This is a genomic window from Variovorax sp. Varisp53 (assembly GCF_059491555.1).
This window is the reverse complement of the sequence record NZ_CP168512.1, coordinates 2,364,136-2,419,403: the sequence shown is the minus strand read 5'-3', so window position 1 is coordinate 2,419,403 and position 55,268 is coordinate 2,364,136. Positions and strand designations below refer to the sequence as shown.

Annotated in this window: 51 protein-coding genes and 1 riboswitch (2 of these 52 only partly in view); of the genes, 23 read left to right on the top strand and 28 right to left on the bottom strand. The window is 68.5% G+C overall.

From position 1 onward, the window contains the following. Window positions 1–76: the end of a DUF427 domain-containing protein gene (locus ACEOAB_RS11235; protein WP_007839128.1), read on the top strand. It extends 314 nt beyond the left edge of the window; the window shows 76 of its 390 coding nt (coding positions 315–390); the start codon falls outside the window, past its left edge; it ends in the stop codon at window positions 74–76. Between the two features lie 40 nt (window positions 77–116). On the opposite strand, the gene ACEOAB_RS11230 is transcribed toward ACEOAB_RS11235, so the two are convergent. Both ACEOAB_RS11230 and ACEOAB_RS11225 read right to left on the bottom strand, forming a co-directional pair. Further along, complete coding sequence (locus tag ACEOAB_RS11230; RefSeq protein ID WP_056599466.1) at window positions 117–647, bottom strand: cupin domain-containing protein; 531 nt, start codon at window positions 645–647, stop codon at window positions 117–119. After that, on the bottom strand, window positions 644–1,387 hold the full coding sequence (locus ACEOAB_RS11225) for an NAD-dependent epimerase/dehydratase family protein (RefSeq protein ID WP_495653729.1): 744 nt from the start codon (window positions 1,385–1,387) through the stop codon (window positions 644–646). The genes ACEOAB_RS11230 and ACEOAB_RS11225 overlap by 4 nt, the downstream gene beginning before the upstream one ends. 122 nt (window positions 1,388–1,509) lie before the next feature. Between ACEOAB_RS11225 and pdxR the strand changes: the two genes are divergently transcribed. Next, window positions 1,510–2,916 (top strand): MocR-like pyridoxine biosynthesis transcription factor PdxR, encoded by a 1,407-nt coding sequence (pdxR, locus tag ACEOAB_RS11220; RefSeq protein ID WP_495653728.1) that lies wholly within the window; start codon window positions 1,510–1,512, stop codon window positions 2,914–2,916. Window positions 2,917–2,923: 7 nt separating this feature from the next. On the opposite strand, the gene ACEOAB_RS11215 is transcribed toward pdxR, so the two are convergent. After that, complete coding sequence (locus ACEOAB_RS11215; protein WP_413751302.1) at window positions 2,924–4,015, bottom strand: hypothetical protein; 1,092 nt, start codon at window positions 4,013–4,015, stop codon at window positions 2,924–2,926. A gap of 126 nt (window positions 4,016–4,141) precedes the next feature. On the opposite strand from ACEOAB_RS11215, the gene ACEOAB_RS11210 reads away from it, so the two are divergent. The 8 genes from ACEOAB_RS11210 (at window position 4,142) to ACEOAB_RS11175 (ending at window position 15,024) form a co-directional block, all read left to right on the top strand. Continuing rightward, window positions 4,142–5,521, top strand: a complete 1,380-nt coding sequence (locus ACEOAB_RS11210; RefSeq protein ID WP_495653727.1) for a HEAT repeat domain-containing protein — start codon at window positions 4,142–4,144, stop codon at window positions 5,519–5,521. Next, on the top strand, window positions 5,458–7,335 hold the full coding sequence (locus ACEOAB_RS11205) for a hypothetical protein (protein ID WP_495653726.1): 1,878 nt from the start codon (window positions 5,458–5,460) through the stop codon (window positions 7,333–7,335). Before ACEOAB_RS11210 ends, ACEOAB_RS11205 begins: the two co-directional genes overlap by 64 nt. Further along, window positions 7,332–9,017 carry an SWIM zinc finger family protein gene (locus ACEOAB_RS11200; RefSeq protein ID WP_495653725.1) on the top strand — a complete coding sequence of 562 codons (1,686 nt, stop codon included), beginning with the start codon at window positions 7,332–7,334 and terminating at the stop codon, window positions 9,015–9,017. Before ACEOAB_RS11205 ends, ACEOAB_RS11200 begins: the two co-directional genes overlap by 4 nt. 277 nt (window positions 9,018–9,294) lie before the next feature. Beyond that, window positions 9,295–11,247: a reverse transcriptase family protein gene (locus ACEOAB_RS11195; protein WP_495653724.1), complete on the top strand. Its 1,953-nt coding sequence runs from the start codon at window positions 9,295–9,297 to the stop codon at window positions 11,245–11,247. 359 nt (window positions 11,248–11,606) lie between these two features. Then, entirely contained in the window at window positions 11,607–12,680 is a 1,074-nt protein-coding gene (locus ACEOAB_RS11190) for a GNAT family N-acetyltransferase (RefSeq protein WP_413750802.1), read from the top strand. Continuing rightward, window positions 12,677–13,528, top strand: a complete 852-nt coding sequence (locus tag ACEOAB_RS11185) for a PA4780 family RIO1-like protein kinase (protein ID WP_413750803.1) — start codon at window positions 12,677–12,679, stop codon at window positions 13,526–13,528. The genes ACEOAB_RS11190 and ACEOAB_RS11185 overlap by 4 nt, the downstream gene beginning before the upstream one ends. A 22-nt stretch (window positions 13,529–13,550) precedes the next feature. Further along, entirely contained in the window at window positions 13,551–14,486 is a 936-nt protein-coding gene (locus tag ACEOAB_RS11180; RefSeq protein WP_495653723.1) for an ABC transporter substrate-binding protein, read from the top strand. Window positions 14,487–14,511: 25 nt separating this feature from the next. Continuing rightward, the gene (locus ACEOAB_RS11175; protein ID WP_413751085.1) at window positions 14,512–15,024 is read left to right on the top strand and encodes an SET domain-containing protein; all 513 of its coding nucleotides are present in this window, start codon (window positions 14,512–14,514) and stop codon (window positions 15,022–15,024) included. Here the strand turns inward: ACEOAB_RS11175 and ACEOAB_RS11170 are convergent. The 8 genes from ACEOAB_RS11170 to ACEOAB_RS11135 form a co-directional block, all read right to left on the bottom strand. Continuing rightward, window positions 14,994–15,443 (bottom strand): vWA domain-containing protein, encoded by a 450-nt coding sequence (locus tag ACEOAB_RS11170; protein WP_413751086.1) that lies wholly within the window; start codon window positions 15,441–15,443, stop codon window positions 14,994–14,996. The two genes, ACEOAB_RS11175 and ACEOAB_RS11170, sit on opposite strands and share 31 nt — an antisense overlap. A gap of 203 nt (window positions 15,444–15,646) precedes the next feature. After that, entirely contained in the window at window positions 15,647–16,702 is a 1,056-nt protein-coding gene (locus tag ACEOAB_RS11165) for a magnesium chelatase ATPase subunit I (RefSeq protein ID WP_413751084.1), read from the bottom strand. After that, window positions 16,699–20,520, bottom strand: a complete 3,822-nt coding sequence (cobN, locus tag ACEOAB_RS11160) for a cobaltochelatase subunit CobN (protein WP_495653722.1) — start codon at window positions 20,518–20,520, stop codon at window positions 16,699–16,701. Before cobN ends, ACEOAB_RS11165 begins: the two co-directional genes overlap by 4 nt. Before the next feature lie 12 nt (window positions 20,521–20,532). Then, on the bottom strand, window positions 20,533–21,600 hold the full coding sequence (gene cobW, locus ACEOAB_RS11155; protein ID WP_413750005.1) for a cobalamin biosynthesis protein CobW: 1,068 nt from the start codon (window positions 21,598–21,600) through the stop codon (window positions 20,533–20,535). A gap of 134 nt (window positions 21,601–21,734) precedes the next feature. Further along, on the bottom strand, window positions 21,735–22,412 hold the full coding sequence (locus ACEOAB_RS11150) for an energy-coupling factor ABC transporter permease (RefSeq protein ID WP_413750004.1): 678 nt from the start codon (window positions 22,410–22,412) through the stop codon (window positions 21,735–21,737). Between the two features lie 73 nt (window positions 22,413–22,485). After that, window positions 22,486–24,009: a PepSY domain-containing protein gene (locus ACEOAB_RS11145; RefSeq protein WP_413750003.1), complete on the bottom strand. Its 1,524-nt coding sequence runs from the start codon at window positions 24,007–24,009 to the stop codon at window positions 22,486–22,488. 11 nt (window positions 24,010–24,020) lie between these two features. Further along, window positions 24,021–26,207, bottom strand: a complete 2,187-nt coding sequence (locus ACEOAB_RS11140) for a TonB-dependent receptor (RefSeq protein WP_413750002.1) — start codon at window positions 26,205–26,207, stop codon at window positions 24,021–24,023. Between the two features lie 129 nt (window positions 26,208–26,336). Continuing rightward, window positions 26,337–26,615: riboswitch (cobalamin riboswitch) on the bottom strand. Between the two features lie 83 nt (window positions 26,616–26,698). Then, on the bottom strand, window positions 26,699–26,920 hold the full coding sequence (locus ACEOAB_RS11135) for a hypothetical protein (RefSeq protein ID WP_007839105.1): 222 nt from the start codon (window positions 26,918–26,920) through the stop codon (window positions 26,699–26,701). 154 nt (window positions 26,921–27,074) lie between these two features. Here ACEOAB_RS11135 and ACEOAB_RS11130 point away from each other — a divergent pair, with 154 nt between their 5' ends. Beyond that, on the top strand, window positions 27,075–27,479 hold the full coding sequence (locus ACEOAB_RS11130) for a hypothetical protein (RefSeq protein WP_413750001.1): 405 nt from the start codon (window positions 27,075–27,077) through the stop codon (window positions 27,477–27,479). Window positions 27,480–27,493: 14 nt separating this feature from the next. Here the strand turns inward: ACEOAB_RS11130 and ACEOAB_RS11125 are convergent, their stop codons facing one another. The 3 genes from ACEOAB_RS11125 to phbB form a co-directional block, all read right to left on the bottom strand. Further along, complete coding sequence (locus ACEOAB_RS11125) at window positions 27,494–29,200, bottom strand: cation:proton antiporter domain-containing protein (RefSeq protein WP_413750000.1); 1,707 nt, start codon at window positions 29,198–29,200, stop codon at window positions 27,494–27,496. A gap of 355 nt (window positions 29,201–29,555) precedes the next feature. After that, complete coding sequence (locus tag ACEOAB_RS11120; protein ID WP_413750933.1) at window positions 29,556–30,899, bottom strand: dicarboxylate/amino acid:cation symporter; 1,344 nt, start codon at window positions 30,897–30,899, stop codon at window positions 29,556–29,558. A gap of 128 nt (window positions 30,900–31,027) precedes the next feature. Next, window positions 31,028–31,765, bottom strand: a complete 738-nt coding sequence (gene phbB, locus ACEOAB_RS11115) for an acetoacetyl-CoA reductase (protein ID WP_056521388.1) — start codon at window positions 31,763–31,765, stop codon at window positions 31,028–31,030. Between the two features lie 203 nt (window positions 31,766–31,968). On the opposite strand from phbB, the gene ACEOAB_RS11110 reads away from it, so the two are divergent. Together ACEOAB_RS11110 and ACEOAB_RS11105 are read left to right on the top strand one after the other, a co-directional pair. Then, window positions 31,969–32,616 carry a DJ-1/PfpI family protein gene (locus ACEOAB_RS11110; RefSeq protein WP_413750932.1) on the top strand — a complete coding sequence of 216 codons (648 nt, stop codon included), beginning with the start codon at window positions 31,969–31,971 and terminating at the stop codon, window positions 32,614–32,616. Further along, window positions 32,613–33,134 carry a CinA family protein gene (locus tag ACEOAB_RS11105; protein WP_056599532.1) on the top strand — a complete coding sequence of 174 codons (522 nt, stop codon included), beginning with the start codon at window positions 32,613–32,615 and terminating at the stop codon, window positions 33,132–33,134. The genes ACEOAB_RS11110 and ACEOAB_RS11105 overlap by 4 nt, the downstream gene beginning before the upstream one ends. 5 nt (window positions 33,135–33,139) lie before the next feature. Here ACEOAB_RS11105 and ACEOAB_RS11100 read toward each other — a convergent pair whose 3' ends face one another. The 5 genes from ACEOAB_RS11100 to ACEOAB_RS11080 are packed head-to-tail and all read right to left on the bottom strand — an operon-like array spanning window position 33,140 to window position 38,111. Next, window positions 33,140–34,144, bottom strand: coding sequence for a tripartite tricarboxylate transporter substrate-binding protein (locus ACEOAB_RS11100; protein ID WP_495653721.1), 1,005 nt, complete (start codon window positions 34,142–34,144; stop codon window positions 33,140–33,142). Window positions 34,145–34,173: 29 nt separating this feature from the next. Beyond that, window positions 34,174–35,031, bottom strand: a complete 858-nt coding sequence (locus ACEOAB_RS11095; RefSeq protein WP_495653720.1) for an HpcH/HpaI aldolase/citrate lyase family protein — start codon at window positions 35,029–35,031, stop codon at window positions 34,174–34,176. Next, window positions 35,028–36,209 (bottom strand): CaiB/BaiF CoA transferase family protein, encoded by a 1,182-nt coding sequence (locus ACEOAB_RS11090; RefSeq protein WP_056599537.1) that lies wholly within the window; start codon window positions 36,207–36,209, stop codon window positions 35,028–35,030. Before ACEOAB_RS11090 ends, ACEOAB_RS11095 begins: the two co-directional genes overlap by 4 nt. A gap of 15 nt (window positions 36,210–36,224) precedes the next feature. After that, complete coding sequence (locus ACEOAB_RS11085) at window positions 36,225–37,121, bottom strand: HTD2 family dehydratase (protein WP_413749666.1); 897 nt, start codon at window positions 37,119–37,121, stop codon at window positions 36,225–36,227. Between the two features lie 9 nt (window positions 37,122–37,130). Further along, window positions 37,131–38,111, bottom strand: a complete 981-nt coding sequence (locus ACEOAB_RS11080) for a tripartite tricarboxylate transporter substrate binding protein (protein WP_413749667.1) — start codon at window positions 38,109–38,111, stop codon at window positions 37,131–37,133. Between the two features lie 111 nt (window positions 38,112–38,222). Here ACEOAB_RS11080 and ACEOAB_RS11075 point away from each other — a divergent pair, with 111 nt between their 5' ends. Then, on the top strand, window positions 38,223–39,134 hold the full coding sequence (locus ACEOAB_RS11075) for a LysR family transcriptional regulator (protein ID WP_056599545.1): 912 nt from the start codon (window positions 38,223–38,225) through the stop codon (window positions 39,132–39,134). 441 nt (window positions 39,135–39,575) lie between these two features. Here ACEOAB_RS11075 and ACEOAB_RS11070 read toward each other — a convergent pair whose 3' ends face one another. Together ACEOAB_RS11070 and yghU are read right to left on the bottom strand one after the other, a co-directional pair. After that, the gene (locus ACEOAB_RS11070; protein WP_413749668.1) at window positions 39,576–40,166 is read right to left on the bottom strand and encodes an NADPH-dependent FMN reductase; all 591 of its coding nucleotides are present in this window, start codon (window positions 40,164–40,166) and stop codon (window positions 39,576–39,578) included. Beyond that, window positions 40,163–41,044, bottom strand: coding sequence for a glutathione-dependent disulfide-bond oxidoreductase (gene yghU, locus ACEOAB_RS11065; RefSeq protein ID WP_056599554.1), 882 nt, complete (start codon window positions 41,042–41,044; stop codon window positions 40,163–40,165). The genes ACEOAB_RS11070 and yghU overlap by 4 nt, the downstream gene beginning before the upstream one ends. A 31-nt stretch (window positions 41,045–41,075) precedes the next feature. Between yghU and ACEOAB_RS11060 the strand changes: the two genes are divergently transcribed. Further along, window positions 41,076–41,708 carry a glutathione S-transferase family protein gene (locus ACEOAB_RS11060; RefSeq protein WP_413749669.1) on the top strand — a complete coding sequence of 211 codons (633 nt, stop codon included), beginning with the start codon at window positions 41,076–41,078 and terminating at the stop codon, window positions 41,706–41,708. A 31-nt stretch (window positions 41,709–41,739) separates the two neighbouring features. Here the strand turns inward: ACEOAB_RS11060 and ACEOAB_RS11055 are convergent, their stop codons facing one another. Both ACEOAB_RS11055 and phaC read right to left on the bottom strand, forming a co-directional pair. After that, on the bottom strand, window positions 41,740–42,918 hold the full coding sequence (locus ACEOAB_RS11055) for an acetyl-CoA C-acetyltransferase (RefSeq protein ID WP_007833100.1): 1,179 nt from the start codon (window positions 42,916–42,918) through the stop codon (window positions 41,740–41,742). 43 nt (window positions 42,919–42,961) lie between these two features. Next, window positions 42,962–44,713, bottom strand: a complete 1,752-nt coding sequence (gene phaC, locus ACEOAB_RS11050; protein ID WP_413749675.1) for a class I poly(R)-hydroxyalkanoic acid synthase — start codon at window positions 44,711–44,713, stop codon at window positions 42,962–42,964. A 113-nt stretch (window positions 44,714–44,826) separates the two neighbouring features. Between phaC and ACEOAB_RS11045 the strand changes: the two genes are divergently transcribed. Continuing rightward, window positions 44,827–45,153 carry a hypothetical protein gene (locus tag ACEOAB_RS11045; protein ID WP_082572444.1) on the top strand — a complete coding sequence of 109 codons (327 nt, stop codon included), beginning with the start codon at window positions 44,827–44,829 and terminating at the stop codon, window positions 45,151–45,153. Here ACEOAB_RS11045 and pgeF read toward each other — a convergent pair. Next, window positions 45,082–45,843: a peptidoglycan editing factor PgeF gene (gene pgeF, locus ACEOAB_RS11040; protein ID WP_495653719.1), complete on the bottom strand. Its 762-nt coding sequence runs from the start codon at window positions 45,841–45,843 to the stop codon at window positions 45,082–45,084. The two genes, ACEOAB_RS11045 and pgeF, sit on opposite strands and share 72 nt — an antisense overlap. A gap of 5 nt (window positions 45,844–45,848) precedes the next feature. Next, the gene (gene maiA, locus ACEOAB_RS11035; RefSeq protein WP_413749671.1) at window positions 45,849–46,487 is read right to left on the bottom strand and encodes a maleylacetoacetate isomerase; all 639 of its coding nucleotides are present in this window, start codon (window positions 46,485–46,487) and stop codon (window positions 45,849–45,851) included. Between the two features lie 141 nt (window positions 46,488–46,628). Here maiA and ACEOAB_RS11030 point away from each other — a divergent pair, with 141 nt between their 5' ends. From ACEOAB_RS11030 to ACEOAB_RS11015, 4 genes are all read left to right on the top strand, one after another. Continuing rightward, window positions 46,629–47,330, top strand: a complete 702-nt coding sequence (locus ACEOAB_RS11030; protein WP_056599566.1) for a fumarylacetoacetate hydrolase family protein — start codon at window positions 46,629–46,631, stop codon at window positions 47,328–47,330. Between the two features lie 17 nt (window positions 47,331–47,347). After that, window positions 47,348–47,899: an NUDIX hydrolase gene (locus ACEOAB_RS11025; RefSeq protein ID WP_413749672.1), complete on the top strand. Its 552-nt coding sequence runs from the start codon at window positions 47,348–47,350 to the stop codon at window positions 47,897–47,899. Window positions 47,900–47,913: 14 nt separating this feature from the next. Then, window positions 47,914–48,396, top strand: coding sequence for a CreA family protein (locus ACEOAB_RS11020; RefSeq protein ID WP_413749673.1), 483 nt, complete (start codon window positions 47,914–47,916; stop codon window positions 48,394–48,396). Window positions 48,397–48,551: 155 nt separating this feature from the next. Then, window positions 48,552–49,058, top strand: coding sequence for a murein hydrolase activator EnvC family protein (locus ACEOAB_RS11015; protein ID WP_007833081.1), 507 nt, complete (start codon window positions 48,552–48,554; stop codon window positions 49,056–49,058). Window positions 49,059–49,146: 88 nt separating this feature from the next. On the opposite strand, the gene ACEOAB_RS11010 is transcribed toward ACEOAB_RS11015, so the two are convergent. Then, window positions 49,147–50,775, bottom strand: coding sequence for a phospholipase D family protein (locus ACEOAB_RS11010; protein WP_495653718.1), 1,629 nt, complete (start codon window positions 50,773–50,775; stop codon window positions 49,147–49,149). A 93-nt stretch (window positions 50,776–50,868) separates the two neighbouring features. Next, complete coding sequence (locus ACEOAB_RS11005; protein ID WP_042673331.1) at window positions 50,869–51,099, bottom strand: hypothetical protein; 231 nt, start codon at window positions 51,097–51,099, stop codon at window positions 50,869–50,871. A gap of 160 nt (window positions 51,100–51,259) precedes the next feature. Here ACEOAB_RS11005 and alkB point away from each other — a divergent pair, with 160 nt between their 5' ends. Continuing rightward, complete coding sequence (gene alkB, locus ACEOAB_RS11000) at window positions 51,260–51,943, top strand: DNA oxidative demethylase AlkB (RefSeq protein WP_413749809.1); 684 nt, start codon at window positions 51,260–51,262, stop codon at window positions 51,941–51,943. A 158-nt stretch (window positions 51,944–52,101) separates the two neighbouring features. Here the strand turns inward: alkB and ACEOAB_RS10995 are convergent, their stop codons facing one another. Then, window positions 52,102–53,166, bottom strand: a complete 1,065-nt coding sequence (locus ACEOAB_RS10995) for a LacI family DNA-binding transcriptional regulator (RefSeq protein WP_056599581.1) — start codon at window positions 53,164–53,166, stop codon at window positions 52,102–52,104. A gap of 114 nt (window positions 53,167–53,280) precedes the next feature. Between ACEOAB_RS10995 and ACEOAB_RS10990 the strand changes: the two genes are divergently transcribed. After that, the gene (locus tag ACEOAB_RS10990) at window positions 53,281–54,300 is read left to right on the top strand and encodes a TRAP transporter substrate-binding protein (protein WP_056599585.1); all 1,020 of its coding nucleotides are present in this window, start codon (window positions 53,281–53,283) and stop codon (window positions 54,298–54,300) included. Between the two features lie 6 nt (window positions 54,301–54,306). Then, a protein-coding gene (locus ACEOAB_RS10985) for a TRAP transporter large permease (protein ID WP_413749810.1) crosses the window boundary here: on the top strand, window positions 54,307–55,268 show its 5' portion. Its footprint extends 934 nt past the window's final position; 962 of the gene's 1,896 nt are visible here — the first part of the coding sequence; its start codon is at window positions 54,307–54,309; its stop codon lies beyond the right edge, outside the window.

Sequence of the window (55,268 nt, the reverse complement as noted above, 5' to 3'; positions counted from 1 at the left end):
GCCGGTCGCGCAGATCAAGGACCACTTGGCGTTCTATCCGGATCGCGTGGGGCCGATCGAAGAACGGGTTGCCTAGCGCGCGAACACGCCGATTACAAGAAGGCGATGCCGTCCATTCAGGGCGGCAGCACCAGCGGCCCGCAGTTCTCTTCCGCCACGAACACCGCCACCAGCCTCGCAGGCTTCACCGGATCGGGGTTCTCCGCGAACAGGTGCAGCGTGCGCGGCGGTTCGAAGAAGGTCTGGCCGGGCCTGTAGTCGCCGACCGGACCACCGCCCAGTTGCGAACGCACCGTGCCTTCGAGAACGATGGCCGTCACAGAGCCCGGATGCCTGTGGGCCGGTGAATAGGCCATCGGTGGAAAGTCGACCATGACGGTGGTGACTGACTTGCCCGGCACGTTGGGCAGCGACTCGCAGGAGATCACCTTCGTCGAGACCCCGGGCCGCGCCGCTGCGGCGGAGCCCCCAGGGGCCGGCCCCGAGGCGAACATCGGGCGCCCCACGGCACTGCAGATATCGTCGATGAACTGCACGGTCGATTTCCTGCTCGCGTGCGGCAGCAATGCCCAGCCCGCAGCGGTGACGGCCAGCACCGCAAACCCGGCGCGCGCCTGGCGGCGCAGGGCAAGAGGAATCGTGTTCATGGCGTGGCTCCTTGCTGCAAGCGTGCATCGGCGCGCCAGCCCAGCGCGCGCTTCGCCTTCTCGCTGCTGACCTCGGCGCCGTCTTCGGCGATGTTGAAAATGCCGCCGGTCGAGTGCTGCAGTGCCAGCAAGGCTGCCCGTGCCGCAGCTTCCACATGCAGCGGACTCGGGCCCTTGGGTGTGTCGGTCGAGGTGTTCGGTCCGTAGAGCTGCCCGTAGCGCAGCACGGTGGAGATCATGTCCTGCGCGGCCATCACGCACCGCTCCAGTGCCGCCACGCCGCCCACGGTAACGCGGCGAGCGCCTTCAGCCTGCGTGTCGAGCGGCTGCGTTTCCGTGAAAGGCCTGGGCCCCGGGGCATAGACCCATGCGATGCTCTGCACCACCAGCCGGCTCGCGCCCACGGCCTGCGCCGCGGCCACGAGGTTGCGCGTGCCTTCGGCGCGCACGCGTGCATTGAGCACCAGGGCCTGCGCCATGCGGGCCGGGTCCAGGTCTTTCGGCAGGTCTGTGAGCTGATGGATCACGCCCCACGGCGCGATGCGCGCCAGCGCGGCGCGCAGCGCCGCCGCATCGAACACGTCGACGACGACCGGATGCACGCCCCGCGCCTCCAGCGCGTCCGCGCGGTCCTTGCGCCGCGTGCTGCCATACACGGTGCAGCCCGCTTCGATCAGCAGTGGAACCAGCGCGGTGCCGACCGCCCCGGTTGCGCCCGCCAGAAATACCTTCTCGCTCATTGCGTCTCTACCTTCCAGGCTTTTCATGGGGCCGATCCTAGTTCTACGATGTCCCATCAAAAAGAGCCAAGAATCACGAAAATGACTGGGCCATGACATCCGCGCCCCGCGCATCCGCAAACATGCTCCATCTCGACCGCGCAAAACAAACGCCGCTGTTCAGGCAGATCTACGAGCGCTACCGATCCGCCATCGAGCAAGGCGCGCTGCGCCCCGGCGACCGCGTGGCGTCGGCGCGCAGCCTGGCCGGCGAACTCGGCGTGGCACGCGGCACCGTCGAGGCGGCCTTCAGCCAGCTGATGGGCGAAGGCTATTTCTCTTCGCGCGGGCAGGCGGGCACCGTGGTCTCGCCGTCGCTGCCGCTGCATCGGCCAGCGCGGCGGGAGCCCCGGCTCGCGGATGGGCCGGTGTCCGGCGGCGCGCTCGCGCAGCCGGGCGAACCGCCGCCCCTGCAACTGGGTATTCCGGCGCTCGATGCCTTCCCGCGCAAGCTGTGGTCGCGCCTCGTGGCCCGGCGGGCGCGAGCCATGAACGCGGCCGACATGTTCTACGGCGATCCCTGCGGATACTCGCCGCTGCGCGAGGCCATCGCGGCCTACCTGCTGGTATCGCGCGGCGTGTCGTGCCATGCCTCGCAGGTGCTGGTGACGGGCGGCTATCGTGCGTCGCTCGCGCTCGTCGCACGCACGCTGCTGAAGAAGGACGACCGCGTGTGGATCGAAGACCCGTGCTTTCCGCCGACGCAGGAGGTGCTGCGCGCCGTCGGCCAGCGCGCGGTGCCCGTGCCGGTGGACGACGAGGGCCTGGTCGTGGCGCGCGGCCTGCGCAAGGCGCCGAAGGCGCGCATGGCCATCGTCACGCCCTCGCACCAGGCACCGCTGGGCGCATCGATGACGCTCGCTCGCCGGCTGCAGCTGCTCGAATGGGCCTCGCGGGCGAACGCATGGATCGTCGAGGACGACTACGACGGCGAGTACCGCTATGCCGGCGCGCCGCTGCCCGCGCTCAACAGCCTCGATGGGCATCACCGCGTGCTGTACGCGGGCAGCTTCTCGAAAGTGCTCCACCCCGGGCTGGCGCTGGGCTACGTGGTCGTGCCCGAATCGCTGCGCGCGCGCTTCGAGGAAGCCGCGCGGACATGGTCGAACGGCAGCCCGCAGATCACGCAGGCCGTGGTGGCCGACTTCATGCGCGAGGGGCACTTCCCGCGCCACCTGAAGAAGATGCGGCTGCTCTATGCGCGGCGGCGCGCCATGCTCGTGGCGGGCCTGCAGAAGGCCTTCGGCGACGAGGTGCGCATCGACCTGCGCAGCGGCGGCATGCACCTGATCGCGCGCTTCGACCAGCGCCGCGAAAGCGATGTGACGCTGGCTCGCCGCGCACAGCAGGCCGGGCTCAACTGCCAGCCGCTGTCGAGCCGCGCCATTGCGGCGCAATCTGGCGCAGGCTTGCTGATGGGCTTCACCAACATCGCCACCGCCGCCGAAGCGAACCGGCTCGCGGCGAAGCTGCGCACCGCTTTCGGTTGAACAGCGCTCAGGCGGCTTCGTCGCCGGGGAACGCGCCGCGGTCCTTGATCCGCGTGACCTGCGACAGCACCGCGTCCGCGGGCGTCATGTCCGCACGCCGGCCCTTGTAGACCGGCTGCTCGAACTTGCCGCCGGCATAGCGATAGAGATAGCGCACCTCGACCAGCGTACCCACCGCCGGCAGAGGCTCGTTGGGCGGCACCGTGACGTTGCCCAGGTCGACCATCGCGCCCGCCTCGTCGCGCAACCCCACGGCCACCGAGCGCTGCGCGTTGACACGGATCACCTCGCAGGTCGCGCTCTGGTTGAACTTGAACTTCAGGCTGGCGGTGCTGCGGCCCGCGGCGAACGGCGCATCGAGCGCCTTGAGCACATAGCCTTCGCCATGCGAGGCCAGCAGTTCCCGTGCGCGGCGGCGCTTGCCTTCGGCGGTGAGTTCGAGGTCGAGCACGGTCACCCATGGCACGGCCACCGCGATCCTGCGCAGATGCCCGAAGCGCTCGATGAACGGCGCCCCGCGCAGGTCCTGCCCGTGGAGTTCCAGCAGGTCGAACGCCATGAAGGCATCGCCCACGTGCTCGCCGGCGATCACGGTGCGGCCCGCCGGCGCATCGGCAGCGCCTGCCCAGGCCTGCGGAATGTCGACGAATAGCCCGCGCCGGTTGGTGCCGCGCACCGCCTCGCCTTCGATCAGCAGGATGCGGTTCTCCCCATCGGCCTTCTCCTGCAGGCCCCAGCCGGGATCGTCGAAGTAGCGCGCCGCCTGCTCCTCGAGGATCAGCGTGGGCAGCTGCGGCAGTTCGCCGCTCATGCGGCCGGCCAGCTCGGTCGAGGTGTAGAGCGCGCCGGACTGGTCGGGCGTGTAGCCTTTCGACGTCTTTTCCTTGACCACCTTCTGGTAGATCTTCAGCGCGGCTTCGAAGGCCAGCGGGCTGCTGGTCTTGGTGCCGGTGGCGAGCGTGCCGCCGCGGCGGCCGTTGCCGTAGTCGACCACCCAGCCGTCGTCCCTGGGCCGCAGGTGCACCTGGTAGACCTTGTCCGAGCCCTGGCCCGTGAAATAGAGAAAGCTCGACTGGGGGACCTGTTCCGCGTTCGGCATGGAAAAAGACGTCTGGTTGAATCAGGCCGCGATGCTACACATGCACACAACCGGCACGCACGCCCGCTAAGATGCGCGGCGAAACAATAAGCACAAGCACCCAACCGAAGGCAGGGAGGCCTCCGCGTGAAGCGCATTCGCTCCGAGAAATTGATCCGCACGAAGCCGGGCGCAGCGGCCGCCACGGGCTTCGCCACCGTGGAACTGTTCGCCCTGCCGGAGGCGCCGGGCCATGTAGTGCATGTGAGCACCAGCCGCGACGGGCTGCAGTGGAAGGAAACGGTCTACACGCCGTCGCCGCTGCCGCTGGAACTGGCCAACGCCGCCTTCGAGCGCGCCGTGGCGGCGCAGATCGCACAGGGCCATGCGATCGAAGGCGCAGCCGCCGCGGTTGCCACGGCGGCGCCGCTCTCCGCCGTGCTCGCGCACCCCGGCGATGCCGTGCTGCTGGCCGGCATCAGCCCCGATGCATGGCGCCTGCTGCCTCCCGTGCGCCGAAGCCGCGTGGTGTGGCGCATCGGCGAGCGTCGGCTGGCCGCCGCCGTGCCGCAGCTCATCGATCACATCGAAACCGGCGAGCCGATGCTCGACTACTGCATCGCCTGGGCCGTCGGCCGCTGCGGCGACGGTGGCGCGTTCGAGGCAATGCGCGAACTCTCCCGACGCGGCCGCACGCCCGTGGTCATACGCGCGGCGCGCTGGGCCGCGCTGAACCTGTGGCCCGCCGACCAGCGCGCGGCCGAGTCGGCACGCATCGTGGACGACTGGCCCGCACCGCTGCGCCGCGCCTGGGCCGCCATGAGCGACATGCCCGCCGGCCAGGCCATGCCACTGCTGCGCCAGCACCTGGCCGACCCCGCGCTCTGGAACGGCCTGAAGTACGCGGCCTGGGTCGAGCAGCTGTTCGATCTCTCGCTGCTCGAAGGCCCGGCCACCGACGGACTTGCACGTACGGCCCTGCTGGAGATTGCGCCGACGCTGCAGCTCGCGGCCGGCAGATTCCGCGCATGGCGCCGGCTGTACAAGGGCGCGGAGTTCGCAGGCGACTATGCCCTGCTCGGCGTGCTGCACCAGCGCCTCGAGACGCAGCGTGCCGCCTTCCGCACCGGCGGCCGCTGGGCATTGGCCAATGGCCGCTATGTGGAGATCGCCAAGGAAATCGTGCGGCCCGACAGCCGCCTCGCCTACAGCCAGCGCACGCGCGACTACCTGCGCCGCCGCACATGGCGCAACCTGCGCCGGCTCGCACTGGCCGGCACCGCCGACGAGGCCAGCTGGCTGCAGCTGGCCATGGGCGTGCTGCTCGCCGCAGACGATGCGCAAGCAGGCACCGCCGGCCAGCAACGCGAATCGCGCTGGACCGAAGAGCCTCGCAGCTGGCACACCGGCCCCTACAGCAACTGGCTCGTGCTGATGCAGCTGCTGCACCGCCACGACCCCGAATGGGAGGCCCAGCGCGGCGGCCTGCGCTGGCGCCGCAACTCTCCCCGTCCAACCAGCGCCTGAACCGCACCGAAGCCTGGCCAGAACGCTGGGACCGCCATCCGCAGGCGCTGCTGCAGCTGATGCAGCAGGGCCGCTGCGCCGCCGTGCATGCTTTTGCGGCGCGTGCGCTGCAGGACAACAAGCCCTTCTGCGACGCGCTCGAAGCGCCCACGGTCTGGCGCCTGCTGGCAAGCACCTGGGACGACACCGCGCGCTTCGCGCTGGCCATTGCGCGCCAGCGCATCGCGGCCGGCACACCGCCCCTGTCCTGGCTGCCCGCGCTGCTGGGATCGCCGCTGGCCGAGGCGCGCACACACGCGCTCGAAATCATCGCCCAGGACCCGGGCCTCTACAGCCAGCAGGTCGACCTGCTGCTGATGCTGCTGACCTCGGCCGATGCCGAAGTGCGCCGCGCATCCCGCCTGCTGCTGCAGGCCGCCGCGCCGAATCCGTCGACGCTCGAAGCCCTGTGCGCCGGACTGCTCGCCTGGCTGCCGGCCTGCGAAAGCGACCATCCCGAGCTCGAAGCCATCTGCGAGAATATCCAGTGGGCCCTGCAAGGCCTGCTGCGCACTGCGGCCGCGAAGGCGCCGCTGCCCGAACTGCTCGCGCTCTTCGACCACGCGAATCCCGACGTGGTGCGCACCGCCGCCGAATGGTTGCTGCTGCACCCGGCGTCGGTCCAGGGCCTGCCGGTCGGCGTGCTCACGCGCCTGCTGCAGTCCGACGACGAACGCCTGCGCGGTGCCGGCGTGCGGCTGTTCACCGCCCTGCCCGACGCCACTCTGGTCACCCAGCCCGAACTGTTCGCCGCCTTCTGCAGCAGCCCGATGCCGGCCGTGCGCGCGGCCGTCGCGCCACGGCTCGCGCAGCTGCTGCCCGAGCACCCCGGCTTCGGCGCGGCGCTGATGCCGATGCTGCGCGACGAACTGTTCCGCGCCGAAGCCGCCGAGGGCGTGCTCGACTCGCTGCTGCAATGGCTGTGCGGCGCGCTGGCCGAGCACACCCGCCGCGGCGAGCCCGCCGTCACGCTGCGCCTGCTCGAAGCGCGCAGCAAGGGCGCGCAGCGCCTGGGCGCATGGCTGCTGCCGCAGCACGATCCGCAAGGCTTCGATGTGCTGCAGACCGCCAGCCTCGGCCTGGTCGACGCCGCCACTGCGCGCCGCTGGGCCATGGACCAGCTGGCCGCGAACCCGCAGCGCACGCTGTCGCAGCTCGGCGATGCGCTGCGCATCTTCGACAGCCGCTGGGACGACGCGCGCGACTGGGCCCGCCAATGGTTCGGTGCACACAGCGGCACGGAGGGCAGCGCGAGCCACTGGACGCCGGCGCTGCTGGTGCGCCTGTGCGACCACAAGGACGCGGGCGCCCAGCGGCTGGGCCGCGAGCTGCTCACCACGCATTTCGACGTGACCGACGTCACCACCTACATGCTGCAGCTGAGCCAGCACCCCTCGCCCGGCATGCAGCTCTTCGTCACCAACTGGCTGGCCTCGGCCGCGAGCCGCAATGCCGACGTGCTCGCGCGGCTGGAGCCCTACTTCCTGAGCGTGCTGTCGCAGGCCAACCGCGGCCGGCTGGCCAAGGCGCGCGTCATGCAGTTCCTGGCCGCGCAGGCAGCGCATTCGGAAGACATCGCACGCATCGTCGCGCGCGTGTTCGCACGGCAGGCCGTCACCGGCGCCATCACCGAACGCGCCCGGTACGTGGCCGGCCTGCGCACCATCCAGGCCGCCTTCCCCGCACTGGAAAACCCCTTGCAGACCGCTCCGGTGCGCGGCGCGACGCCGCGCCGTGCACTGCCCGTCGCCCCCACGGGGAGGCCCACCGCATGAGATTCCAGTACCGCTACTTCGGGCACTCGGGCGCACAGCACACGGCCAGCAGCACGGCGCTGCAGTTCGCCCCCGACACGCTGCGCGCGCCCGTGCACTTCGTTGCCGACATCAACCGCCACCTGCCGTTCCGCGAAGGCATGTCGGCGCTGCACGACGTGGTGGTGGGCGACCTGCGCTTCCAGCCGCGCGACAAGAGCGCGTACCTCGAATGGCTGGCCGGGCAGGAGAACGAACTGCTCGCGCAGTTCATGGCGCGCAGCGACCAGCTGAAGGCGCAGATGGCCCCGATCCGCGACGAGCTCGGCGAGCTGCGCAAGCGCAAGCAGTCCGTGCTGCAGCCCTTCATGAGCGCGCAGAAGCGCTACTTCGACCACATCTACCAGGTCAACCGCGAAGCCTGGTTCGTGCTCGACCCGGTGATCACGGTGCACCCCGACCGCGTGTTCTTCGAATGCTTCAGCCAGGACGAGTCGAGCTACGGCATGTTCTCGTGCAGCCACGACATCTTCGACCGCGTGAGCGACCACGCCTTCGGCACCACCAACGTCGACTACTCGGAATCTCTGTACGACGAGTTCCAGAAGATCCGCGACTACAAGACGACGCGCCTGGCCATCGACCCCGGCGGCTTCCAGGTTCAGAGCGACAACGACCCCGCCTTCCACGAACCGAAGATCGACGTGCCCGACAGCTGGGTGCGCGGCTTCCTGCAGGTGAGCAGCGCGATGCTGCTGCCGTCGCAGCGGCTGCAGCTGCATCCGATGGACGTGCACAACATCTGCCTGGTGCTGCGCCGGCGCAAGGAGCGCGTGGGCCCGCGCTCGCTGCGCTTCATCCTGCGGCCGGGGCAGCCGGTGCGCATCCTGTTCGAGCCCTGGGGGCACGAGCTGGTGTGCCCGCGTTCCACGCACAGCGCCACCTCCGACATCGACATCCGCGTGTGGGGCCGGCGCCGGTTGCTGCAGCTCGAACGCCTGGTGCCGGTGGCGCAGGGCTTCACGGTGCACCTGCTGGGCACCGGCATGCCGAGTTTCTGGGTCGCGCAACTGCCCGACATGGAATTCACGCTCGGCCTCTCGGGCTGGACCGCCAACGACTGGTCGCGCAACGGCCACTTCGAGTTGCTGCAGCCGCGCCACACGGTCGACCAGGACAGCCAGCTGCGCGTGTTCGCGGCACTGGGCGAACGCTGGCGCGCCACCACTGCCGAACTGGCGGCGGCCACGGGCCTGTCGACCCTCACCGTCGACGCTGCGCTCGGCGGCTACGTGCAGGCCCGGCGCGTGGTGTACGACCTGGCTCACTGCGTGTGGCGGCTGCGCGAACTGAGCCGCGAACCGCTGCCGATGGACAAGCTGCGCTACGCCAGCCCCGAGGAAGAGGCCGCAGCCGAACTGGTGCGCGCACGCCGCATCGCCAACGTGAAGACGACGGCGCGCCCCGACGGCGGCCTCTCGCTGAGCGGCAAGTGCAAGGGCGCCGCCGGGCAGCGCGAGTACCTGGTGAGCCTGCAGCTCGACACCGACCAGCGCGTGGCCTCGGGCGACTGCCAGTGCAGCCACTTCGTTCGCCACCGCATGACCAAGGGCCCGTGCGAACACATGCTCGCGCTGCGCCTGTCGGCCGCGCCGACGACAACGACAACGACGGATCAGGAAAGGACCGCACGCATCGGCTGATACACTGCTTTTTGCGAACGGAGCGGGAAGGCTCTTGCAATCCGGTCGGCGTATCGCCGCCCTCGCACACAGCACTTCCCAAGCGTCACTGGACGTCTCTTCACTGTGCCGTAGGTGCACGGTGGCGCGATAACAGTGCGGCTTCCTCGAAGCTCATCGGCGCCACCGTGCACCTACGGCGTCGAGTGGAGCCCTCCAGTCCCGAGGCTCTTCGACGAGAATCCCGCTCCGTTCGCAACCTTTATCCCAGCAGTGCATCGGCCGGTGGCGCAGCGCCATGACCATGCAGTCTCCCGCCCCCTCTTCTTCCATTCCCGACTCGGCACTCACGCGCGAGCAGCTCTACGAGCGCATCCGCAAGGGCTCCAAACAGGAGGTCATCCTCGAGGAAATGCAGCGCCTCGGCTTCTGGCCGCAGGAAGCGGCGCAGCCGACGGTCGAAGCCCAGCTCATTCGCCGCGAAAGCGAACTGCAGACTGCGCTGAGCAAGCTCGGCGACGAACTGCGCGGCATCGAAGACCGCGACAGGGCCCTGAAGACGATGCGCAAGGAGCGCATGGCCAAGGCCCGCGAACGCCGCGAGGAAACGCGCCAGCGCCTTGCCCAGGGCCGCCATGCGCGCGCCGTGGCGTGGCACGACCGTCGCCAGCGCGAGTTGCTCTACATCGGCGACGGCGTGTCGGGCGGCCTCAACGAGGCGCACAGCGACAGCCAGGCGCTGGCCCGCAATGCCCTGCCCGCACTGGACCACGCGGGCGAGCCCGCGCAGGCGATGGGCATCGGCCTCGGCGAACTGCGCTTCCTGGCCTGGCACCGCGACGTGGCGAGCGTGAGCCACTACCAGCGCTTCACCATCGCCAAGAAGAGCGGCGGCGAGCGCCAAATCTCCGCACCGATGCCGCGCATGAAGCGCGCGCAGTACTGGGTGCTCGACAACATCCTCGCGAAGATGCCGGTGCACGAGGCGGTGCATGGCTTCCTGCCCGGGCGCTCGATCCTCACCAATGCCGCGCCGCACGTGGGGCAGGACGTGGTGATCAACCTCGACCTGAAGGACTTCTTCCCCTCCATCGGCATGCGACGCGTGCGCGGCGTGTTCCGCCAGCTCGGCTATTCGCCGCAGGTGGCGATGCTGCTGGCGCTGGTGTGCACCGAGGCGCCGACCGACGAGGTTCAGCTCGACGGCCGGCGCTACTTCGTCGCGCGCGGCGAGCGCGTGCTGCCGCAGGGCGCACCCACCAGCCCGATGCTGACCAACCTGCTGTGCCGCCGGCTCGACGCGCGCCTGTCCGCGAGCGCCGCCAAGCTCGGCTTCCGCTACACGCGCTATGCGGACGACCTGAGCTTCTCGGCCGGCCCCGGGCACAGCCGCGACACGGCCAGGCTGCTGTGGCGCGTGAAGCAGATCGTGGCCAGCGAAGGCCTCACGGTGCACCCCGACAAGCAGCAGGTGATGCGCCGGCACCGGCAGCAGCACGTAACGGGCATCGTGGTGAACGACAAGCTCTCGATTGACCGCGACACCCTTCGGCGTTTTCGCGCGGTGCTGCACCAGGCCGAGCGGCACGGGCCGCAGGGCCTGCAATGGAACGGCAACACCGATGTGATCAGCGCGCTGCGCGGCTACGCGAACTTCATCGCGATGACCGACGCGGCGCGCGGCGAGCCGTACCTGCAGCGCGTGCGTGCGCTGGCCGCCAGGCACGGCGGCAGCGCGGCGCCCGGGCCACAGGCCGCGCCGCATCGCAGCCTGCCGGCGGGCCACTTCCGAAAACAGTCCGCCGCAGGCCAGGCGCCCTGGCCCGCCTGGTGGCAGCATGCGCAGGCACCTGCACCGGTGCTGGAGAAAACCGCCGAGCAGTTGGCGGCGGAGAAGGCAGCGCAGCGGGAGACCGCGCGCGCGCAGGCCGCGGCTGCGACCGCGGCAGTTTCGCCCCCGCGCCCGGTGGGCGTCCCCGCGCATGCGGCCGGGCCGACACCCGCCCCCGCGGCGCCCGCCGTGCCGCAGCGCGGCGCCCTGGCCCACATCGGCTGGGTCGTCAGCATGACGGTGCAGGCCCTCTATGTGGCGACCGTCTTCCTTGCGGGCAGCAGCCCGCTGATCTGGCTGCTGACCGGGGGCGTCGTCATCGGCAACTTCCTCCGGCGCAAGAGCGGCTGGGGCAACTTCACCGCGGCAGTCGTCGTCTCGTCCGTGCTGACCGCGCTCGTGCATGGCATGAAGAACTGAGGCGGCCCCAGGGCGCACGGCCGGCAATGCACCGACCGCGCTGCGCCGGCACGCACGCGGATGGGGCCAAAAACCACACCGCACTTCACGGCGAGCGGCAAGCCCGTTAGATTCGTCGCTTCGACAACCAACGGAAAGCGGAGGTGCACGATGGAAGACACTGCAATTCAAGCCCCCACCAACGTGCGGTTTGTCGGGCCTCATCTGAACTGATCGTTCACGCGTCGACCGCGTAGCCGGTCTGCCCCGCGCGGCCATCACCCGCCGCGACGACCACAAACCGCCCCGATTCAAACGCCGCTACCGGCACACACGTGCCGGCAGCGCCCCGTTCATTTGTCGAATCAAGGCCAACGACCATGCTTGAAACCCGTGCCGCACCTGCGCGGCATACCGTGACCACCGTGTTCGATCCCCAGCGCGCATCCGAAACCGACTGGGGCCATTTCCTCGCCTACTGGCGCCTGCGCGCCGCGGAAGACTTTCCCGGCGACCCTGTTCCTCCCGATGCCGACACCCGGCACAACGTGCTGCAGCCCAGCCCGCTGTATGCCATTCATCGCGTGCTCGCCGTTGGCGCGCACGGCGAATTCATCGGCAGCCTGAGCGCGAGCTTCCGCCGCGAAGGCACGCCCGGGCACGAGGCGTTCGCACCGTTCCTCGAAGCCTGGGGCGGCGTGCTGCGCCCTCACCGACGCCGCGGCGTGGCGAGCACGCTGCTTCGCGCGTTGCTGGCATTGATGGAAATGCATGGCAAGTCCGTCGCAACCATCAAGACCCACCTGCCCGACGGCCACGCCTTCCTGCAGGCCATCGGCGCCGTCGAAAAGCACCGCAGCGTCGAGAACCGCATGCCCCTGGCCGGGCTCGACTGGCAGATGCTCGCCCGCTGGCGCGCCGATGGCTTCGCGCCCGCCCACGGCCTGCGCGCCGAGGTGCACGCGGGCCGCGTGCCCTTCGAACGGCTCGCTGCGCTGATGGCGCCGCTGTCCGCACTGCTGAACGACGCGCCCACCACCAACCTCGAACGGCCGCCGCTGCGCTACGACCTGGAGGACTTCCCGCCCTGGTACGCCGACATGGACCGCCGCGGGGGCGAGCACTTTCTCGTGCTCCTGCTCGACGGGGACGAGGTGGTTGCGGTGTGCGACGCCTCCTGGAACCAGCGCTTCCCCGACCGCTTGCAACAGCGGCTCACGGCCGTCGCGCGCCAGTGGCGCGGCAAGGGCCTTGCAAAGGGCGTGAAGGCCGCCATGCTGCAGCTCGTGCGCGAGCGCCACCCCGAGGTCACGCTGGCCGTGACCCACAACGCCGAAGTCAACGCCCCCATGCTCACCATCAATCACCGGCTCGGCTTTGCCGCGCGCAAGCACGACGGCCTCTACCAGATCGACACGCAAAGCCTGCGGACCTTCCTGGAGGCGCGGCCATGAAGGCACCCCAGCGACTGCAGGCATTGATCGACGAAGGCCTGATCGACACCGTGGTGCGCCAGCTCATGAGCGGCAAGGAAGCCATGGTCTACGTCGTGCGCTGCGGCGACGAGACGCGCTGCGCCAAGATCTACAAGGAAGCCGACAAGCGCAGCTTCCGCCAGGCCGTCGACTACACCGAGAACCGGCGCGTCAAGAACACCCGCGAGGCACGCGCCATGGCCAAGGGCACGCGCTTCGGCCGCAAGGTGACCGAGGCCATCTGGCAGAGCGCCGAGGTCGATGCGCTCTACCGCCTGGCCGCCGCGGGCGTGCGCGTGCCCACGCCGCACAACTTCCTCGAAGGCGTGCTGCTGATGGACCTGGTGACCGACGCCCACGGCGACGCCGCCCCGCGCCTCAACGACGTGGTCTTCTCGCCCGAAGACGCGCTGCGCCACCACGCCAGCCTGCTGAAAGAGGTGATGCGCATGCTGTGCGCCGGCATCGTGCATGGCGACCTCTCGGAGTTCAACGTGCTGCTGGCCGAAGACGGCCCGGTGATCATCGACCTGCCGCAGGCGGTGGACGCCGCCGGCAACAACCACGCGCGGCGCATGCTGCTGCGCGACGTCGAGAACCTGCGCAACTTCTTCGGCCAGTTCGCGCCCACGCTGCTGCGCACGCACTACGGCGACGAGATCTGGCAGCTGTACGAACGCGGCCTGCTGCGCCCCGAGACGGAGCTGACGGGCACGTTCGTGCGCGAGACCGGCCCGGTCGACCTGCGCAACGTGATGCGCGAGGTGGACGACGCACGCGAGGAAGAAGCGGCGCGGCGCCTGCGCATGCAGGCACCGCGACAATAGCGGGCTCACAACGCCCGCCCCGATGAACCCCACCGCCCCGCCTCCCTCCACCCCACGCCCGCCGTTTTCCTCCGCCGCCCGCCAGATCGCGAAGGCCGCGGCCTTCGTGGCCCTGGGCTTCGGTTCGGTGGCGCACGCGGCGGGCATCCGCCTCGAAGACGACCGCGGCACCACGCTCGAACTGCAGGCGCCGGCGCAGCGCATCGTGTCGCTGATGCCCTCGCTGACCGAAACGGTCTGCGCGCTCGACGCCTGCGACCGGCTGGTGGGCATCGACCGCCATGCCAACTGGCCGGTGTCGGTGAAAGGTTTGCCGCAGGTCGGCGGCATCGACGACGCCAACATCGAGCGCATCGTCGCGCTCAAGCCCGACCTTGTGCTGCTGCGTCCGCGCAGCCGCGCCGCCGAGCCGCTGGAGCGCCTGGGCATCAAGGTGCTGGCGCTCGACGCCAAGACCCACGCCGACATGCGCCGCGTGATGGAAACCGTGGCCCGCGCCACCGGCCGCCCGGGCGCGGGCGAAGCCTTCTGGCGCAGGCTCGACGCCGGGCTGGACGCCGCCAAGGCTCGCGTGCCGGCTGGCTGGCAAGGCCGTCGCGTGTACTTCGAGGTGCACGGCGGCATGGCCGCGGCCAGCGAGAGCTCCTTCATCGGCGAGACCCTGGCCCGCCTCGGGCTTGGCAACGCCGTGCCGGGCACGCTCGGCCCGTTCCCGAAGATGAGCCCCGAATTCGTGGTCCGCGCCAACCCCGACGTGCTGATGGTGTCGGCGCTCGGCGAAATCTCCGCCATGGCTTCGCGGCCGGGCTGGTCGGCCATGTCGGCCATCCAGCGCGGACGCGTGTGCAGCTTCGCCTCGGCGCGCTTCGACCTGATGATGCGCCCCGGCCCGCGGCTGGACGAGGCGGCCGACGCCATCGTGGGCTGCCTGGCCTCGCTGGGCGCACCGAAGCCCTGACACCCGACGACTCATCCCTTCCGCCATGAAGCATCGCAAGCAAACCTCCTCCACTCCTTTCGTCCGGGTAGGCCCCAGCGGCGTGCACGGCCTCGGCGCCTTCGCCACGCGCGACCTGCCGGCGGAAGCTTTTCTCGGCCTCTACGAAGGCCGCCGCTACACCCAGGCCGAGATCGCCACCAAGGTCTGGGACGACCAGCTCACCTACCTGTTCACGCTGTCGAACCACGAGACCATCGACGGCGCAAAGGGCGGCAACGCCACTCGCCACCTGAACCATTCATGCGAGCCGAATTGCGAGGCCGTCGAGGAATACGACGAGGGCGGCGAAATGGTGCTGAAGTTCCAGACGCTGATGGCGGTGGACGCGGGCGACGAGCTGTTCATCGACTATTCGCTGACCGCGGACGACGGCTCGCCTCCGTCGAAGTACCCGTGTCATTGCGGCTCGCCCAGTTGCCGGGGAACGATGCTGGCGCCGGTCGAACCCGCCGCCGGGCAAGACGCTCAGGCGTTCGGGTTCGAGGCCGCGACGTAGCGCGCATCCCATTGCGTGGCAAGCTGCCGCGCACGGTGCAGCGGCACGCGCGCCGCCTCGAAGTCCACCACGCAGACCATGTCGGCGGCCTCTGGCCGCGCGGGGTTTTCGCTGCTGCGGCCATCGGTCAACAGCCACAGCCAGCGCTGGCGCGACTCGCTCTTCGCGAGCAGTTGCCCCGCGCGCTGCACGCCCAATGCCAGCGGTGTGCCGCCGCCCGCTGCAATCGGCGCGACCCAGTCGTCGTTCCAGGCGCTGGCGCGGCGCGGTGGCAGGCGCAGTTCGACCACTTCACCGGCAAAGCACAACAGCGCAACATGGTCGCGGCGCTGGTAGGCCTCCTGCATCAGCGCGAGCAGCAAGCCCTTGGCGCGTGCGAGATTGCCGTCGCTGCGCATCGAGGCCGAGCAGTCGAGCAGGAAGCAATGCAGCGCACCGCTGCGTGCCTGCTGCGGGCGGCGGCGCAGGTGCTCCGGGCGCAGATGGCCGGCACCGCGCGCCGCGAATGTGCGCGGCCAGTCGAAGGCCGAGCCTTGCGAGGCGGGGCCATGCCATGCATCCCTTTGCGAACCCTGCCTCCGGTCACCCTGGCGCGCGCCAGTGGGTGCGGCATCCCGGAGGCTCAGGCTTTTTTTGGCGCGGCCTGTGCGGGAGCGATCAGCGGGCGCAGCGGCTTCACGCGCTCGATGCCGACGGGCTCGGGCGGCATGGCGCCCCAGTCTTCATCGCCCGCGCTGTTCGCGGCGTCGGTCGGATTCGCGTCGGGCATTGCGGAGCGAGGGGCTGCCGATGGCGCAACCTCGGCTTCGGGCTTGCGCCGGTGCAGCAGCACGGCTTCGGCCACGCGCTGCACGTGGCTGGTGGTGATGGCGCCCGCACCGTCCCAGGCCGCGAGCGCGCGAGCGGAGCGCAGCATCACGAGATCGGCGCGCAAGCCATCGACGCCCGCCGCGATGCACAGCGCACCGACCGCCTCATGCACCGCATCGCCATACGGCAGCGCTGTCGCATCGGCCACGAGCGAACGCGCACGGACCAATGCGGCCGCCAGCTCGGCTTGCGCCTTCGCATGCGTCGTGCGAAAGCCCTGCGGATCGGCATCGAAGGCCAGCCGCGCACGCACGATGGCCTGTCGCTCTGCGGCGTCCTCGATGTTGCGCAGCTGCACGCACAGGCCGAAGCGGTCGAGCAGCTGCGGGCGCAGCGTGCCCTCTTCCGGGTTCATGGTGCCGACCAGCACGAAGCGCGCGGCATGCCGGTGCGAGATGCCGTCGCGCTCCACCACGTTGGCGCCGCTGGCCGCCGCGTCGAGCAACGAGTCGATCAGCGCGTCGGGCAGCAGGTTGATCTCGTCCACGTACAGCACGCCGCCGTTCGCGCGCGCCAGCAGGCCGGGCGCGAACTTCAGTTCGTGGCCGGCCAGCGCCTGTCCGAGGTCGAGCGTGCCCACGAGGCTTTCGAGGCTCGCGCCCAGCGGCAGCGTGACGAAAGGCGCGCCCGGCAGCAGCTCGGCCAGCGCGCGCGCAGCGGTGGTCTTGGCGGTGCCACGCGGCCCTTCGATCAGCACGCCGCCAAGGCCCGGATCGACCGCGGCCAGCAGCAGTGCCTGGCGCAGCTGCGGCTGGCCCGCGATCGCGGCAAAGGGAAAAGGCACCGGCATCGGGGCGGCAGTGGTCATCGCGAAAGTCCTTCCATCTGCTGCTCGTGACCGAGCAGCAGGTTTTCCAATTGGTCCTTGTAGTCGCCGGGCGATTGCCACAGGCCGCGCTGCATGGCCTCGAGCAGGCGGCTGAGCATGTCGTGCAACGCGCGCGGATTGTGCGCGTTCACGAAGTCGCGGGTGGCTTCGTCGAGCACGTAGGCGTCGGCGACCATCGCGTACTGGTGGTCGCCGACCACGCGCGCGGTGGCGTCGAAGCCGAACAGATAGTCCACCGTCGCGGCCATTTCGAAGACGCCCTTGTAGCCGTGGCGCTTCACGCCATCGATCCACTTCGGGTTGACCACGCGCGCGCGTATGACGCGGCTGATTTCTTCCTTCAGCGTGCGCACGCGCGGCGCCTGCGGGTTGCCGTGATCGCCGTGGTACATGGCCGGCTGCCGGCCGCTCAGGTGGCGCACGGCGGCGGCCATGCCTCCCTGGAACTGGTAGTAGTCGTTGGAGTCGAGCAGGTCGTGCTCACGGCTGTCCTGGTTCTGCAGCACGACGTTCATCGCGCGCAGGCGGCGCACCAGCGCGCCGGTGGCGGGCACCCCGTCGCTGCCCTGGCCGTAGGCGTGGGCGCTGCCGCCGACGTAGGCTTTCGACAAATCGTCATCGGTCTGCCAGTCGCCATGATCGAACAGCCGTTGCAGGCCGGAGCCGTAGCTGCCGGGCGCGGAGCCGAACACGCGCCAGCCGGCCTGCGCGCGGGCAGCCTCGGGCGCCATGCCCTGCGCTTCGAGCGCGGCGGCCTCGCCGAGGATGCGCGCGCGGATCGGGTTGCGCTCGGCGTCTTCGTCTTCCTGCGCGGCAACGGCCTGCACGGCCGCGTCGAACATCTGCACGGCATTGGGAAACGCGTCGCGGAAGAAGCCGGAGATGCGCAGCGTCACGTCGATGCGCGGACGGCCGAGGCCCACCGTGGGCAGCACCTCGAAATCGACCACGCGCTGGCTGCCCGGCGCCCACTTCGGCCGCACGCCGATGAGGGCGAAGGCCTGCGCCAGATCGTCGCCGCCGGTGCGCATGGTGGCCGTGCCCCAGACCGAGAGGCCCAGCGCCACCGGGTAGTCGCCATGCTCCTGCAGGTGCCGCTCGACCAGCTGCGCGGCGGACTTGAGGCCGAGCATCCAGGCGGTGGGTGTGGGGATGGCACGGGTGTCGACTGCGTAGAAATTGCGCCCGGTGGGCAGCACGTCGGGCCGGCCGCGCGACGGCGAGCCGCTCGGGCCCGGCGGAACGAAGCGGCCTTGCAGGGCGCGCGAAAGTTGCAGCAGCTCCTGCGCGCCGCAGGCATCGAGCGCGGGCGCGAGATCTTGTTCGACGCGGCCCATCACCGCAGCGGTATGCGGCATGTCGGACGGACAGGCGTTGTCCTCCAGCAGGCGCTGCGCCAGCAGCTCCAGCCGCTCGCGGGTATCGCCCTGATGCCGCCACGCATCGGTGCTCACCGATTGCAGCAGCGCGGGACGCGCGCCCTGCCACGGTTGTGCCGCGTCGATGTCGAGCGGGTCGAACGCCTCGCCCGGCAACAGGTCTTGCGACAACGCGCCGAGCAGCCCGGCATTGGCGCCCGCACCGTCGGCAGCCGGGTAGCGTGCCAATGCCAGCAGCGTGTCGCGCCGCAGCCGCTCGCGCGGCGACGCGCCGAACACATGCAGCCCGTCGCGGATCTGCGTTTCCTTCAGCTCGCACAGGTAGGCATCCACGCGCGCGAGCACCGCATCGTCTTCCGCGCCCGGCAGGCCACCCAGCTCTTCGACCAGATGCTGCGCCCGCACCGCCGCAAGGATCTGCGCGCGCAGCACCTTCGCGCGGCGCGCATCGACCAGCAGCGCGTCGTAGTACTCGTCGACCTGCCGCTCCAGGTCCTGCATCGGCCCGTGGTTCTCGGCGCGCGTGAGCGGCGGCATCAAATGGTCGACGATGACAGCCTGCGTGCGCCGCTTGGCCTGCGCGCCCTCGCCCGGGTCGTTGACGATGAAGGGGTACACGTTGGGCAGCGGCCCGAGGATCGCGTCGGGCCAGCAGGCCCGCGACAGCGCGATGCTCTTGCCCGGCAGCCATTCGAGGTTGCCGTGCTTGCCGACGTGCACGACCGCGTCGATGGCGAAGGCATCGCGCAGCCAGAAATAGAACGCGAGGTAGCTGTGCGGCGGCACCAGTTCGGCGTCGTGGTAGCTCGCATAGTCGGCCATGTCCAAGGTGCCCAGCGCACGCGCGGGCTGGATGCCGACGAACACGCGGCCCAGCCGCAGGCCGGCGATCATGAAGCGGCCGCGCCGCAGCATCGGGTCTTGCTCGGGCCGGCCCCAGCGTGCGTCGATGGCGTCGGCCATGCCTTCGGGCAGCGACGCGAGCCGCGCGCGGTACTCAGCCAGCCCGTAGCTCTGCCACGCCGGCCGGGCAGCCCACTGCGCGGGATCGTTCGCGATGCCTTCCTGCAGCTTGCGCATCAGCGCATCGCCGTCAGCGGGCATCGCGCCGGGTTCGCCCAGCGCATAGCCCTCGGCCGCCATCGCCTGCAGGATCGCCATCACCGAAGCCGGCGTATCGAGCCCCACGCCGCTGCCGATGCGGCCCTCGCTGCCCGGGTAGTTCGCAAGGATCAGCGCGATGCGCTTCTCGTCGGCGCGCAGGCTGCGCAGCCGGCACCAGCGGCGCGCCAGCTCCGCCACGAAGGCGATGCGGTCCGGCTCGGGCTGGTAGCTGACCACCTCGGTCTGCGTGAGTTCGCAGCGGTGCGACAGGCCCTTGAAGCTCACGGCGCGCGTGACGATGCGGCCGTCCATCTCGGGCAGCGCGATCTGCATGGCGATGTCGCGCGGACGCAGGCCCTGGCTGTCGGCCAGCCAGTCCTCGCGGTTGCCGCCGCTCACGATCACCTGCAGCACCGGCGCGTCGCCAGCCAGCGCGAGGGCTTCGCCTTCTTCATTCTGCGCGCCTTGCCCCAGCGCCGCAAAGGCCGTGGTGTTGAGCACCAGCTGCACGTCATGCTCGATGCACAGCGCACGCAGCGTGGACAGGCACAGCGGGTCTTTCAGCGAATCGAGCGCCACCGGCAGCGGGTTGAGCCCCTCGGCGCTCAGCGCCGCGGCGAGCGCATCGAAGGCCGCCGTGTTGCCCGACAGCAGGTGCGAGCGATAGAACACCAGCGCCACCACCGGCGCGCCCGCACGCCAGCCGGCGCGCAGGTCGTCGATGCCGGCCACGGCATGCGCCGTGCCCATGCCCTGCGGCACATGCAATGCGACCTGCGGCAGGCTGCGCGGCGGCAGCGGCGCCTCGCCATGGTCCAGGCCGTGGAAAGCCACCGCGCGCAGGAACTGCATCGCATTGCCCGCCCCGCCGCTGCGCATGTACTGCCAGAGCTGGCGGCTCACCGCGCGCGGCGCCGTGCTGCGCGCGAGCAGGTCTTCGTCCTCCTGCAAGTCGCCGGAGAACATGGCGAGCTGCTGGCCCTTGCGCTTGGCGAGCTTCTCGAGCTGCTGGAGTCCGTAGGCCCAGGCCGATTCCGCGCCCAGGTGGTCGACCACCACCACGCGCGCATGCTGCAGCACCTCGTCGATGTACAGGTCGAGCGAGGCCGGCTGGCGCAGGTGCATCAGGTTGGCCAGCCGCAGCGACGGATAGCCCGGGTCGGTGACCGCCAGCGCCGTGCGCGCGGCCGCGAGCAGCGCGAGCGTGGTGTCGGCCGAGCTGAGCACCACGATCTCGCCCGGGGTCTGGTCGAGCCGGGTGACGACGCTGTCGTCCTCGACAAAACGTCCGGGCTGGGTGCTCAGCAGGTGCATCGGTTCAGGTGGTCAGGCGGCGACTGCGCTCACCTCTTCCAGCGCCTTGCGCAGCGCGGCTTCGTCAAGGTCTTCGCCGATGAACACGAGCCGCGTGCGCTGCGCCTCGCCGTCGCGCCAGCGGCGGTCGAAGTGGTGGTCGAAGCGGCGGCCCACGCCCTGCACCAGCAGGCGCATCGGCTTGCCCGGAATGGCGACGAAGCCCTTCACGCGGTAGATGGTGTGCTGTTCGACCAGTTGGCCCAGCACGGCCAGCAGGCTGTCGCGGTCCACGGGCGGCAGCTCGATCACGAGCGAGTCGAACTCGTCGTGGTCATGGTCTTCCTCGTGGTCGTGGTGGCTCTCGCGCAGGTGGATGGTGGCTTCGGCCTCACGGCGCTGGCCCAGCAGCAGCGCGAGCGGCAGCCTGCCCTCGGTGGCGGCGACGATCTTCACTTCGGGCGGCAACTCCTCGCGCACCAGCGCCTCGACCTTGGCCCGCGCGGCGTCGTCCATCAGGTCGGTCTTGTTGAGCACCACGAGGTCGGCGGCCGAAAGCTGGTCTTCGAACAGCTCATGCAGCGGCGATTCGTGGTCGAGGTTGGGATCGGCGCGGCGCGCTTCGTCCACGGCCTGAGGGTTTTCGGCGAACTGACCCGAGGCGGCGGCCGGGCCGTCGACCACCGTGACCACCGAATCCACGGTGAAGATGTTGGCGATGTCGGGCCACTGGAAGGCCTGCACCAGCGGCTTGGGCAGCGCGAGGCCCGAGGTCTCGATGAGCACCGCGTCGAGCTCACCGCGGCGCTCGGCCAGCTGCAGCATCACGGGCAGGAACTCTTCCTGCACGGTGCAGCAGACGCAGCCATTGGCCAGTTCGTACAGGGCGCCCGCACGCTCGTTGCCTTCATCGTCGCAGCCGATGCCGCAGCCGCGAAGAATCTCGCCGTCGATGCCGAGCTCGCCGAACTCGTTGACGATCACCGCGATGCGGCGGCCTTCCGCGTTGCCGAGGATGTGGCGCAGCAGCGTGGTCTTGCCGCTGCCGAGGAAGCCCGTGACGATGGTGACGGGGATCTTGGCGTTGTTTGCTTGTGTCATGGAAAGGATCTTTCAGACGCCGCCGGCGATGACGGCGGCGCGATGGATGAGCGGCAGACGGGCGCCCGGCGGCGCACCGTCGAAGTGGGCCGCGGCGCCCTCGGGGAAGAGGAAGCGCGTGCGAAGAGCGCGGATCAGACGCCGCCGTACAGGCGACGCTCGACGAAGGCGGTGCCCTGCAGCCGGCGCCAGGCCTTGGCCGCAGCCAGCACGCCCAGGTCGACCAGCGGTTCGACAAGCACCACGGTCATGTAGGCCGCGCCGAAGCTGGCGATCTGGCCCAGGTTCTCGATGCCGGTGCCGCGCCCGTAGAGCGCCCAGAAGCCGACCCAGACCACGATGCCGCCCTGGTAGGCCACCGACAGCTTGAAGGCCTGCTGGTAGCCGATGTCCACATACGCCAGCTTCTCGGGAATGATCCGGCGGGCCAGCGCGGAAGTGGCGAACAGCGGCACCAGCAGCGTGGTGACGTTCATGCCGTACTGCGGCAGGTCCTGCGGCTCGAAGAACAGGCCCTGCACGAGCAGCCCGCCCGCCAGCCCGATGGCCGCGGGCGCCAGCCCGAACACCAACAGCAGCGTGGTGCCCAGGATCAGGTGCACCTCGGACACGCCCACCGGATGGTGCGGGAACACCTCGAAGAAGCAGAACACCAGCGCCACCGCGATGGCGGAGCGCAGCACCAGCGCGGCGGGCCCGTCCTTCATGAGCATCTGGAACGCGACCTTGCCGGTGTAGGCAAGAGCGGCTGTCGCCGTCGCGTAGCTGAGGAAAATCTTGGATCCGTCGACGAGACCTGGTTCGATGTGCATCGAGCACCTCCTGAAATGCACCGCAGTGCGAAAGTTGATTGTTGGTGGATGGGCCGGCTCGCGCAAGCCCCTGTCATGAACGCCGAAGCACGGGCTGCGCTACCTGCACGGCCGACGACCGAGGCTTGCGCAGCAACCGCCGCCAGCCGATCACCACGCCGCTGGCCGAGGCCACGGCGCCGATGATCGACAGCAGCCACATCACGATGTCCCAGGCTGGCCGGTACTGGATGAGCCAGGGAAAGTCGAGGCTGTGCGCCGCGTTGAAGAGCCAGCGGCGCAGGCGCGAATTGCCGTCGTTGCTGCCGACGACCTGCCCGCTGGCGGGGTCGATGTAGATCCAGCTGCGCGCGGGGTCGTCGAACTGAAGCCGCCATACGGGCACGATGCGCTCGCGGTGGTGGCCGTACCAATGGAAGTCTTCGCGGGTCTGGAGCACGGCCTGCGTGACGGCCGATCCGGACCGCAGGCGCGGGGCGGCGCGCAGGATGTCTTCGCGGCTTATCGATGCAATTGCGCCGGTGGCGGCGTCGATCACGCGAACGTGGGCCTGCGCATCGCGCAGCTGCAGCAGCGGCTTGCCATCGAACCACAACAGCACGGCTTCGCGCGGTGCGGCAGCGCCCTCGCCGGTCGGCAGCGAAGCCGGCGGCCATGGGAACGGCGATGTGCCGGCGCCCGTGTAGCGCGCCATCACCGCCGCATCGACCGGCCCGCGCTGGAACCAGCCATTGGGGTTCATCGACAGCCAGCCGCTGACGATCCACGTCAGCACGAAGAAGCCGCCGATCAGCCCCGCGATGTGGTGCCAGGCCATCCAGCCCTTGTAGGGCGTGACCAAACCGTTGCGGAAGCGCCGCCTCAGGCGCACCCGCAGGATGCCGATGACGATGCCCGTCACGGCCGAGACGATGCACGCCCCCGACAGCCACACCACCACGTCGTGCCACAGCGGCGGATCGGCGCGCAGCGGCGTGAAGTAGATCCAGTGCGGCACGGAGCCCAGCCAGTTCCAGAAGCGCTCCGAGCGCGTGGTGTCGCGCACCACCTCGCCGTTGCGCGAGGACACATACAGCTCGGTGCCGGCCGCGTCGCCGACCTCGATGCGGTGCAGCGGGCGCAGCGGGTCCAGGCCCTGCGGCACCGTCCACTGGTCGCGCTCCAGCGTCTCGGCCCAGTGCGCGCCGGCACGGCCCGAGAAGGCCCGCGCAATGGCCTCGGCCTGCGCGGTATCGACCGGGCCGGGCACATGGCCGTCGCGCGCCGAGACGGTGTGCCGGCCGCCGCGTGCATCGACGATGCGCCACACCGGTTCAGGGTTGTTGCCGCCCTGCATCTCCAGCACCATGCGTCGCGGCGGCTGCGGTAGTCCGTCGAGCACGGCAGCGGGCGACACCGCCGCCTGTTCGAAGCGCAGCGGCGCGAGCCCCGCCAGCCGCTCTTCGTCCGTGAGGTTGGGATACCCCACGTACATCATCACCACGCCCGAGACGAACCACATGGCGAACAGCAGGCAGCCGCCGATGCCCAGCCATCGATGCGTCCAGTAGAGCCAGTGCCGAATTCGCGGCCAGGCGCGGCGCCATGCAGAGGTCATGAGGGCACTGCTCAGAAGTTGACCAGCGCCGACAGCTCGAACGAGCGCGGCCGCCCCAGCAGCCACTGGTTGCCGCCGTTCGAGAACGACACCGGATAGCGCCGGTCGGCCAGGTTGTAGGCGCGCAACGCGAGCTTGAGCGACGGGTTCGCCTGCCAGCTCACGCCCGCGTCGGCCACGGTGTAGGAGCCGATCTTGCGCGAGTTGGCCGTGTCGGCCTGGCGCGGGCCGACGTAGCGCACGCCGAACTCGGCCTCCCACTGCGGCATGAAGCGCCAGTTGAGCCACAGGTTCGCTGCCTCCTCGGGCACGCCTGTGGGCGTGTTGCCCGCGCGCGAGATCAGCGACTGGCCGACCAGCTCATTGAAGTCGTCGTAGCGCGCGCGCAGCTTGGCGACGTTGGCTTCGAGCCTCAGCGTGGATGTCAATGCCAGGTCGAGCGTGGCCTCGATGCCTTCGGACGACTGCTTGCCGATCTGCTGGGTGATGGTCGGGTCGTTCGCGTCGCGCGAGAGCAGCTTGTTCTTCTCGATGCGATAGGCCGCCACCGTCCAGGCACCGCGGTTGTCGGCTAGCTGGCGCTTGTAGCCGACCTCGACCTGCTTGCCGGTGCTGAGGTCGAAAGCCGCCTGCGAGGCCGAAGTGGTCACCAGCGAGCCCAGCGGATCGGCCGCGCGCGCCACCTGTGCATAGAAAGACTGCGACACATCGGGCGCGTAGACCACGCCAAGGCGGCCGGTGGCGTACTCGAAGGTCTTGCCGAAGCTGTTGGCGGCGTTCAACAGGTCGGTGCGCGCGATCTTCGCGTGATCCCAGCGCAGGCTGCCCACCACCGACCATTGCTCGTTGAAGGCCAGCTTGTCCTCGGTGAAGAAGGCGTAGGTGCTGGTCCTGGTCTTGTAGCGCGGCGTGTAGGCCACGGGCGACGCGTAGTAGCCGGGGTTGAAGACGAAGGGGTCGACCACCGAGCGGCCGCCATAGGGCGAGTCGTTGGTGTGCGTGAAATCGATGCGGTTCGCATCGAAGCCCACCAGCATCTGGTTGGCCAGGCCGAACAGGCTGTGCCTGAAGGTTGCGTCGGTGCGGTTGCCGATCTGCTCCTGGTCGTGGCCGATTTCCAGGTAGTCGCCGCGCGTCACGCGGCGCGTGGCGGCGTTGTAGGTGTAGGTTTCGCTGTTGCGCCAGTGGCGCTTGCTCTCCAGCCGGTAGAGCTGGTTGCGCACGATGACGGCATCGTTGGGCGTCCACTGCGCATCGAGCCGGGTCCACTTGTCGCGGTACTTGATCTCGGCGTCGTCCACGTTGTAGTTCTGGCGCAGCGTCTGGCTGCCCAGGCGGCCGTCGATCAGCGGCACGCCGTAGTAGCGCTGCGGCGACTGGCTGCCTTCGTCGTGCGACAGCGTGAACTGCAGCTGCGGTGACACGTCGAGCCGCACGGCCGCGCCCACGGCGAGGCTCTCGGCCTCCCCGCGCTGCATGAAGCCGTCGGTGGCGCGGTGGCTGATGTCCAAGCGGTACGAAAGCCTGTCGTCGATCGCCCCGCCGCTGCCGAAGGCCACCTGGCGGGTGGCGTCGGAGCCGAGCGTGATGAGCGCCTCGTTGCGGATCGGGCCGCGCGTGGGCTTCCTGGGCACCACGTTGATCGCGCCGCCGATGGCGCCCTCGCCGTACATCACCGAGGCCGCGCCGCGCAGCACCTCGATGCGATCGACCGACCAGGTGTCGAACGGAAAGGTGACGGTGCCCGCGCCCGCATACAGGCGCGTGCCGTCGAACAGCTGCATCACCGAGCCGTGGCCCGAGAAGCCGCGCGCGGCCATGGCTGTGCCGCCGTTGCCGGGGCCGGGCGAGCCGGTGATGCCGGTGGCGCGGGTGGCGGCGTCGATCACCGAGACGTCGCCGCGCGCGCGGATGGTGTCGCCCGTCAGCACCTCGATGCTGGCCGGCGTTTCCAGCGGCGTGAGGCCAAGGCGGCTGCCGGTGTACGAGGGCTCGTCGATGGCCAGCGGCGCGTGCCGCTCGGCCTCGACCTGCACCGGCTTCAAACTCTGGCCGCTGCCGGCCGCTTCATCCGGCGATTGTGCGAAGCCCGCGGAAGGCCCGAACGCCAGCCCCAAGCCCAATGAGAAACCCGAAAGACGCGCCCAACGCAGCGGCGTACCCATGCAATCGCGCGCCGGCGATGCTTGCTGACCCATTTGATCTCTCCTGCGACCTGCGTCCCCGCAGGCTCCCGACCGATAGAGGAAGCAACGGAAGAGGCGAAGGGACTGCGGCGGTCCGCGCGAGCGCGAGGCGGCAGGCCCGGACACGCACTCCCGCAGCGTCCGAAGGCGGTTGCGAAGGCCGGTATCCGGGCTCGCGGAGCGCCGCGGTGTGCTGTGGGATTGCACACCGCGGCCGAAACCCTCGCCTTCCCACGCCGATGCGCAGTGGCTGCCCGTACCTGCGTGGAAGCAGGCATGGGCGTGAGGGTTTCCAGATCCGCCGACCGTTGCGGGGGCAGCGCAGGAGTTGACGCGTCAAGATCGACGCGGCGCACCTGCTTCCCGTTTAACCCCGTGGCCATCACATGGCGTGCGGGGCACCTTCGAACCGTGTTGCCTGGCGCAAGTCAGTTAATAAGAACTGATACACCAGGGCGGGCGGAATTATAGGGAACGGCCTGCGGCAAGCCGCGCCGAGAACTTCAGGCGGGCTTCCCGTCGGGCCCGAACAGCCGCCGCAGCACGGCCACACCCGCCACCAGCGCATTCGAGTAGGTGGCGTAGGGATCCTGGGCGGCCTCCAGCGGCATGTAGACGTGGGAGGTTTCGCCCGGCGTGTCGTCGACCGCCTCCATCAGCACCCAATAGAACTCGCCCGCTTCCAGTTCATGGACGGTGAGTGCGACGTTTCTTGATAAGGACATGGAAGTGGGCGTGACGGGGTGGTTTGTCCTGAATGGGCGGCGAACCCATGCGGTTGACAGTGCTTTCGGGGTTCTCCTACAGAGTCCGGCCCGCGCGCGGCCTAATGTTGTAGTCAGGGATCTTCGAAGAACCTCAAAAGAGCCAGGAGGCATCATGAAGCATTTCACTCTTGAACCGAAGATGCGGTCGAGCATCGGCGGCGCCTTTTACCCGACCGGCTACTCGATGGTGATGTTTCCGAGCGCAGAAGATGCCAACCGCATTGGTCACCGCCTGATCGAAAAAGGCATGAGTGGGGACGAGATCTACCTGCTTCCCGCGCAAACGGTGCTGGACGAGATCACGCCGACCGTGAAAAGCTCCGACGATCCGTTGCCGTCCGCCGGCACCGATGCCGCGACCGTACGCGCCTATACCAAGCTGGCGAACGAAGGCCACACGGGCCTGCTGGTCAGGACCCGCGACAGTGCGACGGCCGAACGCCTGATGGAACTGGTGCGCACGGTGCCCTATTCCATCGCCCAGCGCTACCGCACGCTGGTCATCGAAGACCTCTGACGGCATGGCGGGCGTCAAGCCGGCACGGCCATCGACACGGCCCGCTGGACGACATCGCGCGCCATGGCCTGGGCCAGTTCCTGTTCGCCCAGGAACACGGTGGCGGAGGTTTCCTGCGTGAGCAGCCGAGCCTCCTGCTCGTTGTGGCTGCGGATCACGGTCTGGATGGTGGGGTTGAGCGTGCGGGCCGTCTCCATCATCTGACGCACGTTCATGGCGTCGGGCGTGGCCACCACCAGCACGCGGGCACGCGCGATGTGCGCCTGGATCAGCACGGCCGGATCGGCCGCGTCGCCCCACACGGCCGGCGTACCGGCTTCGCGCAGCTTCTCGACCAGTTCGCGGTTCTGCTCGGCCACCACATAGGGGATGTCGTGCGCGTCGAGCTCGGCCGCGATGCGGCGCCCGACGCGGCCGTAGCCCACGAGCACCACCTGCCGCGAGAGGTATTTCGCCTCGGTGGTCATGGGCAGTTCGGCCAGCGGGTCATCGCGCGACTCGAGCCCGCGCGCGAAGGAGAAACGGGCATGCAGCCACTTCTGCATCGGCACGATCAGGCTGAACCACAGCGGGTTGGTGGCAATGGAGATCAGCGCGCCCGCCAGCACCAGGCTCTGCCCTTCCACCGGCAGCAGGCCCAGCGACACCCCCAGCCCGGCCAGGATGAACGAGAACTCACCGATCTGCGCGAGGCTGGCGCTCACCGTGAGCGCGGTGCCCAGCGGGTATCGGAACACCAGCACCAGCGCGCAGGCCGCGAGCGACTTGCCCAGCACGATGACGAGCACCACGGCCAGCACCTGCAGCGGCCGGTCGATCAGCACCGAGGGATCGAAGAGCATGCCGACCGACACGAAGAACAGCACCGCGAAGGCGTCGCGCAGCGGCAGCGATTCCTGCGCCGCGCGGTGAGCGAACTGCGACTCGCGCATCACCATGCCGGCAAAGAAAGCGCCCAGCGCGAAGGACACGCCGAACAGCGCCGCCGAGGCGAAGGCGATGCTCACGGCGGCGGCCACCACGCACAGCGTGAACAGTTCGCGCGAGCCGGTGCGCGCGACCTGCCAGAGGATCCACGGGAACACGCGCCGCCCGACCACCAGCATCAGCGCGACGAAACCGCCGACCTGCAGCAGCGTGAGACCCAGCGTCTGCCACAGCGGATCGCCCGGCCCGGCCTGCGCGCTCTGGCCGCCCAGCGCACCCGCCAGCGGCGGCAGCAGCACGAGCACCAGCACCATGGCCAGGTCTTCGACGACGAGCCAGCCGACGGCGATGCGGCCGGTGAAGGAATCGAGGATGCCCAGGCTTTCGAGTGCGCGCAGCAGCACGACGGTGCTGGCCACCGACAACGCCAGCCCGAACACCAGCGCCGCGCCGGGGCTCCAGCCCCACCACAGGGCGAGCCCGCCGCCGAGCAGCGTGGCCACGGCGATCTGCGCGAGCGCACCGGGCAGCGCGATCTTGCGCACGGCCAGCAGGTCGTCGAGGGAAAAATGAAGGCCGACGCCGAACATCAGCAGCATCACGCCGATTTCGGCAAGCTGCGCGGCAATGCCTGCATCGGCCACGAAGCCCGGTGTGAACGGGCCGATGATCACGCCGGCCAACAGGTAGCCGACCAGCGCCGGCAGCCGCAGCCTGGCCGCCAGGAACCCGAGCACGAGCGCCAGCCCCAGGCCGGCGGCTATCGTGTTGATGAGGGAGACGCTGTGGGGCATCGCTGCATTTTGCAGGAACGATGTCTGGCTTTTTATTTCACACGGTCTTCTTTGAGGGGCTCTTTTTCGGGCTCTTCTTGGGGGTGCGTGCACAGGCCACCGGGTACTCCCCTCCGCGAATGTCCCCCGCCTTCGGCTCCTCCTTTATTTCGCTGCGGGGAGCACCCGATGCCCTGTGCACGAGGGCACGCTGCCGGTGAACCGCTGATCAACGACCGCTCTGTCCAACGATCACGCCGATGGGGTGCCTTGCGCAGCGAAATAAAGGAGGAGGCCGCAGGCCGGGGGACATTCGCGGAGCAAGGCACCCCGTCGGCGTGATCGCCCCCGAATCACATACACAAAAAGTTCAACCTCAGCCAGCCATCTTGCTACTGCGCGCCGCGTCGAGCACCTCGGGTTCCTGCGCCTCGACCCAGCTCTCGTTGTTGAGCCCGGCCTGCAGCCGCGCCTCGTCGAGTTCGTTGGTCCACTTGGCGACCACGATGGTGGCCACGCCGTTGCCGATCAGGTTGGTCAGTGCGCGGGCTTCCGACATGAAGCGGTCGATGCCCAGGATCAGCGCGAGGCCCGCCACCGGCACATGGCCCACGGCCGATAGCGTGGCCGCCAGCACAATGAAGCCGCTGCCCGTGACGCCCGCCGCGCCCTTCGAAGTGAGCAGCAGCACGGCCAGCAGCGTGATCTCCTGCGTGAGCGTCATCGGCGTGTTGGTGGCCTGCGCGATGAACACGGCCGCCATGGTCAGGTAGATCGACGTGCCGTCGAGGTTGAAGGAGTAGCCGGTGGGAATGACGAGGCCCACGCAGGTCTTGTTGGCGCCCAGGTTCTCCATCTTCTCCATCATGCGCGGCAGCACCGATTCGCTCGACGAGGTGCCCAGCACGATCAGCAGCTCTTCCTTGATGTACTTGATGAACTTCCAGATGCTGAAGCCGTGGAAGCGCGCGATGAGCCCCAGCACCACGAAGATGAACAGCAGGCAGGTCAGGTAGAAGGTGCCCATCAGCTTGCCGAGCGAGAACAGGCTGCCCAGGCCGTACTTGCCGATGGTGAATGCCATCGCACCGAAGGCGCCGATGGGCGCGAGCTTCATGATGTAGTTGACGATGCCGAAGAGCACGTGCGAGCCCTTCTCGATCACGTCGAACACCAGCGTGCCGCGGCCGCCGAAGCGGTGCAGTGCAAAACCGAACAGCACAGCGATCAGCAGCACCTGCAGGATCTCGCCCTTGGCGAAGGCGTCGACCACCGTGCTCGGAATGACGTTGAGCAGGAAGTCGACCGTGCCGGTCATCTTGCCCGGGCCGGTGTAGGCCGCGATGCTCTTGGTGTCGAGCGTGGCCGGGTCGATGTTCATGCCGGCGCCGGGTTTGAGCAGGTTCACCAGCACCAGGCCGACCAGCAGCGCGATGCTGCTGACGATCTCGAAATACAGCAGCGCCAGCCCGCCGGTCTTGCCGACCTTCTTCATGTCTTCCATGCCGGCGATGCCCACCACCACCGTGCAGAAGATGATCGGCGCGATGATCATCTTGATCAGCTTGATGAAGCCGTCGCCCAGCGGCTTCATCGCCTCACCCGTCGCCGGGGAGAAGTAGCCGAGCAGCACGCCGATGATCACCGCGGTGATCACCTGCACGTAGAGGGAACGATAGATCGGGAGCTTTCTGGCGGGTGTGATTGTTGTGCTTTCCATGGCTTGCCTCCGGAGGGTTTGGAAACTGTAGGACGCGTATCGGCCGCTTTCTATCCGTGGAACCCGTATCGATGAAATGAAAAAACCCGCCGAAGCGGGTCTTGTCGATCAGGTACAGGTCAGCATGCTCAATGCATGTGCAGGCCGCCGTTGACCGAGAAGTCGGCCCCCGTGCTGTAGCCGCCCTCGTCGGTGGCGAGCCACGCGATGATGGAGGCGATTTCGCTCGGTTCGCCCAGGCGCTTGACCGGGATGGTGGCAACGATCTTGTCGAGCACTTCCTGTCGGATGGCCTTGACCATTTCGGTGCCGATGTAGCCCGGGCTCACGGTGTTGACCGTCACGCCCTTGTTGGCCAGCTCCTGCGCCAGCGCCATGGTGAAGCCGTGCATGCCGGCCTTGGCGGCCGAGTAGTTGGTCTGGCCCGCCTGGCCCTTGGCGCCGTTGACCGAGCTGATGTTGATGATGCGGCCCCAGCCCTTTTCGACCATGTCGCCCACCACCTGCTTGGTGACGTTGAACATGCTGTTGAGGTTGGTCTCGATCACCGCGCTCCAGTCCTCGGGCGTCATCTTCAGGAACATGCGGTCCCGCGTGATGCCGGCGTTGTTGACCAGCACGTCGATGGGTCCGTGCGCCGCCTTGGCGGCGGAGAAGGCCTCGACGGTGGATTGCCAGTCGCCGACATTGCCGACCGACGCATGGAACTCGAAGCCTTCGGCTTTCTGTTCGGCCAGCCACTTGGCGTGGTCGCGCGTGGGACCGCATCCGGCGACCACGGTGAACCCGTCCTTGTGCAGACGCTGGCAGATGGCAGTTCCGATGCCACCCATGCCCCCGGTGACATATGCAACTTTCTTGCTCATGAGATTTCCTTTATGTACATAGCAAAAGCCTGAACGGCCGCCTTCACTCTAGCGAGTTTCAAGCCGTGGTCCTCTGAGGAAAACACTGAGCCGAGCTTGCAACCAGCTGTCACGAAGCGGCCTTCGTGCCCGGGCTCTATCCTCGCATCTGTTCGCTCTTGTGCAAACGCCATCGCCAACCTTATTACCAAGGAGTCGAAAGTATGAATTTCGGGATCATCGTCTTCCCCGAAGTCGAGGAACTCGACTTTGTCGGCCCCTGGGAAATGCTCACGATGTGGAGCAAGCTGGCCGGCGGTCCCGAGCATTGCATGATCGTGGCCGAAAAGCGCGAACCGGTGGTCTGCGCCAAGGGCCTGTCCATCAACCCGCACGTGTCCTTCGCCGACTGTCGGCCGCTCGACCACCTGCTGGTGCCCGGCGGGATGGGCACGCGCCGCGAGGTCGGCAACCCCGCGATGACCCGTTTCCTCGCCGACCAGGCGCCGGGATGCCAAACGCTGATGTCGGTATGCACCGGCGCCTTCGTGCTGCACGCGGCCGGGCTGCTCTCGGGCAAGACCGCCACCACGCACTGGGGATCGCTGGACCGCCTGCGCGCACTGGGCGACGTGAAGGTGGTCGAGCAGCGCTTCGTGCAGGACGGCAACGTCTGGACATCGGCCGGGGTATCGGCCGGTACCGACCTGATGCTGGCCTTCATCGCCCACACCGCGGGCGATGAAGCCGCCGCCCGGGTGCAGCTGCAGGCCGAGTACTACCCGGCGGATACGGTATACGGCAGTACCGCGAGCCACGAGCGCGCGCCGGCCTACGTGAAGCGGCCGGGCACGCCCTTCAAGACGCCATGAGCGCCGTTCCCCCGCCCGAACTTCTGTCCGCCCTGGCCGCACGCGTCGGCGAAACGCTGCGCGCGCGGGGCCATACGGTGTCGGTCGTCGAGTCTTCGGCCGGCGGCCTCGTGTCTGCCGCCCTGCTCGCCATTCCCGGTGCGTCGGCCTACTTCCGCGGCGGCGCGGTCGTCTATTCGCGGCGCGCCGGCCGCGCGCTGCTGGGCCTGACCGCGGAAGACATGGCCGGCATGCGCGGAGAAACCGAGCCCTACGCCCGGCTCGTGGCGGGCCGGATGCGCGACACCCATCACACGACCTGGGGCATCGCCGAAAGCGGTGCGGCCGGCCCGTCGGGCAGTCCGTATGGCGATGCGCCGGGACACGTGTGCATCGCCGTGGTCGGTGCGGTCACGGTGAGCCGGACCATCGAGACCGGCGACACGGACCGGCCGGCGAACATGGATGTGTTCGCGCGGCACCTGCTCACGCTGTTCGACGAGACGCTGCGGGCGCAGCCGCAGACACCGCCCGCCTGAGAGATTCAATCCGCCTGCACGCCCGCGGCGCGGATCACCTTGCCCCATTTCTCGATCTCCGCCGCGAGGTGCGTGCGCAGGCCTTCCGGCGTCTGCTTGTCGAGCGGCACAATTTCCGAGCTGAGTTCGGCCAAGCGGTGCTTGACCATGTCGTCCTGCAGCGCGGCGCGCAGGGCGACGTTGAGCTTCTCGAGCACCGCGGGCGGCGTGCCCTTGGGCGCGTAGATGCCGTGCCACACCTTCACCTCGAAGCCTTTGAGCCCCTGCTCGTCGAGCGTGGGAATGGTCGGCATGCTCGACAGGCGTTTGGGCGTGGTCACGCCGAACACCTTCACGCGGTTGCCGTCCTTGATGACCGGCGCGGTCTGCGTGGTCTGGTCGCACAGCAGGTCGACCTGCCCGCCCATGAGGTCGTTGAGCGCCGGACCCGCGCCCTTGTAGGGCACGGTGGTCAGCTGCACACCGATCTGGTTCATGAACAGCAGGCCGCACAGCTGCGACACCGCGCCCACGCCCGCATTGGCCAGCGTCACCTTGTCCTTGTGGGCCTTCACGTAGGCCAGCAGCTCCTGGTAGTTGTTGGCGGGGAAGTCCTTGCGCGACAGCAGCGTCATCGGCACGTCCATCACCTGGCCGATGTACTCGAAATCTTTCAACGGGTCGTAGTTGAGCTTCTTGTAGAGCGCGGGCGCGGTGGCCATGCCCATGTGGTGGATCAGGATGGTGTAGCCGTTGGGCGCCGCCTTGGCCACCCGCGTGGGCGCGATGGTGCCGCCCGCGCCCACCGTGTTCTCGACGATCACGGTCTGGCCCAGCGACTTGCCCATGGGAATGGCCAGCATGCGCGCCACCACGTCGGTCGGGCCGCCGGCCGAGTACGGCACGACCAGGGTGACGGGCTTGTCGGGCCACGCGGCCTGTGCGGCCGCCGGCGATTGAAAGGCGCGCAGGCAGGCGCTCGCCGCGGCCGCGAGCAGGGCCTTTGATTTCCAGGTCTTCGTTGCTGTCACTTCTTTGTCTCCTTCTGGGGGTTATTTATCTACGGGTGTTCGAGCGCGAGCAGGCGTTCGGCCAGGCGCACCACGGGCGCGTCGACCATGCGGCCGTCGAGGCTGACGACTCCGCCGCCGGCAGCGCGCACGGCATCGATCACGCGGCGGGCCCATGCCACTTCGTCGGCGCTAGGGCCGAGCGCGGCGTGCACCGGCGCGACCTGATCGGGGTGGATGCACAGCTTGGCGCCGAAGCCGCCGCGCCGGGCGCGTGCGGTGTCGGCAGCCAGCCTCGATGCATCGCGCCAGTCGGGCGTCACGCCGTCGATGGGCGCGGGCAGGCCGGTGCGACGCGAGGCCAGCAGCAGCGCGAGGCGCACCGGCACGAGTTCGGCTTCGTCCCCATCGCAGGCCAGGCCGAGGTCGGCCTGGAAATCCAGGTTGCCGAAAGCCAGGCGCAGCACCTGCGGGCCAGCCGCGAGCTCTTCGACCGCCGACAGGCCTTCGGCCGACTCGATCAACGGCACCAGCACGCCCTTCGGGCCGATGGCTTCCGCAATCCTGGACAGATGAGCCGCGCGCTCCGCCTTGGGCAGCACGACACCGGCAATCAAGCCTTGCGCCACCAGTGCGCCGGCCTGCACGCAGTCGTCTTCATGCCACGGCGTGCCGGCGGCATTGATGCGCACCAGCAGGCGTTGCCGATCGATCTCGGGCAGCTTGGCGAACGAGGCGGCGAGCGCCTCGCGCGCCGCCACCTTGCGCTCGGGCGCCACCGCGTCTTCGAGATCGACGATCACGCCGCCCGCACCGGTCGCCAGTGCCCGCGCATGGCGCTCGGGCCGGTCGGCCGGCACGAAGAGGAAGGCTCGCGCGAGAGCGAGCGGAGCCAATGGCACGCTCATACCGCCCCCGCCTCGCGCAGCGCCGCGATGTCCGCCTCGCTGCGGCCGAGGCTGCGCAGGATGGCATCGGAGTGCTCGCCCACCGCCGGGATCGGGTCCATGCGGTAGTCGAACGCGCTCTGCCGGCCGGCCGGCAGCAAGGCCGGGATGTTTCCGGCCGGAGATCCCACCTGCCGCCAGCGCTCGCGTGCCTGCAACTGCGGATGGGCCCAGAGCCCGGCCATGTCGTTCATGCGGGCGTTGGCGATCTGCGCCGCGTCGAGCCGCTCCAGCACCTGCGCCGTGCTCAGCGCGCCGAAAGTCTCGACGATGATCGCGCGCAGGGCCTCGCGGTTGTCGTTGCGCCGCGCATTGCTGTCGAAGCGCGCATCGGCCGCGAGCCCCGTCTGCAGCAGCACCTTCTCGCAGAAGGTGCGCCATTCGCGTTCGTTCTGCAGGCCCAGCATCACCGTGCCGCCATCGCCGGCGGGGAACGGGCCATAGGGATAGATGGTCGCGTGCGATGCGGCGCTGCGTGGCGGCGGCGCCGCGCCTTCGTACGCGTAGTACATCGGATAGCCCATCCACTCGGCGAGCGATTCGAGCATCGACACGTCGATGTGCGAGCCCTTGCCCGTCTTGCCGCGCTGCAGCAGCGCCGCGAGGATGCCGGTGTACGCATACATGCCCGCCGCGATGTCGGCGATGGAGTTGCCCGACTTGCACGGATCGTCGGGCGTGCCCGTGACCGACAGGAAGCCGGCTTCGCTCTGGATCAGCAGGTCGTAGGCCTTCTTGTCGCGGTACGGGCCGTCTTCGCCGTAGCCCGAGATGTCGCAGACGATGAGCCGCGGATGCTTCGCCTGCAGCGCCTCGGCGCCGAGCCCCATGCGCGCCGAGGCACCGGGTGCGAGGTTCTGCACCAGCACGTCGGCATCGGCCAGCAGTTCCTGCAGCACCGCGAGCGCGGCGGGCTGCTTGAGGTCTAGCGTGAGGCTTTCCTTCGAGCGGTTCACCCACACGAAGTGCGAGGCCTCGCCGGCCACGCGGGCGTCGTAGGCCCGCGCGAAGTCGCCTACCTCGGGGCGCTCCACCTTGATGACCCGGGCGCCGAGGTCGGCCAGCTGGCGGGTGCAGAACGGTGCGGCGATCGCGTGTTCGAGCGAGATGACGGTGATGCCGTCCAGGGGTCTTGTCATGTGTTCCTTCTCCTGTCAGGCGAGTACGGCCGTGGCCTGCATCGTGAGCCAGCCGTCGGCGTCCTCGCCCCAGAGGCTGAATGTCTTTCCATCGGCGCCTGGCTTGCCGTGCACGCGGAACGGCGCGATGTCGAAGGTCGGGCGCACGGCGCGGAATTCGAAGCGGGCGAGCTGCGCGCCCGGCACGTTGCGGCGCAACAGGTCGACCAGCAGCGTCGCGATCAGGGGGCCATGCACGATCAGGCCCGGGTAGCCCTCGACCTGCGTCACGTAGCGGCGGTCGTAGTGGATGCGGTGGCCGTTGAAGGTGAGCGCGGAGTAGCGGAACAGCAGCACGTCGTCAGGCGCGATGTCGCGGCTGAAGGCGGCATCTTTCGGCGCGGGTGTGGGCGGCGGGGCCTTCTCGCCAGGCGCGGCGGCGGCGCGGTAGACGATGTCGTGTTCCTCGGTCAGCGCGAGGCCGCGCTCGTTGCGCACCTCATGGCGCACGAGCACGAACACCAGTTCGCCGGTGCGGCCCGCCTTGTGCGCGACCGAGGCGATGGTCGAGGTGCGCTCCACCTTGTCGCCGACCTGCAGCGGATTGCCCGCCTCCCAATTGAGCCGACCGCCGGCCCACATGCGGCGCGGCAGCGGCACGGGCGGCAGGAAGCCGCCGCGCTTCGCATGGCCGTCGTCACCGATCTCGGACTGGCGATGGTGCGGCAGGAAGTAGAGCCAGTGCCACAGCTCGGGCAGGCGCGTGCCGGCCTGCGGCAGCGGATCGTCGCGATCGAGCGTCGCGGAGAGCGCGCGCACGGGTGCGGCGGTGATGTCGTCGGCCAGCGTTTCGCTGCGACCCTGCCAGGCCTGCAGCCTGGCCAGCGCCTCGCTGTCGATCATGGAAGGCGTCGCGTGGTTGTCGTTGCTCATGGGCTTCCTTCAGTCGACCGCGGCGCCGGAGGCCTTGACGATGCGCGCCCACTTGGCGAGATCGCCCTGCAGCAGCGCCGCGAACTGCTCGGGAGAAGTCGGCGCCGCGATCTCGACGCCCTGCTGTTCGAGCTTGTCGCGCAGGTCCTTCGAGGCGAGCGCCTTGCGCGTGGCTTCCTGCAGCGCCGCCAACACGTCGGCCGGCACGCCTGCGGGTGCGAACAGGCCGATCCACAACGTCCCGTTGTAGCCGGGCACCGCCTCGGCGATGGTGGGCACGTCGGGCAGCACGGCGGAGCGCTTGTCGCCGCTCACGGCCAGCGCGCGCAGCTTGCCGGCCTTGATGTGCGAAAGCGCCGAAGGCAGGCTCGCGAACACGATGGGCAGTTGCCCGCCCAGCACGTCGTTGAGCGCGGGCGCCACGCCCTTGTACGGCACATGCTGCAGCGAGATGCCGGCCATGCTGTTGAGCATTTCGCCGAGCAGGTGGTTGAGCGTGCCGTTGCCGGCCGAGGCGTACTGGTAGTTGGCGCCCTTCTGCCGCGCGAGCTTCAGGAACTCCGCGAAGTCCTTCGCCGGGAACGTGGGGTTGACCAGCAGCACGTTGGGCACCGCGCCGATCAGGCCGACGGGCCTGAAGTCCTTCACCGGGTCGAAACCCGGGTTCCTGTACAGCGCCGGATTGATCGCCTGGCTGCTGCTGATGGTCATGAGCAGCGTGTAGCCGTCCTTCGGACCCTTGGCGACGAGCTGCGTACCGATGTTGCCGCCCGCACCGGGGCGGTTGTCGACCACCACGCTGGCGTTGTTCATCACCTCGCCGAGCTTCTGGCCCACGAGGCGCCCGACGATGTCGTTGGTGCCGCCGGCGGCCTGCGGCACGACCAATGTGATGGGGCGCGAGGGGTAAGGCTGGGCGCTCGCCGGGCCCGTCGGGATCAGAAGCGCTGCAGCAGCCAGCGACAGCAGCGCGCGTACGCGGAATCTCATGTGTGGTGTCTCCATGGCCGCATGGTCGTTCGCCCTCCCCTCGCGCGCAATCTGCGATTTCGGAACCCAGCCTTCTGCATTTCCGAAGGCTCGGCGCATAACATCCGCCTCATGCTTTTCGACCTCACCGACCTGCGGCTGTTCGTGGCCACGGCCGAACTCGGCAACCTCACGCGAGCCGCCGAGCGCCAGCACCTGTCGCTGGCCGCCGCGAGTGCGCGCATCAAGGCGCTGGAAACGCAGGCGGGCCTGCAGCTGCTGCAGCGAGAAGCCCGCGGCGTGCGGCTGCTGCCGCCGGGCGAAGCCTTCCTGCACCATGCGCGCCTCGTGCTGCACCAGACCGAGCAGCTGCGCGCCGACCTGCTCGAGTACGGCGGCGGGCTGCGCGGCCATCTGCGCGTGTTCGCCAACACCACGGCGGTGACCGATTTCCTGCCCGAGATACTGCCGGGCTTCCTGGCGCACAACCCGCGCATCAACGTCGACCTTCAGGAAAAACCGAATGCTCAGATCCCCCGCGGCGTGCTCGACGGCCGCGCCGACATCGGCATCGTCGCGGGCCGCGTCGACACGCTAGGCCTGGAGGCGATCCACTTCAGCACCGACCGGCTGGTGCTCGTCACATCGCGCAAGCACCGCTTCGCGAAGCGCCGCAGGATCGCCTTCGCCGAAACGCTCGACGAGGACGCCATCGGCATGCAGCAGGGCAGCACGCTGCAGACCTTCCTCGCGCAGATCACCGACAACCTCGGCAAGCGGCAGAAGCTGCGCATCCAGCTCGGCAGCTTCGACGCGATGTGCCGGATGATCGGCAGCGGCGTGGGCATTGGCGTGGTGCCGGAGTCGGCGGCGCGGCGCAACCAGGAGAGCATGCAGCTCGCGCTGATCGACCTCAGCGATGCATGGTGCGTTCGCGAGCGGTATCTGCTGGTGCGGAACCGGGCGGCGCTGCCGGTCTATGCGCAGGCGCTGGTCGAAACCTTGTGCCGGCACTACGCCGAACAGCAGGCCGAAGAAAACTGAGCGCAGCACCCCCGAAAAACAGGGATTTGCAGGCGATTGCCGAACAAGTCGATCCCGTCCCCATTTTCCGTGGACAACTTTGGGGGTAACTCACGAGGAGCCTTGTAAAACAGATTTAAGTCGTTGTTTTACAAGGGTATTCCTTAGTTTGCTCAAAATTTGGGCGGTGAACAACCTGAGCGGGCAAAACGGTCCCGATGGGCATGAAAATGGCGATGAAGAGAACTTTCCTTCGATTTCTGGAGGGCAGAAAGCTTCATCGGATCAGCAACTTACGCTCGAATCAAGAAAACCTGATGTCGTCCCCATTTTCAGTGCACAACTTTGGGGATAACTCATGGGGAGCCTTGTAAAAGGCTCGCAAGCTGTTGTTTTATAAAGGAATTAATCACTTTGCCCAAAAAATGTGCGGTGAACAAAGTGCTTCGCCGGGCCTGCTGCTCAGTACGGCGGCGCCTTGCGCCCACGTTGCGCTCGCGCCGCTTCGGTCCACCACGCCAGGTCGTCCGCAAAGCGGCCGAACGAGCGATCAAGCGATTCACCCGCCGGCCCGGTCGGCTTGCCGGCCGCGTCCAGCGTCTGCGAGATCGGGCCGACCGCGAGCGTGCTCGACACGACGACCATGCCCATCTCCGACAGGATCGAATGCCACACCGTGCCCGAGCGCACGCCCGAGAAACGCCCCGCCGAATAGCTCGCGATGGCCGCGGGCCGCCAGAACCACTCTTCGAGGAAGTGGTCGGTCAGGTTCTTCAGGCCCGGCTGCGGCCCCCAGTTGTATTCCCCGGTGACGAAGACGAAGGCATCGGCCGTGCGGATCTTTTCGGCCAGCGCTTCCATCGCCGCCGGCGCGGTGCCCTTGGGATATTCCTTGTACATGCGGTCGAGCATGGGCAGGTCGACCTGCTTCGCGTCCACCAGCTCCGCATCGTCGCCCCGCGCGCGAAGGCCGGAGACGATGTAGTCCGCCAGGCGCACGCCCATGCGATCGGAACGGTACGAACCGTAGAAGACCAGGATCCTGTCGCTCATCGCTGTTCCGTTTCGAGCTTGTCCTGGGTGCGGGTCCCGAAGTCACCTGCGTCGTGGCGCTCGTGCAGCTGGCTCGAAGGCTGGCCCCAAGCCCGATTGACCATGCGGCCGCGCTGCACCGCCGGGCGCTGCGCGATCTCGTCGGTCCAGCGCAGCACGTTCTTGTACTCGCCCACCTGGAGGAACTCGCCCGCCTCGTACAGCTGGCCCTTGGCGAGCGTGCCGTACCAGGGCCAGACGGCCATGTCGGCGATGGTGTACTCATTGCCCGCCAGGTAGCGGCTCTCGGCCAGCCGGCGGTCGAGCACATCGAGCTGGCGCTTGGTCTCCATGGCGAAGCGGTCGATCGCGTATTCGATCTTCGTGGGCGCATAGGCATAGAAGTGCCCGAACCCGCCGCCCAGGTACGGCGCACTGCCCATCTGCCAGAACAGCCACGACAGGCATTCGGCGCGGGCTGCACGCTCCGTCGGCAGGAAGGCATTGCCGAACTTCTCGGCCAGGTACTGCAAGATCGCGCCGGACTCGAATACGCGGATGGGCGTAGCGCCGCTGCGGTCCATCAGTGCGGGGATCTTGGAATTCGGGTTCACCGCCACGAAGCCGCTGCCGAACTGGTCGCCTTCGCTGATGCGGATCAGCCAGGCGTCGTACTCGGCGCCGGTGTGGCCCAGCGCCAGCAGTTCTTCGAGCATCACCGTCACTTTCACGCCATTGGGCGTTGCCAGCGAATAGAGTTGCAGCGGATGCTTCCCTACCGGCAGGTCTTTCTCATGGGTGGCACCCGCGATCGGGCGATTGATGTTCGCGAAGCGGCCGCCGCTTTCCTTGTTCCAAGACCAGACGGTGGGCGGCGTGTAGGCTGTCGTGCCATTCATGCGATGAGTTCCAAAGGAAGTTGGACAGACGATGATCATTCTCTACGACTGCGCCACCGCGCCGAGTCCGCGGCGCGCCCGCATCCTGCTTGCCGAAAAGGGCATTGCCCATGAGACGGTGCAGGTCGACCTGGCACATGGTGAGCAATTGGGCGCGGCCTACCGCGAGATCAACCCGCAATGCACGGTGCCCGCGCTGCGCACCGAGGAAGACGGGCTGCTGACCGACAACGCCGCCATCGCAGCCTGGCTGGAGGCCCGCTACCCGGAGCCACCGCTGATGGGCCGCACGCCCAAGGAAAAGGCCGAGGTCGCTAGCTGGAACTGGCGCATCGAATTCGAAGGCCTGCTGGCCATTGCCGAGACGCTGCGCAACGGTTCGCCGGCCATGGCCAACCGGGCGCTGCCCGGCCCTGTGGACTACGCGCAGATTCCCGAACTGGCACAGCGCGGGCTGGCACGTGTGCAGCATTTCTTCGAGACGCTGAACGAACGGCTGGCCGGCCGCGAGTTCGTCGCCACCGACCGGTTCAGCCTGGCCGACATCACCGCCGTGGTGGCGGTGGATTTCGCCCGCGTGGTGCGGGTCAAGCCCGGGGAACAGCACCCCGAGCTGCTGCGCTGGCGCGCTGCGATGGCGCAGCGCCCGTCGATGTCGCGCTGAGCGGCAACGACGGCGCGCCGGGCGCTGTGGATCAGCGCTCGATGGTCAGCGCCACGCCCATGCCGCCGCCGATGCACAGCGAGGCAATGCCCTTCTTGGCGTTCTGGCGCTGCATTTCGTGCAGCAGCGTCACCAGGATGCGGCAGCCCGACGCGCCGATGGGGTGGCCGATGGCGATGGCGCCGCCGTTCACGTTCACCTTGTTCACGTCCCAGCCCATCTCGCGGTTCACAGCGCAGGCCTGCGCGGCGAAGGCTTCGTTGATCTCGAGCAGGTCGAGGTCGGCTGCCTTCCAGCCCGCGCGCTGCAGCGCCTTGGTCGATGCAGGCACCGGGCCCATGCCCATGATGGCCGGGTCGAGGCCGGCGGTGGCGTAGCTGGCGATGCGGCCCAGCGGCTTCAGGCCGAGTGCGGCGGCCTTCTTGGCGGTCATCACCATCACGGCGGCTGCCCCGTCGTTCAGGCCCGAGGCATTGCCCGCGGTCACGCCGCCGGCCTTGTCGAAGGCGGGACGCAGGCCAGCCAGGCCTTCGGCGTTGGTCTTGCGGTTGATGAATTCGTCCTTGTCGAAGACGACGGGGTCGCCCTTCTTCTGCGGAATGCTCACGCCGACGATTTCGTCCTTGAACTTGCCGGCGTCCTGCGCGGCAGCGGCCTTGGTCTGGCTGCCCAGGGCCAGTTCATCCTGCGCGGCGCGGCTGATTTCGTACTTCTTGGCCACGTTCTCGGCCGTGATGCCCATGTGGTACTGGTTGTAGACGTCCCACAGGCCGTCCACGATCATGGTGTCGACCATCTTCCAGTCGCCCATGCGCTGGCCGTTGCGCGAGTTGGGCAGCACGTGGGGCGCTGCGCTCATGTTTTCCTGGCCGCCGGCGATGACGATCTCGCTGTCGCCCGTGGCCACGGCCTGCGCCGCCAGCATCACGGCCTTCAGGCCCGAGCCGCACACGGCGTTGATGGTGAGCGCCGGGGTTTCCTTGGCGCCGCCGCTCTTGAGCCATGCCTGGCGCGCGGGGTTCTGGCCGGCGCCGGCCGCCAGCACCTGGCCCATGATGGCCTCGCCGACCTGCTCGGCCGTGAGGTTCGCGCGGGCAATCACTTCCTTGATCACGAGGGCGCCCAGCTCGGTGGCGGGAATGCCGGCGAGCGAGCCGCCGAACTTGCCGACCGCCGTGCGTGCAGCCGAAACGATGACGATGTCTTCCATGAGGTTCTCCGTTGAAGTGATCTGAAATTCGAGGTGAGAGGGATCAGGCGCGAGCCTTGACGTAGCGGCCCGGCGCCGGCTCGATGGCTTTGTAAGCCTTGCCGTTGCCGTAAGCCTTGGGCGCGGGGATCTGTTTGCCCGCGTGGCCCTGGAGCCATTGTGCCCAGTCGGTCCACCAGCTGCCGGGATGCTCCTGCGCGCCGGCGAGCCATTCGGCCTGCGTCTTCGGGAACTTGCCGTCGTCGCGGATCCAGTGGCTGCGCTTTTTCTTGGCGGGCGGGTTGATCACGCCTGCGATGTGGCCCGAGGCGCCCATGACGAAGCGCTTCTTGCCCGGCAGCAGCTGCGTGGAGGCATATGCGCCGCCGATGGGAACGATGTGGTCTTCGCGCGAGCCGTAGATGTAGGCCGGGATGTCGATGTTGCCGAGGTCGATCTTCTGCCCGCATACCGTGAGCGCATTCGGCTTGGCCAGCTTGTTCTCGTGGTACGTGTTGCGCAGGTACCAAGCATAGAACGGGCCCGGCAGATTGGTCGCGTCGCTGTTCCAGTACAGCAGGTCGAAGGGCGGCGGGGTTTCGCCCTTCAGGTAGTTGCCAACCACGTAGTTCCACACGAGGTCGTTGGGCCGCAGGAAGCTGAAGGTCGAGGCCAGGTCGCCGCCCGGCAGCAGTCCGCCCTTGCCGAGCTGCATTTCGCGGTACGCCACCATCTGTTCGTCCACGAAGATGTCGAGGATGCCGGTGTCGCTGAAGTCGAGGAAGGTGGTCAGCAGCGTGACCGATGCGGCCGGCTTCTCGCCGCGCGCCGCGAGCACGGCCAGCGCGGTGCTCAGGATGGTGCCGCCCACGCAGAAGCCCAGCGTGTTGATCTGGTTGCTCCCGCTGATCTCCTGCACCGTGTGGATCGCCTTGATGGCGGCGTTCTCGATGTAGTCGTCCCAGGTGGCCTTGTCCATCGACTCGTCGGGGTTGCGCCAGCTCACCACGAACACGCGGTGGCCCTGCTCGTTCGCATAGCGGATCAGCGAGTTCTCGGGCTGCAGGTCGAGGATGTAGAACTTGTTGATGCACGGCGGCACCAGCAGGAACGGCCGCTCGTACACCTTGGCGGTGAGCGGCTTGTATTCGAGCAGCTGGAAGAACTCGTTCTCGAACACCACGGCGCCTTCGGTAGTGGCCACGTTGCGCCCCACCTCAAAGGCGCTCTCGTCGGTCATGCTGACGTGGCCCTGCTTCATGTCGTGCAGCAGGTTCTGGATACCCTTGGCGATGCTCTCGCCCTGCGTGTCGATGGCCTTCTTCTGCGCTTCGGCATTGAAGGCCAGCGAGTTGCTGGGCGACGAGGCGGCCATCCACTGCTCGACCGCGAAGCGCAGGCGCGCCTTGGTCTTTTCGTCGGCGTCGATGGCCTCGGCCATGCCGAGCATGGTGCGGCCATTGAGCAGGTACACGGCCGCCGAGAAGGCCGACAGCGGGTTGCTGCCCCAGGCGTCGCCGGCGAAGCGCTTGTCGCCTTCGGGCTTGGCGCCGAAGCCCTGGCGCCAGAGTTCGGTGGCTTCCGCCATGTACTGCTGCTGGATGGACTGGAGCTTTTCGGGGTCGATGGAGAATTTGGGCAGCTCGGGCATCTTCGCGGCCTGCGGCAATTGCCATAGCGGCGTGCCGCCGCCGTTGAAGGCCGAAGCCCCTTGCGCGGCGGACTGCCGGAAAGCTTCCAGCGCCTGGGTCCATCCCTCGGTCATTGCCTGCTGGAAGGGCGCGAACGCATCGGCCCCCGTGGCTTGTTGCTTCATCATGTCTCCTGGTCCTCGCCTGAGTCGAAACGGATGGCTTGCGTGTTTTGAGTATCCTGCATTTCACGGGGCCCTCACAACGCCGCTTCCTTGCTTACCAACTGAAACTACTTGTGTTTATCCATCTGATCGTCATCGGTTGGTTGTATGTCGCCCTGATGATGGCGGTGGCCGAGGCCACCAACACCACAGGCACGGTGCTGGGCGCCATCTTCACATTTCTTTTGTACGGATTGGTGCCGGTGGCACTGGTGGTTTACCTGATGGGCACTCCCGGTCGCCGCCGCGCAATGAGGCAACGCGAGGCCGAGGCACAGGAAGCCGCCCGGCGTGCCGCAGCCGAGAAAGCGGCGGCGCCGGCCGCAGGCTCAGGCCTTCTTCCAGACCAGGGCGGCGAAGCGGCCGCTGACGCTGTCCCGCCGGTGCGAAAAGAACCTTGAGGGATTGGCGACGGTGCACCAGCCGTCGCTCCCGTCGTTGCCATGGACGGCCTCGATACCCACTGCGCGCAACCGCTGGCGCGCCAGTGCGGGCAGGTCGGCCAGCCATTTCCCGGCGGCAGCCGCGGGCCTGAAGCAGGACGCCGCTTCGGGCGCATGAGCCTCGAAGGCAGCCCTGACCTCGGGGCCGACCTCGAAGGCCCTGGGCCCGATGCACGGGCCCAGCCAGGCGATGACGCGGGCCGCGCCATCGGCCTCGAAGGCCTTGGCGGTCTGTTCGAGCACCCCGCCCGCAAGCCCGCGCCAGCCGGCATGCGCGGCCGCCACGCGGTGGCCCGCTTCGTCGGTGAAGAGAACGGGCAGGCAATCGGCCACCATGTTCGTGCAGGCCAGGCCGCCGGCAGTGGCCGTGCAGGCATCGCCAACGGTGCCGTCGCACACCGCATCCTGTGCGGCATCGAGCGAGACGACGCCGGTGCCGTGCACCTGCTGCAGGAAGACCGGACGCGCTGCGATGGCCGCGCGCAAGCGGTTCCGGTTCTCCGCCACATTCGCGGGCTCGTCGCCCACGTGGTCGCCGAGGTTCAGGCTCTCATAGCGCCCCTGCGAAACCCCGCCATTGCGCGTGGTGCACACGGCCCGCACGTTCGGCGGCGCGGGCCAGTCGGGGACGAGCCAGTGCTCGTTCATAGGGCTCAGGCTTCCGCGTCAGGCGCCTGCGAGGGCTGAGCGCGCTGGAAGGCGTCGAGCTCCATGCAGGCCTCGAAGGCGGCCATGGTGCGCGGCAGGCCGCTGAAGTCGCAGTCGAAGCGGCGGCCGTTGAAGATCTGCGGCACCAGGCAGCAGTCGGCCATGGTGGGCGTGTTGCCCCAGCAGTAGATGCCGGCGGGGTGCTGCGCAAGCTGGCGCTCGAAGGCCAGCATGCCGTCGCGCACCCAGTGGCGGTACCAGGCGTTCTTGGCCGCGTCGTCGAGCTTCAGCTCTTTCACGAGGTACTTGAGCACGCGCAGGTTGTTGAGCGGATGGATCTCGCAGGCGATCGACTGCGACAGCGCGCGCACGTGGGCGCGGCCTACCGGATCGGTCGGCAGCAGCGCCGGCTCGGAGTGCACTTCGTCGAGGTATTCGATGATGGCCATCGATTGCGAGAAGCGCTCGCCCTCGTCCTCCAGCAGTGGCACCAGCATGTCGGCCGAGATGGCGGAGTAGGGGCCGGTGCGGTGATCGCCGCGCGCGATGTGCACGGGGATGTACTCGTAATCGAGGCCCTTCAGGTTGAGGGCGATGCGCACGCGGAACGAGGAGGAGGAACGGAAGTAGTTGTGCAGCTTCATGATTTCCCAAGCATAGCGCTCCGTCACGGGCGCGGCATGGCCCTGCAGCGCGCCGTCCCGGCCGGCTTCTATTGTGGACCTCCCGCCTCTGGCACACTGCCGGTCTCCCGCTTAGGTTTCGCTGAAAAAGGACACGTCGCAATGGCTTCCGAGTTCATCTTCGCCCCGCCCGCCACCGTCTCGGTGCCGGTGGCCGGCCAGCCCGCCCGCTTCCCGGTGCACCGCATCTACTGCGTGGGCCGCAACTACGAAGATCACGCCAAGGAAATGGGCTTTACCGGCCGTGAGCCGCCCTTCTTCTTCATGAAGCCGGCCGATGCGCTGGTGGTGGTCGACGCGGGCCAGACCGGCACCATGGCCTACCCCTCGCTCACGAAGAACCTGCATCACGAGATCGAGCTGGTCGTGGCCATCGGCACGGGTGGCAAGAACATCCCGGCGGCCGATGCGCACAAGCACATCTACGGCTACGCCGTCGGCCTCGACATGACGCGCCGCGACCTGCAGAACGACATGAAGAAACAGGGCCGTCCCTGGGACATCGGCAAGAGCTTCGAGCAGAGCGCGCCCATCGGCCCGATCGTGCCCGTGGCGCAGGCCGGCAATGCGGAAAAGGCCGAGATCTCCCTGCAGGTGAACGGCACCGACCGCCAGCGCAGCAACGTGGGCAAGCTGATCTGGAACGTGGCCGAAACCATCGAGCACCTGTCGGCGGCGTGGGAGCTGCAGCCCGGCGACCTGATCTTCACGGGCACGCCCGAAGGCGTGGCCGCGGTGGTGGCCGGAGACACGCTCGTGGGCGAAGTCGCGGGCCTGCCCAAGCTGACCGTCAAGATCGCCTGAAGACGGCAGCCGGTTCCATGCTCCTGCGCGTACCCATCAAGCATTGCAAGAACTGCGGCACCGCGGTGGTCTACCGCGTGCCGGACGACGGCGACACCAAGCAGCGCGCCGTCTGCCCGGCCTGCCACACCATCCACTACGAGAACCCGCTGAACGTGGTGGGCACCATCCCGGTCCTGGGCGACAAGGTGTTGCTGTGCAAGCGCAACATCGAACCGCGCTGGGGCAAGTGGACGCTGCCGGCCGGCTTCATGGAGCTCGAGGAAACCACCGCCCAGGGCGCGGCCCGCGAGACCGACGAAGAGGCCGGCGCCAACTACGTGATGGAAGGCCTGTTCTCCGTCATCAGCGTGGTGCGCGTGGGCCAGGTGCACATGTTCTACCGGGCCCGGTTGCTCGACGACAGGTTCGACCCAGGCCACGAGACCATCGAGGCCAGGCTCTTCGCCGAAGAAGAGATTCCCTGGGACGAGATCGCCTTTCGCACCGTGCGCGAAACGCTCGAGCACTACTTCGAGGACCGGCGCCGCGGCAGCTTCGACCGCGTCCACACGATCGACATCGTTTGAACCTTCACACCGCCATGACACTTCGCTCCACCCTGCTTCGCGCCGCGCTCGGCCTCGGGTTCGTCTTGGGCGCGACGGCGCACGCGGAAACGGTAGGCGATGTCGACACCGCCTTCAAGCTCATCGGCCCGGACCACAAGATCGTGATCGAGGCCTACGACGACCCCAAGGTCAGCGGCGTGACCTGCTACGTCTCGCGTGCCAAGACCGGCGGGCTGGCCGGCGCATTCGGCGTGGCCGAGGACAAGGCCGAGGCCTCCATTGCCTGCCGCCAGGTCGGCCCGGTGAGCATCACGCAGCCGCTGCCCAAGCGCGAGGAGGTCTACAGCGAGCGGCTGTCGGTGCTCTTCAAGCGCCTGCGCGTGGTGCGCATGGTCGACCCGAAGCGCAACACGCTGGTCTACCTGACCTACTCCGACCTGCTGATCGACGGTTCGCCCAAGAACAGCGTGACGGCGGTGCCCATCGACCGCGGCACGCCGATCCCGCTCAAGTAGCGCCCCGGGGCCGATGGCCCCTTCACAGCCGGTTGCTCTTTCGCGGGGCGCCGTCGCGGCAGTTTGCTAGCATCGCCCGCGTGGCCTCCCCCCGCGGGCCGCGGCGAGCCAGATCGCCGGAACCCTCCGCAACGAAACCGTTCCAACACAGCGCCATGCATCTTCAGACTTTTGTTTCCCGTATCGCCGCCCTGGCCCTGGTTGCCGCGAGCCTCGCGGCCTGTACCACCACCGACCTCAACGCGCCGCGGCCCGGCCCCTCGGTCACTCCCCCCGTGCAGAGACCCACCGCGATGTTCGTGCGCCCCGCCACCGGCGCGACGCTGGCACGCTTCGACGGCGTGCGCACCAAGGGCATCGACATCGCAGGCAACCTGGGCGATCCGGTCGTCGCCTCGGCCGACGGCCGCGTGGTGTACGTCGGCGGCGAACTGCCGGCCTACGGCAACATGATCATCGTCAAGCACAACGAGACCTTCCTCACCGCCTACGCGCACCTGCAGACCATCCTGGTGAAAGAGAACCAGGTGGTCCGCCAGGGCGAGAAGATCGGCGAGATGGGCAAGAGCAACGCCGACCGCGTGAAGCTGCGCTTCGAGATCCGCAAGAACGGCACCGCCGTGAACCCCGAGCCTTATCTCAACGGATTGCTTCAGCAATGACAGGCGGCGCCCGGCGCCCATGAAAAAAGCCCCTCGCGGGGCTTTTTTGCTTTCAGGGCGCGTCATGCCGAAGCCCTGGCCTCGCCGGCTAGAGCAGGCTCTCGGGCACCAGCGGCGCCAGCAACTCCAGCTTCCAGCGCGACCAGAAATCCGTTTCGGGCTCCTGGTGCAGGATGGTGTCGGCCGCGTCCCCCGTGGCCGGGCTCACCCACTCGATGGCGCCCGTCGGTCCCAGCTGCAGCTGATACGCGCCGTCCAGCCGGATGAAGCCGATCAGGCTGGTGAGCTGTTGGGCGATCTGCGGGCTGAAGATGAAGATGCCGACCTCGGTGTTGTGCAGCATCGAACGCGGATCGAAGTTCATCGAGCCGATGAACACGATCTTGCGGTCGATCACCGCCGATTTGCCGTGCAGCCGGCCGCTGGCCGAGCCGTACATGCCGAAGCGCTTGGTCTGCTCCACCCGCTTGGGGCTCAGTTCGTACAGCTCGACGCCCAGGCGCAGCATCTCCGCGCGGTAGCGGCGGTAGCCGATGTGCACCAGCGACTCGTCGGTGGCCGCCAGCGAGTTGGTGACGATGCTGTAGGCCACGCCGTTGCCGCGCACGAGGCGGATCGTTTCCATGCCGCCGCGGCCCGGAATAAGGTAAGGCGTGGTCTGCATGATCTCGTTCTCGGCGCCGCGCAGGTAGCGCCGCACGTTGTAGAGCACGCTGTCCTTCGATTCGTCGGCGGGCAGGCCGCGCGCTTCGTCCGTCGGCGCGAGCGCCTTGGCCGGCGCGTCGGCGTAGGCCTCGGCGCGCGCCCAGACCAGCTTGAGCGCGCCCGCGTCCAGGTCCTTGGCCAGCGGGTTGTTGCCCAGCAGGTCGGTGGAGGCGGGCTCCTCGGGGTGCAGCTGCTCGGGGCCGGTGGTCAGTTTGTCGAAGCGCTCGCGCAGCTGCTGCGGCGTTTCGCCCGTGGCGGGCACCAGCGATTCGATGGGGTAGACGTATGGGCTGCTCCAGTACATGTCGAACAGCGACGACAGCCTGGGCACCACGGCGCCGGCCACCAGCGTGTCGATGTCGATGAAGTTCGAGCCCCCGTCGCGCAAGAAGTACTCGTTGGCCATGTTGCGCCCGCCCATGACGCCGATGACGTTGTCCACCACATAGAGCTTGTTGTGCATGCGGCGGTGCACGCGGTCGAAGTCCAGTATCGACCAGGCCCAGCGCGTGCCGAAGCGGCCGCGCCCCGCGGGGAACGGGTTGAAGAACCGCACCTCGACGTTCGGATGCGAGGCGAAGCTGGCGAACAGCGGATCGGCGCCGGCCGTGTAGAGATCGTCCACCAGCAGCCGCACGCGCACGCCGCGGTCGGCCGCGTCGCGCAGGGCGCGCAGCAGGTAGCGGCCGGTCTCGTCGTTCTGCACGAGGTAGTACTGCACGTCGATGGATCGCTGCGCGCGGCGTGCGAGCTCGATGCGCGCGTGCAGCGAAAACTGTGGCATGGGCAGCAGCCTGAATCCGCTCAGCGGCTCGCCGGGCGGGGCGGCCGCCTGCACGAGGCGGCCCAGTATGGTGTCCGCACCATAGCTGATAGACACGGAGGGTTTGCGCTGCACGTCGGCAGGCAGTCCGGCGCAGCCGGCCATGCACAGCGCAACGATGCCAAGCAGCAGCCACGCCAGCCACCGGGCGCACGGTTCGTCGGCAGCCCGACAGGGGAAATTCGGCATGAAAAACAGAGGTGGGTTGGAGCGTGGATCGAAAAGCTCGCGGTTTCTACCACGCGCCTGCCCAACGTGCTGCGCCGCCGATCGCGTTCGGGTTCAATGCCCGCGCGTCGGCTCCCATTGCCTGACGAAGTGATCCGCCCGCAGCGTGGCCCGCTCTACCGCCGCATCCCACGACAGCTGCTGGGTGATCACCAGGGCACAGCGCGGAATGCCGCCCAGGCTCAGCTCGCAGATGCCGGCGTAGGTGCCGCTGGGGGTGCGCATGAGCTCGATCCAACCCGTCCAGCCTTCTGGAACGCTGAGAGCGACTCGAGCGCTGGCCATGATCAATACACCCTACCCCTTTTGTAACGCAGTGCCAAGAATTGAAACCCTAAGCACTACAAATGTCCGACAGGCGGAGACTAAAGGCAGCACTGTCGAACAGCATCCCTCGAATATGGGGGCCGGCACATACCTCCGCTTTTCAGCAAAGATCGAGTGCATGAACACAAAGACGATTTCCGCAGCGGGCGGGCCGGCCACCCTCGCACTGTTCGACGACCCGCCGCGCGAGGGGCGCGAACGGCTCGGGCCCGGGGCCTTCGTGCTGCCCGGCTTCGCCCTGCCCTTCGTCGATGCGCTCCTGCCGGCCATCGAGGGGCTGGCGGAACGCGCGCCGTTCCGCCACCTCGTCACGCCCGGCGGCTTCACCATGTCCGTCGCGCTGACCAACTGCGGCGCGCTGGGCTGGACCAGCGACCGGCGCGGCTACCGCTACAGCGCCACCGATCCCGACACCGGCAAGCCGTGGCCCGCCATGCCCGAGCCATTCACGCGGCTGGCGTGCGAGGCGGCCTCGGCAGCCGGCTTCGACGGCTTCGCGCCCGACGCCTGCCTTGTCAACCGCTACGCGCCCGGTGCACGCCTGTCGCTGCACCAGGACAAGGACGAGCGCGACTACGGCGCCCCCATCGTCTCGGTGTCGCTCGGCATGCCCGCCGTGTTCCTGTTCGGCGGCCACGCGCGCGACGACAAGGCGGCGCGCATTCCGCTGGTGCACGGCGACGTGGTGGTCTGGGGCGGCGAAGACCGACTGCGCTATCACGGCGTGCTGCCGCTGAAAGACGAACCGCATCCGCTGCTGGGCGCGATCCGCATCAACCTCACATTCCGCAAGGCGGGGTGACATGCATGCAGGCGACCGGCAAGACAGCAGAGGCACCGACGAGCTTGCTCGCGCACTTCGTACCGTCGTGCTGATGGAGGCCGGCCACGTGCTCGACCGTGGTCCGCGCGACAGGTGCTGGCGCGGCAGCCTCTGCTGCAGCGCACGACCGCGCCAGCCTAGGGCAGGTTCTCCCTGAAGATCACCTGGCTGCGCGTGGTCTCCACGCCGCTGAGCGCTTCGCGCTTGTCGCGCAGGTTGGTGAAGATGCGCACGCAGTTCATCAGCGTGGTGTGCGGGCTCTGCGTGATCACCGCGTCCATGCTGCCGTCGATCAGCAGCGCGCGCGTGTCGGGCGTGAGCCCATGGCCGATGAACACCACCTTCTGCTCGCGCCCCGCCTCCTTCAGCGCACGCGCCACGCCGTCGGATGCGCCGCCGATGTTGTAGATGCCGCCCATGTCGGGATGCTGCTCCAGCAGAGCGCGCGTCTGGCGATGGTTCTTGTCGGCGTCGTCCTGGCCTTCGCGCAGGCCCACCACTTCCAGCCGCGGAAACATCTCTTCGATGACGTGCAGGAAGCCGGCCTCGCGCTCCTCGTGCGCCTTGTAGCTCAGGCTGCCTGCAATGAGTGCGACCTTCGCGGCACGCGCGCCGATGAAGCGGCCGATGAGATAGCCCGCCGTGCGCCCGGCCGCACGGTTGTCCAGCCCCACGAAGGCCACTCGCTCCGAGTTCGACAGGTCCGAGATCAGCGTGACCACCGGCAGCCCGCGCGCCGCCAGCGCCGCCACCGCTTCGCGCACCGCGGGGTGCTCCAGCGCCATCATCGCGATGCCGTCGCAGCGCTGGCCATGGCGCCGCAGCGCTTCCGCCAACTCGTGCGGATTGAAGCTCTCGATGAACACCGTGCGGCACTGCACGTTGAACGGCGCCCAGTGCTCCTGCGAATAGCCCACCATGTCGCCCAGCATGCGGATGAAGCGGTTGGTGCCGGCCGGCAGCAGGAACACCAGCCTGAGAGGCGGCGGCGTGAGCGCGGCATAGAGCTCGGGGCCCGGCAGGTAGTCGAGCTCGCCCGCGGCCTTGAGCACGCGCTGCACCGTGGCATCGCGCACGCCGGGCCGGCGGTTAAGCACGCGGTCGACGGTGGCGGTCGACACCTGCGCCGCAAGGGCGATGTCGACCACGCGTGCACGGCGCGCATCCGCAGGTGCGGAAGAAGGCGAAGGGTTATCCCGCATACATCAAAAACCATCAATCTTAGGTTTGACCCGGATCATGCCTGCTTTTATCTTCGATGGACCCCGAATACAAGGATGCATCAAATTGCATCAATCGCTTCACGGAGACAAGACATGACATCGCTGACCCGCCGCAGTGCCCTGCGCACGCTTTCCGCCCTTCCCGCTGCCGGCATCGCCGCGGCGCTGCCGCGCATCGCGCGCGCCGCGGAGTTCTCGTACAAGTACGGCAACAACCTGCCGCTGACGCATCCGCTGAACATCCGCGCGCAGGAGGCGGTCGACCGCATCGCCAGGGAAACCCAGGGCCGGGTCGAAATCAAGATCTTCCCCAACAACCAGCTGGGCGGCGACACCGACATGCTCGCGCAGGTGCGCTCGGGTGGCATCGAGTTCTTCACGCCCTCGGCGCTGGTCATCGCCACGCTGGTGCCGGTGGCCGCCATCAACGCCGTGGGCTTCGCGTTCAACGACTACGCCCAGGTGTGGGGCGCGATGGACGGCAAGCTCGGCGCGCACGTGCGCGGCGCCATCGCCAAGTCCCGCCTCTACGCCTTCGAGAAGATGTGGGACAACGGCTTTCGCCAGACCACCAGCAGCAAGGCCGCGGTCACGAATGCCAAGGACATGGACGGCCTGAAGATCCGCGTGCCCGTGAGCCCGCTGTCGATCTCGATGTTCAAGGGCCTCGGCGCCGCGCCCGCGAGCCTGCAGTTCAGCGAGGTGTATTCAGCGCTGCAGACCAAGATCGTGGACGCACAGGAGAACCCGTTGCCCATCATCCAGGTGGCCAAGCTGTTCGAGGTGCAGAAGTTCTGCTCGCTCACCAACCACATCTGGGACGGCTACTGGTTCGTTGCCAACGGCCGCGCCTGGGACGCCCTGCCCGACGACCTCAAGACCATCGTAGCGCGCGCCATCAACGACGCCGGCATGCAGCAGCGCGAAGACATCAGGAAGCTCAACGAGTCGGTAGTCGGCGACCTGCAGGCCAAGGGCCTGAGCATCAACCGCCCGGCGGCCGACAGCTTTCGCGCCAAGCTGCGCGAGTCGGGCTTCTACGGCGAATGGAAGGGCCGCTTCGGCCCCGAGGCCTGGGCGCTGCTCGAAGGCGCGGTCGGCAAGCTGGCCTGATCGTCCATGGTGCACGAATCCACTTTCGAGGCGGCGCCGTTCGCGGGCGCCGGGCCGTCCGCCAATGCACTGAGCGGCCTGGCCGGGCGCGCCGACCGGGTGCTCGGCGGCGCCGTCGAGGCCGTGGCCGCTCTGCTGGTGCTGGCCGAGATCTGCGTGCTGTTCGCGGGCGTGGTGTCACGCTATGTGTTCCATGCGCCGCTGGTGTGGTCGGACGAACTCGCGTCCATCCTGTTCCTGTGGCTCTCGATGCTGGGCGCCGTGGTGGCGCTGCGGCGCGGCGAGCACATGCGCATGACGGCGCTGCTGCAGAAAGTGCGGCCATCGACACGCGCCATGCTCGACGCCTTCGCCATCGCGGCGTCGGTCGCATTCCTGGTGCTGATCATCTGGCCGTCGATCGACTACGCGCACGAGGAGTCGTTCATCGTCACGCCCGCGCTCGAGGTCAGCAACGCATGGCGCGCAGCGGCCATCCCGGCCGGCGTCGGCATCATGCTGGCGATGGCGCTGCTGCGCCTCGTGCGGGTGTGCACGGGCCGGCAGATCGCGGTCGCGGTGCTCGGCATGGGCACGCTGGTGGCGGCCTTCTGGCTCGCGGCGCCGCTGTTCGCGACGCTCGGCAAGTTCAATCTCGTCATCTTCTTCGTGGTGGTGGTCGCGGCCACGGTGCTCTCGGGCGTGCCGATCGCGTTCTCGTTCGCGCTCGCCACCTTCGGCTACCTTGCGCTCACCACGCGCACGCCGCTGCTGGTGATGGTGGGCCGGCTCGACGAGGGCATGTCGCACCTGATCCTGCTCGCGGTGCCGCTCTTCATCTTCCTGGGGGCGCTCATCGAGATGACGGGCATGGCGCGCGCCATGATCCAGTTTCTTGCGAGCCTGCTGGGCCACGTGCGCGGCGGCCTCTCTTATGTGCTGATCGGCGCCATGTACCTGGTGTCGGGAATCTCGGGCTCCAAGATCGC

What these genes read in the sequence shown, in the direction of transcription:
- ACEOAB_RS11135 (WP_007839105.1), bottom strand. Translation starts at nt 26,920, where the DNA reads ATGTCCTTATCAAGAAACGTCGCACTCACCGTCCATGAACTGGAAGCG.
- ACEOAB_RS11005 (WP_042673331.1), bottom strand. Translation starts at nt 51,099, where the DNA reads ATGGCCAGCGCTCGAGTCGCTCTCAGCGTTCCAGAAGGCTGGACGGGT.
- ACEOAB_RS11090 (WP_056599537.1), bottom strand. Translation starts at nt 36,209, where the DNA reads ATGACAAGACCCCTGGACGGCATCACCGTCATCTCGCTCGAACACGCG.
- phbB (WP_056521388.1), bottom strand. Translation starts at nt 31,765, where the DNA reads ATGAGCAAGAAAGTTGCATATGTCACCGGGGGCATGGGTGGCATCGGA.
- ACEOAB_RS11110 (WP_413750932.1), top strand. Translation starts at nt 31,969, where the DNA reads ATGAATTTCGGGATCATCGTCTTCCCCGAAGTCGAGGAACTCGACTTT.
- ACEOAB_RS11120 (WP_413750933.1), bottom strand. Translation starts at nt 30,899, where the DNA reads ATGGAAAGCACAACAATCACACCCGCCAGAAAGCTCCCGATCTATCGT.
- ACEOAB_RS11010 (WP_495653718.1), bottom strand. Translation starts at nt 50,775, where the DNA reads ATGCCGAATTTCCCCTGTCGGGCTGCCGACGAACCGTGCGCCCGGTGG.
- ACEOAB_RS11215 (WP_413751302.1), bottom strand. Translation starts at nt 4,015, where the DNA reads ATGCCGAACGCGGAACAGGTCCCCCAGTCGAGCTTTCTCTATTTCACG.
- ACEOAB_RS11075 (WP_056599545.1), top strand. Translation starts at nt 38,223, where the DNA reads ATGCTTTTCGACCTCACCGACCTGCGGCTGTTCGTGGCCACGGCCGAA.
- phaC (WP_413749675.1), bottom strand. Translation starts at nt 44,713, where the DNA reads ATGAAGCAACAAGCCACGGGGGCCGATGCGTTCGCGCCCTTCCAGCAG.
- ACEOAB_RS11185 (WP_413750803.1), top strand. Translation starts at nt 12,677, where the DNA reads ATGAAGGCACCCCAGCGACTGCAGGCATTGATCGACGAAGGCCTGATC.
- cobW (WP_413750005.1), bottom strand. Translation starts at nt 21,600, where the DNA reads ATGACACAAGCAAACAACGCCAAGATCCCCGTCACCATCGTCACGGGC.
- ACEOAB_RS11085 (WP_413749666.1), bottom strand. Translation starts at nt 37,121, where the DNA reads ATGAGCAACGACAACCACGCGACGCCTTCCATGATCGACAGCGAGGCG.
- ACEOAB_RS11095 (WP_495653720.1), bottom strand. Translation starts at nt 35,031, where the DNA reads ATGAGCGTGCCATTGGCTCCGCTCGCTCTCGCGCGAGCCTTCCTCTTC.
- ACEOAB_RS11230 (WP_056599466.1), bottom strand. Translation starts at nt 647, where the DNA reads ATGAACACGATTCCTCTTGCCCTGCGCCGCCAGGCGCGCGCCGGGTTT.
- ACEOAB_RS11015 (WP_007833081.1), top strand. Translation starts at nt 48,552, where the DNA reads ATGCATCTTCAGACTTTTGTTTCCCGTATCGCCGCCCTGGCCCTGGTT.
- ACEOAB_RS11195 (WP_495653724.1), top strand. Translation starts at nt 9,295, where the DNA reads ATGACCATGCAGTCTCCCGCCCCCTCTTCTTCCATTCCCGACTCGGCA.
- maiA (WP_413749671.1), bottom strand. Translation starts at nt 46,487, where the DNA reads ATGAAGCTGCACAACTACTTCCGTTCCTCCTCCTCGTTCCGCGTGCGC.
- ACEOAB_RS11060 (WP_413749669.1), top strand. Translation starts at nt 41,076, where the DNA reads ATGATCATTCTCTACGACTGCGCCACCGCGCCGAGTCCGCGGCGCGCC.
- ACEOAB_RS11070 (WP_413749668.1), bottom strand. Translation starts at nt 40,166, where the DNA reads ATGAGCGACAGGATCCTGGTCTTCTACGGTTCGTACCGTTCCGATCGC.
- ACEOAB_RS11225 (WP_495653729.1), bottom strand. Translation starts at nt 1,387, where the DNA reads ATGAGCGAGAAGGTATTTCTGGCGGGCGCAACCGGGGCGGTCGGCACC.
- ACEOAB_RS10995 (WP_056599581.1), bottom strand. Translation starts at nt 53,166, where the DNA reads ATGCGGGATAACCCTTCGCCTTCTTCCGCACCTGCGGATGCGCGCCGT.
- cobN (WP_495653722.1), bottom strand. Translation starts at nt 20,520, where the DNA reads ATGCACCTGCTGAGCACCCAGCCCGGACGTTTTGTCGAGGACGACAGC.
- ACEOAB_RS11080 (WP_413749667.1), bottom strand. Translation starts at nt 38,111, where the DNA reads ATGAGATTCCGCGTACGCGCGCTGCTGTCGCTGGCTGCTGCAGCGCTT.
- ACEOAB_RS11205 (WP_495653726.1), top strand. Translation starts at nt 5,458, where the DNA reads ATGGGAGGCCCAGCGCGGCGGCCTGCGCTGGCGCCGCAACTCTCCCCG.
- yghU (WP_056599554.1), bottom strand. Translation starts at nt 41,044, where the DNA reads ATGAATGGCACGACAGCCTACACGCCGCCCACCGTCTGGTCTTGGAAC.
- ACEOAB_RS11055 (WP_007833100.1), bottom strand. Translation starts at nt 42,918, where the DNA reads ATGGAAGACATCGTCATCGTTTCGGCTGCACGCACGGCGGTCGGCAAG.
- pdxR (WP_495653728.1), top strand. Translation starts at nt 1,510, where the DNA reads ATGCTCCATCTCGACCGCGCAAAACAAACGCCGCTGTTCAGGCAGATC.
- pgeF (WP_495653719.1), bottom strand. Translation starts at nt 45,843, where the DNA reads ATGAACGAGCACTGGCTCGTCCCCGACTGGCCCGCGCCGCCGAACGTG.
- ACEOAB_RS11175 (WP_413751085.1), top strand. Translation starts at nt 14,512, where the DNA reads ATGAAGCATCGCAAGCAAACCTCCTCCACTCCTTTCGTCCGGGTAGGC.
- ACEOAB_RS10990 (WP_056599585.1), top strand. Translation starts at nt 53,281, where the DNA reads ATGACATCGCTGACCCGCCGCAGTGCCCTGCGCACGCTTTCCGCCCTT.
- ACEOAB_RS11145 (WP_413750003.1), bottom strand. Translation starts at nt 24,009, where the DNA reads ATGACCTCTGCATGGCGCCGCGCCTGGCCGCGAATTCGGCACTGGCTC.
- ACEOAB_RS11030 (WP_056599566.1), top strand. Translation starts at nt 46,629, where the DNA reads ATGGCTTCCGAGTTCATCTTCGCCCCGCCCGCCACCGTCTCGGTGCCG.
- ACEOAB_RS11130 (WP_413750001.1), top strand. Translation starts at nt 27,075, where the DNA reads ATGAAGCATTTCACTCTTGAACCGAAGATGCGGTCGAGCATCGGCGGC.
- alkB (WP_413749809.1), top strand. Translation starts at nt 51,260, where the DNA reads ATGAACACAAAGACGATTTCCGCAGCGGGCGGGCCGGCCACCCTCGCA.
- ACEOAB_RS11025 (WP_413749672.1), top strand. Translation starts at nt 47,348, where the DNA reads ATGCTCCTGCGCGTACCCATCAAGCATTGCAAGAACTGCGGCACCGCG.
- ACEOAB_RS11180 (WP_495653723.1), top strand. Translation starts at nt 13,551, where the DNA reads ATGAACCCCACCGCCCCGCCTCCCTCCACCCCACGCCCGCCGTTTTCC.
- ACEOAB_RS11150 (WP_413750004.1), bottom strand. Translation starts at nt 22,412, where the DNA reads ATGCACATCGAACCAGGTCTCGTCGACGGATCCAAGATTTTCCTCAGC.
- ACEOAB_RS11200 (WP_495653725.1), top strand. Translation starts at nt 7,332, where the DNA reads ATGAGATTCCAGTACCGCTACTTCGGGCACTCGGGCGCACAGCACACG.
- ACEOAB_RS11020 (WP_413749673.1), top strand. Translation starts at nt 47,914, where the DNA reads ATGACACTTCGCTCCACCCTGCTTCGCGCCGCGCTCGGCCTCGGGTTC.
- ACEOAB_RS11140 (WP_413750002.1), bottom strand. Translation starts at nt 26,207, where the DNA reads ATGGGTCAGCAAGCATCGCCGGCGCGCGATTGCATGGGTACGCCGCTG.
- ACEOAB_RS11105 (WP_056599532.1), top strand. Translation starts at nt 32,613, where the DNA reads ATGAGCGCCGTTCCCCCGCCCGAACTTCTGTCCGCCCTGGCCGCACGC.
- ACEOAB_RS11190 (WP_413750802.1), top strand. Translation starts at nt 11,607, where the DNA reads ATGCTTGAAACCCGTGCCGCACCTGCGCGGCATACCGTGACCACCGTG.
- ACEOAB_RS11165 (WP_413751084.1), bottom strand. Translation starts at nt 16,702, where the DNA reads ATGACCACTGCCGCCCCGATGCCGGTGCCTTTTCCCTTTGCCGCGATC.
- ACEOAB_RS11125 (WP_413750000.1), bottom strand. Translation starts at nt 29,200, where the DNA reads ATGCCCCACAGCGTCTCCCTCATCAACACGATAGCCGCCGGCCTGGGG.